The organism is Acaryochloris thomasi RCC1774 (assembly GCF_003231495.1).
In the GTDB taxonomy this organism is placed as follows: Bacteria; Cyanobacteriota; Cyanobacteriia; order Thermosynechococcales; family Thermosynechococcaceae; genus RCC1774.
Map to the genome: position 1 here is coordinate 1 of NZ_PQWO01000008.1, position 57,671 is coordinate 57,671.

The following is a 57,671-nucleotide window of genomic DNA, read 5'->3' on the forward strand; positions in this document are numbered from 1 at the left end:
GCCCTGGAAGCAGGTCTTCTATCTGCTCCCATTGATCATCGCGCAGAGCATATCGTCGGGGCATCTCAAAGCTCCTCACAGTAGAAGAGTCTTTAAGATGAAAGATTAATGTAGATACGTCAAGTTAATTGATGACACGCCCTAGTAACAGGCTGGCAAATTGATCATTCCCAAGTCATTCCACGCTTAATCACAAACTGGTTAGAGGTACATAGATGACTAGCAGCAAATTGATTCAAACTTGTATTCATTCTGAAGTTCGACTGCTGGGCGATATCAAAGCTGACTTCTCTGATCGTCATATCCCCAAAGGAACTCGTGGCACTATTGTAGAGCGCTACGATAAACCAGACGCCGTTGCCGTTGATTTGGCGATTCCAGATACAGGCTTAGTGGGTGGGTATCGTTACGAGAATGTTATTTTGACTCCACCACAGTTTGAGATCATAAAACGCTGACGGCGTGTTTAGCAGAACATTACAGGTGGGATTTCACACAATGGGATCATGTTCTTCTAAATACCTAAGTCAGCGAGAGCAAGACGAATTTGCTCAAGACGCCTGCGGTTAACGCCCAGATCAGACTCTCCCAGACGGGCGGCAGAGCGGACCTGAATCAGGTTCTCTTCAGCAGGTAGATAGAATTCAGCATCATCGACAAAACCCATCAGCTTGCTAGCAGATTCAGTCCGAATATAGTCATCCCGTTGCTCAACGACTGTAGTGTTGGGAACAACGCTTAAAACCTTCAGCAAGGCTTCGCGGGCAGTCTCCCGATCTCCGGCATAGGCAATCGGAGCAATTTCATGATCGAGATCAGCACCCTGACTCACCACGCAATTGGGAGAGTCAGGACAGGGTGCCAATTGTCCATCTTGCAAACCAATAACCTCGGGAGGGCTACCGGCAAACAGCCCCTGAAGTCCAGGCAAGGCTGCGGGCGATGTAGAAACGGCCCAGGCTGGTGATGTGAATAGACCCGAGAAAGCTAGAAGTCCAGCTAAAACGAAAGAGAGAAAATATTGCGTCATGAGATTCTGCTTTACTACCTATGATGCAGTTTACAAGCATATCGAGTGGCATGGTGAGGTCTACGGTATGCTGATGCAGATGTTTGCAAACCGACTATGACGAGCTATTCCACTCTGGTTGAACTGCTGTGCGATCGCGCCCAGAAAACCCCTGACAAACGCGCCTATACGTTCCTCGCAGATGGCGAAACGGAGTCGGGAACGCTGACCTATGGTGAGCTGGACCGGCAGGCACGTGCGATCGCAACTCACCTAAGCTCTCGTCTATCACCCGGAGACCGGGCGCTGCTCATTTATCCCTACACGGCAGGCTTAGAGTTTATTGCGGCTTTCATGGGGTGCCTCTATGCCGGGGTCATCGCCGTCACAGACAACCCACCGCGTAATCTAGACGCCCTCCGCAAGCTCCAGGAGCGGATGACGCTATCAGGCTCCACCGCCTTTCTGACCACAGAGACGCTTGCAACTCAACTCCAAAGTCAGCTCCCGAAAAGCCCCGAGACTGCCGCCCAGCTCTCTCAACTCTTTGTTGTCACGACAGACACCATCTCGGCCAGCCCAGATGATTGGCATCAGCCCGAACTCGCCGCAGAAACACTAGCCTTTTTGCAATATACCTCTGGCTCCACGGGCACGCCCAAAGGAGTGATGGTGACCCACGGCAATATTCTCTATAACGAGCGGGTCATTCAGCAGGCTTTTCAGCACAGCACAGAGACTCTCTTTGTCGGCTGGCTCCCTTTATTTCACGATATGGGACTGATTGGAAATGTACTGCAGCCTTTGTATATAGGGATTCACAGCGTTTTGATGTCTCCAATCTCTCTGATTCAGAAACCAGTGCTATGGCTAGAGGCCATTTCTCGATACCGAGCGACCACCAGCGGTGGCCCCAACTTTGCCTACGAATTGCTTTGCCAAAAAACAACGCCGGAGCAGAGAGCTAGCCTAGATCTCAAGTCTTGGGACGTTGCCTTTTGTGGCGCAGAACCCATTCGGGTAGAGACGCTGGAGCAATTTACGCATCTCTTTGAACCACAGGGTTTTCGCCGAGAAGCCTTTTACCCTTGCTATGGCATGGCGGAAGCCAGCCTATTTATCTCTGGAGGGGATAAAAGCGACCCGCCCGTCATTGTGTCGATTGACAGAGCAGCGCTAGAGAGAAATCAAGTTGAGCATGCAGAGCAACCTGAGGCAAAAGCACTTATGGGTTGCGGTCATGCTTGGCTAGAGGATCAAATCTTGATTGTGGATCCCGACACTCGGCAGCGCTGTGCCACAAACCAGGTAGGTGAAGTCTGGGTCTCAGGTCCGGGTATTGGCCAAGGCTATTGGCAGCAAGCCGAGGCCACGGAACAGACCTTCAGAGGCACCCTCGCAGACACTGGAGAAGGCCCCTTTCTACGCACCGGCGACTTTGGATTTCTCCAGGGCCAGGAGCTTTTTATTACCGGACGCCTCAAGGACATGATGATTTTGTGGGGGCGCAACCACTACCCCCAACACATTGAGCAAACAGTTGAACAATGCCACCCAGCTCTACGCAGCAACTGCGGTGCAGCCATTGCCGTTGACGTTGAAGATCAAGAACAGCTTGTGATTGTGCAAGAGGTAGAGCGCACGGCACTCCGCCAATTTGATGCCCAGGAGGTGATCGAGGCGATTTGCCGAGCCGTAGCGGAGAACCATATGTCAGAGGTTTATGGGGTCGCGCTGTTGAAGACAGGCAGCATTCCCAAAACCACCAGTGGCAAAGTCCAGCGACGCATGTGTCGAGCAAAGTTCTTAGACAATAGCCTCAATACAGTGGCCCAGTGGCAAATGACTCCTGAGCAGCGGGGAACGATCGTCGATTTGATGGCTCGGTCAGGAGCTACAGGCTAATGTATCAGGGGCCATGTTAGGGTAGCTGGGGTCTGCAACAATTCCGCATCATGACGACGTCCTTTAGCCAAATCTACGAGACGCTGAAAGCCAAAAACCGGGCGTTGGTTCTGGGGGTCGGCGAAGGCTTAATCCGTAAGGTTGAACAGCAATTTGTCCGGCATTCGCTGATTGGCGATCGCAAGTTTTTTGAGCCAGAACAGTTCGACTGGATTCCGGAGCTAGAGGCCAATTGGCACAAGATTCGCCAAGAGCTAGACCATATTCTGCAGCACCGGGATGAGCTGCCCAACTTTCAAGATATTGCCAAAGACGAATACCGCATTACCAAGGACGACCGCTGGAAAACCTATTTTTTCTACGCCTTCGGTATCGAGATGGAGCAGAACTGCAGCCGCTGCCCCGAAACAACGCGCCTTCTAAAAAACATCCCCAACATGACCACGGCATTCTTCTCAATTCTGCTGCCCCACAAACAGATTCCAGAACATAAGGGGGTTTACAAAGGCATCATTCGCTATCACCTAGGTCTAAAAGTTCCTGAGCCTAAGACAAGCTGCGGCATTTGCGTGGGCGGCGAAACACGCAACTGGGCAGAGGGCAAAAGCCTAATCTTTGATGATCTCTATCGCCACTCGGCCTGGAACAATAGCGACGATGTGCGCGTGGTTTTGTTTGTAGACTTTCTCCGGCCTGTTGCGCGGCCCTACAACCTTTTCAACCAAATGATCATGCGCTTAATCTCATGGTCTCCCTACGTCCAAGATGGCAAGGCCAGACAAGACCAATGGGATGAGCGGCTAGAGGCGCTGTTAGGTAAGGGCAAACCAAGACTCGACTGACGACTGCCCCTGCGCGACAGCTCAACAATCGGCTTCACCCTGCATCCTAGACGGAGCAGGACAAGTCTCCTACCCTAGGACCAGTCAGCGACAAAGCCTCAGTCTAAATTCCGAGACGTTGATAAATCTGATCTAGATGCTCAAGGTGACGCTGAGGATTAAAGCAGTCTTCGATTTCGTCTGCCGACAGATATTCTTTCACCTGGCTATCTTCAACAATGGCTGCTCGGAAATTGCCACTCTCCTGGTTCCAGGCCGCGTGAGCATTGCCCTGCACAATGGCATATGCATCCTCGCGGCTCATGCCCTTTTCCACTAGCGCCAGCAGCACCCGCTGGGAGAAAATAACACCGCCGTAACGGTTCATATTCCGCTTCATATTATCGGGGTAAACCTGAAGCTTCTGTACCAGCCCCGTGGTCTCCACCAGCATAAAATGCATCAAGATTGCGGCATCAGGCAGAATCACTCGCTCGGCAGAACTATGGGAAATATCCCGCTCGTGCCACAGAGCGACATTCTCTAAGCCCGTCATGGCATAGCCTCGGATGACGCGAGCAATACCTGTAAGTCGCTCTGATTTAATGGGATTGCGCTTATGTGGCATGGCCGATGATCCCTTCTGGCCCTTGGAGAAGAATTCCTCTACTTCCAAAACATCGGTTCGCTGTAGGTTACGAATTTCCACCGCGAAGCGTTCAATGGAGGCCGCCAGCAGGGCCAAGACCTGCAGATAATTGGCGTGGCGATCTCGTGACACCACTTGAGTGGAGGCGCAGTCAGGCTGAAGGCCCAGATTTTGACATGCGATCGCTTCTACCTGTGGGTCAATATTGGCGTAGGTACCGACTGCCCCAGAGATTTTGCCCACAGCAATATCGTGCTGAAGCTGGTTAAGGCGATCTCGGTGTCGCAATACTTCCGCTAGCCACCCGGCCAGCTTGAATCCTAGAGTAATAGGTTCAGCGTGGATGCCGTGACTGCGGCCCACCATCACCGTATTGCGGTGCTGTTGTGCTTGGTAGCGAATCGCCTGAATCAAAGCCTCATGCTGACGCAGGAGCACTTTCACGCTGGCAACCAACTGCAGTGCCAGAGCGGTATCCAAAACGTCGGAACTGGTCATCCCAACATGGATATAGCGACCCGCATCCCCGACATACTCATTCACGTTTGTCAGGAAGGCAATCACATCATGCTTGACTTCGGCCTCGATTTCTAAAATCCGGGCAGGGTCAAAGTTTGCCTTCGCCTTGATTGTCTCCACCGCCTCTGCGGGAATCTTCCCTAGCTCGGCCTGGGCTTCGCAGGCTGCGATCTCAACCTGGAGCCAGGTCTGGAATTTATAGTGGTCCGTCCACAGATCGCCCATTTCGGACAGGGTATACCGCTCGATCAAGTTCTTACGCAGAGTACGACTGAATCATTGTACGGCCTCAGCGATCTTCTCTGCACTTCATGGGATAAGCCGATCAGTATGTGCCCCCCTAAGAAGCTGCTGTGCCTGATTTCCAAGCGTTTGCTTTTTCTGATTCAAGCTGTTGGACGGTACGCTGCAGGGCTTCAATAATGCTGTACATTTCCATCGGATCAAAGACCTTCAGCAGACTGGTTTGCGTCACAATTCCTAAGCCTTGTCCCCAGTTCCAGGAAACGACAAAGCGACGGACTCGCCGCTGCTGCATCTCTTGCTGAACCATTGATAGCGAATCTTCAGGGGAAAGCAGAAAGAGAGGCGTACTCATCACCGCTTGGGCCTGCTGCTTGACGAGGTTGAGCTGCAGCGACTGAAATTGCACAATATCGCGTTCAGTGACGATCCCTACTGGCTGAGGATTCTCTCCCGTGAGATCGACTATCACGACACAGCTGACGCGGTGTTCAGCCATCTGCTGCGCGAGGCATAACACAGATGTTTCTGGCTCGGCTTGAACGACATCGACCGTCATAACCTCGGCCACGCGCCTCAGCTTTAGGAGATTAGCGGGCTTCAGCACCTTACGTAGAGTTTCAGAGGAGATGACGCCCAATAGATGGTCAAATTCATCCACAATGGGCAAATGGCGAATCCGGTAGCGACGAAACAGAAACAGAACCGCAAAAACATCCTGAAGACTCCCCCGGGAAAGGGTCTTGACGGGGTGGATCATCACCTCAGCAATGGTGCATTTTTCCAGAGACCGATTCTCTGCCGCCAGACGAACAATATCGCGTTCGGTAAAAATTCCCTGAAGCTCCTGATCCTGCATAACCAGAACACAGCTTGACCGCACAGAGGAGTCAGCAACAGATCCACCCAGCTCGCAGCGGCTAAAGGGGCTCTGACTCATCAGACCGATAACCTCCACCAGTGACGCGTCGGGAGCCACGATTAAGGGGTTGGGGTCAATGGCATCGAGGGGCGTATGGAGCTGGGGGCCATCCAGAGGCATTGGAGACTCTACTGTTTTTTAGATGTGCCTGATATGCGCTTGGCCTTCCCGTAAAGGCGATCTAATACTCGTTTGACTGAAATCCGCTGCCACTGCTGGCCGCGCTTGGTTTGATAGCCGCTCTGATTCAGCCAATCGGCAATTTGCTGCAGAGATTTGCCCGACTTGTGGTGCCGACGAATCAGATCAACGATTTCTTGCTCTTTAGGGTTCTCGACGAGTTCGCCATTTTGCGATCGCAACCCAAACGGAGGCGAACCAAACCCAGCATATCCCCCTTGGGCTGCCTTGGCCTGCCGCCCCTGATCGAGACGCTGCCAAGCCAACAAATCATCTGAACGCTCCGCTGTCATTGGTGTTTCCCTAAACCCTTCAGACAAATGTTACAGAAAATCTCCTGAATTTCATACAGAATAAGCTACATAGCTCAAACAGGTGTATGATAGACAAATGTTACAAGCAATTAGATTGTAGTCCTTTAACCGCAAGGCTTCAAATCTTTTTTGGTCAGGAGAGAGCCATTCATCATGTAGCGGCTGCTCATTCGTTGTAGGAAGACCGATGCGACTGATTATTTTGGGCCCTCCGGGTTCAGGTAAAGGGACCCAAGCAGAAAAGCTAGCCTCACAAGCCAACATTCCACATATTTCAACGGGAGAGCTTTTACGCATTGCCATCTCACAGGGAACCTCCCTAGGCAAGCAAGCACGAACCTTTGTTGAGTCTGGCGATCTAGTGCCCGACTCGCTGGTGATTGCTCTGATGCGGGAGCGTCTAGGGCAGCAAGATGCTCAACAGGGCTGGATTCTAGATGGTTTTCCCTGTAATCTCACGCAGGCACACGCACTCGACTCATTGCTGCAGATTATGGGGCAGCCCTACGGTACCGTCATCCACTTAGACGTTGAGGCTGACAAATTAACGCAACGAATGCTGCAGCGGGGGCGTCAGGATGACCAAGCCAATATCATTCAACAGCGATTGGCTGTGTATCAGCAGCAAACGGCTCCCCTAATTGATTTTTATCAGCGTCGCCGTTGCTTAACGCATATCGACGGCAGCCCAACGGCTGAGATTGTGAACAGCGCAATACAAAAAGCGTTAAAAGTTCCAGTCGCTGCGTAGCGCACCCTATCAAACGTTTTTCGAGTCTGAGTATCCAAGGGGGATCAACCATGACTCTTCATCTTTTTCGCCCACTTTTAGTTTTCGTCACTTAAGGATTCATTACATGGCAACGTACAAAGTCACACTCGTAAACGCCGCCGAAGGAATTGACGCCACTCTAGATGTTGCAGACGACCAGTACATCTTTGATGCTGCGGAAGAGAACGGTATCGAGCTGCCCATCTCCTGCAGGGCCGGGTCTTGTTCCACCTGTGGCGGCAAAGTTTTATCGGGAACGGTCGATCAATCCGATCAGTGCTTTCTCGATGACGAACAAATTGAAAAAGGTTTCGTACTCACCTGCGTGGCCTACCCCACCTCTGACTGCAAGATTGAAACCCACCAAGAAGATGCTTTGCTATAGGAGACAACCATGAGTGAAAACATAATGACTACCGTTGCCTACGTGCAAGAAAATGACTTTGATGCCCTAATCGCCAACGAAACCCTTACCGTTGTTGACTTTACGGCCTCCTGGTGTGGTCCCTGCCGCAAAATTAGTCCCCTTATGGACCAGTTGGCAGAGGAATTTCCCGATAAAGCCACTGTTGTGAAGCTTGATATTGATCAGGCGAAAGCGATCGCAAAAAAATATGCCGTTCGCAGCATTCCAGCCGTGCTGATGTTTAAAGCAGGCGAGACGGTTGAGAATATCGTTGGCGTCAAACCTTACGAGACCTTTTCTGAAGCGGTCAGTAAACACAGTTAGAGCCGCCCCTCCACTCGATCCATCCCAAGACATAATCATGAAAAATACTCACAACGTTTGCTGCCCTAACTGCGGCGACCGCAGTGCTTCTCGGCGCTACTTTACCAGTGCCGATGCCAGAAAATGTAAAGGGGGACTGGTCAGCCAAATTGAATGTCCTGCCTGTGATTATTTGATGGTGACCTGTACAGAGGATGGTCGAGTGCTGGAAGCTTATTCTTCAGGTTTACCGGCTCCCAGTTTCATCCATCAGCCTGAATCTCGCAGCCCGATACTTCAGTCCTAAGCTGCTTCTGCTCTTGCTGCGGTATTGCCGTGTTCAAGAGCAGCTTTTTCTTAGCTTTTAGTCCGACTCATAGTCCAATGCAATACGGAGGAACGTACAGATCATGATGAGAGCTGAAGAAATCATGACGAAAACGGTGGTGACCATTCAAGGGTCGGCCACTGTAGCAGATGCCGTAAAAATGATGAAAGACAAGAGCCTCAGGGCGTTGATCGTAGAGCCTCGCTATGAAGGCGATCCCTACGGTATGGTCTCGGAGACCGATATTGTCTATAAGGTAGCTGCATTTGGCCACGACCCCAAAGAAATGCGGGTCTATGAAATCATGACCAAGCCCTGCGTGGTGGTCAATCCAGGATTGGGTGTGGAGTACGTCGCTCGGCTGTTTGCCAATACCAAAATTCGCCGTGCTCCTGTGGTGGAGGGCAAGCTACTGGGAATTATTTCCACCAGCGATATTCTCCGCAAGAGCGACTTTGTTGAAAAGCCAAAGAGTAATTTCGAGCTTTATTGTGAAGACAACCCTAATGCCCGTGAAGCGCGGATGTATGACGACTAAGTCTTCACCCTTCCTCTGTTGTTGCGTTTCAAATCAGGATTTTGTATGCAAGTCGGCGATAGCATCCGAGTCAAAGAATCTGTGACGGTTTATCACTACCCCGATCATCGCAACCAACCCTTCGATCTCAGGGGGCAGACGGGAGAGATTATGGCTATTTTAGAATCTTGGCGGGGTCGAGCAATTAGCCCTAACCTCCCGGTGCATGTCAAGTTTGACAATAAGTTTACAGCTCACTTTTTAGATAACGAACTCGAACCGATCTCTCAAGGTGTAGTGCGTCCATAACTTCAAACGTATGGGTCTGCAAGTCGTTTGAAGTGAAGAATGAAGTCCTATCTGAGTCGTAGGCGCAGTTTGTATTTAAGGTATCTCAAGCATGATCAAAGCTAGCGAAATTATGACGCGCGAGGTGGTGTCGATCCAAGGCTCGGCCACAGTTGCAGATGCCGTCAAGATGATGAAAGAGAAGAGCCTCCGGGCGCTAATCGTAGAACCTCGCTACGAAGGCGATCCCTACGGGATTGTGTCTGAGACCGATATTGTCTCCAAGGTAGCGGCCTTTGGACATGCCCCCAAGCAGATGTGGGTCTACGAAGTGATGACCAAGCCCTGTATCGTGGTGCCCCCTGATTTGGGGTTGGAGTATGTGGCTCGTCTTTTTGCCAACACCCGTATTCGCCGTGCGCCAGTCGTTGAGGGTAAACTGCTAGGCGTTATCTCAGTTAGCGATATCCTGCGTAAGGGTGATTTTGTCGAAAAGCCAAAGGAGCTTTTCATTGAGGATAAACTTGAGGTCGCCCGAGAGGAAGCCCGCACCATTTGTGCGGAGAAAGGCCCCACAGCCCGTGAATGTGCCGCGGCATGGGATGTAGTGGAAGAGATGCAAGCTGCCGCTGCTGATCAGCGGACGAAGCAGAAAGTCGCAGAGACTGCATCATCATCATTTGAGCAATACTGTGCAGACAATCCTAACGCGAAGGAATGCCGTATCTATGATGATTGAGTCGTGCAGGCTTGCTGTCCCTGGCCTTGTGCCAATAAACCATCGGGGACCAACAGCTCTGCTTTAGCAATGGCTCGATCGAGCGGCTATGCCTTCGTATCGTCAATAATGATGACCTGCTCGATTAAAGGCATTTTGAGGAGTCGCTTCGCCACTCCACCTGGGGCAACGGTGTATATAGCACTTCCGTTTGTATACACCAATGACTTATCAGCTCCAACATCGTAAGAAAGCACGCCTTTACCGATCACCTGTGGATCTTCACCGGGAAGCTGCCGCATAAGCTGCCAGCTCCGAGGCACAAGGGCCGGGGAGTCTTTGTCTCCGAATCTTTCGTTTTCCTTCGCCATTTCGGCAGGGTCAATGCGCTTGCCCCAGAGAACAAGCTGATTGTTGGCCTGTATTTGGGGCTTACCTGATTTCAGGAGGGGCTTGCCTGCGTAGAATTTTGTGAACATGTTGAGCCATTCATAAATCGCTCGGATGAATCGAAAGGGCATCAAAACAATATCTCGCAGGGTATCGAGCGGGCTGATGCGCCGACGGCGGGGCTGATAGGGACGGCGAATGTAATACATCGTGCCGTCTGCGACCACCTGAGGAAGCAGGAAGTCATATTTGGGATCTGCAACCAGCGTAGAAATATCGCCTTGCGCGAAGTCTAGTTTTTCGATGGTGTAAGGACTTTGATCGACGAGATAGCCGTTGCGATCGCGTGCAATCCCAGCCGACTGATAAACCAGCGCCTTCCCCGTCCCCGGAATCCATCGGGGCGCTAAATCAATCGAATCACCCTCCGTAGTTTGTTTCGGTCGGATCCCCTCAATGGACATCGTCGCAATGTGGGCTGAACTGTCTTGCTGCAGCAAAGCACAGGCCACTTCTTGGTGCTCTGGATGAAAGCTTAGATCTTGAACCGCAAAATCAGCGCTATGAAATAAACGCGATTCTCGATCGCTCACCGGATCAAAACTAAAGATACCGGCCATTTCCTCCGTTGCCAGCGTGTAGAGAACTTTACCTGCATCGCAAGGACTCACGGCCTTGAAGGTGACAGGGGGTTTCGCCTCTCCAGCTTGATCCTGCGGAAAAAGATGAGCCGGTAGAATATCCGCCATTGGGTTCTGGGTTTGCTGGGTCTTCCAAGCATTGCGGCGCTGGGTACTTGATATCCGGTCCTGTACGGTCTTGGCGAAGGCACTATCAACGGTGCGAGCTGGATTTTGTCCCTGCTTTAGATGGAGCTTTCCTCCAGCCAGATATGCGATCGTCAGACTCATCGGTCTCGTCCTGAGAATGTAGAGGTTTATAAAACTGCTTCTATCGTGCCTATCCTAGTTCTGAAGGGATACGGATGTGAATCTTCCGTGACTTTTGATTAAGTACGAGCTTGATTTTCAGGACAAAACTGGGCAAGCATTGACCTCTTTCTATAGGCGCTTCTTGGAAAGGTATACTAAGCGTCAATCGCCTTTAAGAATAGTCACTATGGGCTTTAGTCTGTTGACGCATGAAAATCTTTCAAGATGATAATTTCCTGGCACTGATTCATCGCATTGAAAATCTAGTCGCCAAAGTATTGTCTGCGGCTTTGGTGATTGTGATCTTAGTGGCGCTCTTTGAGTTAATCCTTGTGCTCTCGCAAGAACTCCTGACCACTGAACCCATTGGATTCTTTAGTAAAACCCTTATTCAGCTCTTTGGATTGTTTCTCAATATCTTGATTGCACTAGAGCTACTTGAGAATGTAACAGCCTACTTCAGGAAGCACGTCATTCACGTTGAGCTGGTGGTCATGACCGCGTTGATCGCAGTATCTCGAAAAATCATTATTTTTGATACAGAGAAATTTGAGAAGGTTGATTTGATAGCTTTGGCTCTCGCCTGTCTAGCACTTTCGGTGAGCTATTGGCTGCTGCGCCGAACCTCTGCGAAGAACCAGTCCTAACCCCTGGAATACAATGCAACGTGCAGAGAAGACTGTGGAGACAGGCTAGACTAGCAGTAGTTCAATTTGGCCCTATCTATGAGTCTCAAAACGCAGATTGGTGACGACATCAAAGCCGCAATGAAGGCGAAGGACAAAGTCCGTTTAGTTGCGGTCCGCAGCATTAAGAAAGTCATCCTTGAGAAAGAAGTCGAAGCGAGGGTGGAAGGGCGCGACGAGCTAACTGAAGCAGAAGAAACCGAACTGCTAGTCCAACAGGCTAAGCAGCGCCGGGACTCGATCGAACAATATGGCAAAGCAGGCCGAGACGACCTAGTAGAGCAAGAGGCTCAAGAACTGGCCATTATTGAGGAATATCTGCCTAAGCAGCTGACCGATGCTGAGGTGACGGCTGTGATTACAGAAATTGTTGCTCAGGTAGGGGCCACCTCTCCGAAGGATATGGGGAAGGTCATGGGACCGGCGATGCAGCGTCTCAAGGGTCAGGCCGATGGCAAAAAGGTTCAGAGCTTGGTGAAAGCAGCGCTAGGGGGGTAAGTCAGGGGCAAAATAGAAATCTTTGCCTTTATCCCCCAAAAAGATCGTGGGTGTGATCCAGATCGCAGGCAGTCCCAAAATCCTGATTTAGTATAGGCTCATATACGGAACTTTTATATCGAAACCAACCCCGGTGGCTTTGCTGCCGGGGCTATATGTTAGGGTCGTCAACCAAGAACAAACAATACAGGGCGACGCTATCCAAACCGAAGATTTTTTCTATCACAGCTTTCTGCTCTGTAGCAGTACTCGACTGAGCTAGGACAGCCTTTCTTTGACAGATATAGCAACCGTTTCAACATCTTAATCAATACGCATACTGCTATGTGGCTGGGTTCAGGGGCGCTATGATCTTGGAGATCTCAGCTGCGTCAATCAACTTACCACTCTAAAATGGCCCCAGCGCTTCATGTATTAGGAATTAGGCACCACGGTCCTGGTTCTGCCCGCAGCCTCCGAAAAACCCTCAAGGAACTGCAGCCGGATATCTTGCTCGTAGAAGGGCCACCCGATGCCGAGGATGTCCTCAAGGCGCTGGGGCATCCTGACCTGAAACCTCCCGTAGCGCTGCTGATTTACGCCCCTGAGCAACCCCAGTCTGCTGTTTACTATCCGTTCTCAGTCTTTTCGCCAGAGCTGCAGGCGATTCAGTATGGTCTAAAGCAGCAAATCCCAGTGCGGATGATGGACCTGCCCCAAACGCATCAGCTGGGTCTACAGCAGCTAGAGAAAGAAAAGGCGGAGCGCCTCGCCCAGGAATCCCCCGAAGCGACAGAGACTCTGATGCCAGAAGAGACACCTATTGCGATCGCAAGTCCCACGGATCCATCTACTTCTGAGCCAAAAGATCTGAATGCGGCAGGTGTTGAACCTCAAAGTTTTGACCTCGAAAATCTTGAGTCTGAGCGTTCAGATCCCGAACCTCATGAAGCGGATCATCCTGTCGAACAAATAGCACTGGAAGTCCTGAGAATTCGTCGAGATCCGCTGACTTGGTTAGCGCAGGCAGCGGGCTATAGCGATAGTGAACGCTGGTGGGAGCAACTGGTGGAGCAGCGACAGTCGCACGGTGACATTTTTGCGGCCATTTTAGAAGCAATGCAGGCGCTGCGCGAGGAATATGAGCAGGTCTTTCCCCTTAAGCCAGAGCATCCCCACGACCATCGGGAAGCGCTGCGGGAAGCATTTATGCGGCGGACGATCCGGAAAGCGAAAAAAGAAGGTTTTCAAAAGATTGCGGTGGTTTGTGGGGCTTGGCACGGTCCTGCGTTGGTCGACGCCAAGCACTCTGTAAAAGATGACAATGCACTGCTAAAAGGATTGCCTAAATGCAAGGTCAAGTCCACCTGGATTCCCTGGACCTATGAGCGTTTAACCTGGCGCAGCGGCTACGGGGCAGGGATTGAATCTCCGGGCTGGTACCACCACCTCTGGTCTCACCCTACAAATCCGGCGGTTCACTGGCTAACCCGGGTGGCCCGTCTGCTGCGTCAACAGGATATTGATGCTTCTTCTGCAAGCGTAATTGAGGCAGTAAGGCTTTCTGAGACACTAGCTGCGATGCGTGATCGCCCCACTCCCGATCTGGATGATCTAAACGAAGCAACCCAAACGGTGCTTTGCTTTGGCGATGATTTGCCGATGAAGCTAATTCACGAGCGGCTGATTGTTAGCGATCGCATCGGTCAAGTCCCGGAAGATACCCCCCTTGTTCCGCTCCAGCTTGATTTACAGCGCCTGAGAAAGACCCTGCGTTTGAAACTGGATGTGGTGGCGAAGGAGCTGGAATTAGATCTGAGGAAGGAGAATGATTTGTTGCGATCGCAACTCTTCCATCGCCTCAACCTCTTGGGCATCCACTGGGGCAAAACCACCTACAGCCGCAGCAAAGGCACCTTCAAAGAAGCTTGGTCAATCTGCTGGGAGCCTGAGTATGAGCTATCTCTGATTGAAGCAGGGCAATGGGGAAACACCATCGAGGCCGCTGCGATCGCCTACGCCTGTCACCAGTCAGAAACTGCCCCGAATCTACCTGCATTAACAGCGCTATTAGATCAGGTCTTACTTGCAGATCTGCCCGCTGCCATTGCCTCTCTAATGACGCGACTCCAGGCGGAGGCTGCGGTGGCTAGCGATATCGCTCACCTGATGTCGGCTCTACCGCCCCTCGCAAATATTTTGCGCTACCGTGATGTGCGTCAAACCGATACCGAAGGCGTCGCTCAGGTAGTCGAAGGTCTAATCGTTCGCATCTGCATTGGCCTACCAGGAGCCTGCGCTTCTCTAGACGACGATGCTGCCACCGCAATGGAGGAGCAGATCAACAAAACTCACAGCGCTGTAAAGTTGCTGCAAAATGAAGACTATCTCAAAGATTGGCAAGGAGCGCTGCTTCAGCTTGCTGATCAGCAACAGCTTCACGGTTTACTATCTGGACGCTGCTGTCGCCTGTTACTCGACGATGGTTGTCTCGACTCAGAAGAAGCGGCACGGCGGTTACACCTGGCTCTATCCACCGCCAACGAACCTGCCCAAGCCGCCAATTGGATCGCCGGATTTTTGCAGGGCAGCGGCCTCCTACTGATCCATGACGAAACGATTTTGCCCGTCCTCGATCAGTGGGTAACAGACCTCTCCAAAGACGCCTATACCGGTCTTCTGCCACTCCTGCGACGGACATTTTCAGAATTCTCGCCAGCAGAACGACGTCAGATGGGGGAGCGCGTGAAGCGGGGCAAGTCTCAGACAGCGATGACGAACGCCAGCCAGAATTTAGACTTAGATCGCGCTCAGGGCGCTCTACCTTTGATTGCCCAAATACTAGGACTGCAGCCATGAGTGACGAACGCTTGCGACGATGGCGACTGATTCTCGGGGGCGGATCTGCTGACGGAATTGCTAGTGAGGGCTTTAGTCTCGGACCTACAGATGCATCGATGGATCAGGCACTCTCTTCTCTCTACGACGCTCAGGGCGGAGGGCGGTCAGGGGGCTTAGGCAGTTCTTCTCCTAAAGTGGCACGCTGGCTCGGTGATATCCGCAGTTATTTCCCCAGCTCGGTGGTGCGAGTCATGCAAAAAGATGCCCTAGAGCGGCTTAATCTGCACCAGATGCTAATGGAGCCAGAAATGCTAGAGGCAGTGGAGCCAGACGTTCATATGGTGGCAAATCTGCTATCCCTAAGCGGTATTATGCCCAGCAAGACCAAAGAGACGGCTCGGATCGTGGTCAATCGAGTCGTCGAAGAACTGCTTAGGAAACTCTCTAACCCCCTGCAGCAGGCGGTGATGGGCAGTCTCAACCGCGCCGTGCGGAACTCCCGTCCTCGTCACAACGAGATTGACTGGAATCGTACAATTCGAGCCAATTTGAAACATTATCAGCCGGAGTATCAGACCATCATTCCTGAGCGGCGGATTGGCTTTGGCCGCAAGCGTTCGTCTCTCAAAGATATTGTGCTGTGCGTTGATCAGAGTGGATCGATGGCGACTTCTGTGGTCTATGCAAGCATCTTTGCGGCGGTCCTAGCCTCTCTACCAGCGGTCAAAACCCACATGGTGGTGTTCGATACGGCGATCGTTGATCTGACTGAGATGCTGCAAGATCCGGTGGACGTTCTGTTTGGAACACAGTTGGGGGGTGGAACCGATATCAATCGAGCTGTGAGCTATTGCCAAGGCCTAATCCGCAAGCCCGAAGACACTATTTTTGTGTTGATTAGCGATCTATACGAGGGCGGAGATAATCGCTCAATGCTGAAGCGCATGGGGAGTTTGGTGCAAAGCGGTGTGCAGTGCGTTACGCTGTTGGCCCTTAATGATGATGGTGCTCCTTGTTTTGATCATCAGAATGCAGCCAAGTTTGCGTCGTTGGGAATTCCTTCTTTTGCCTGCAGTCCTGACCAGTTTCCGGGGCTGATGGCAGTTGCGATCGCACGTCAAGATCTCAGCCAATGGGCTGCAAAAGAAGAAATTGTAACAGCGGCCATGATGAAATGAACCGTATCCTTTTCTAGGAAGCACTTGCTATGTCCTGTAGCAAAGACTGGAATCGCTCCTGCTCAACCAGGGCAAATCCAGGTTCTAGGCGATCACGCTGGGCTAGGGCAAGACCTTTTTGAGCTTTGCCCTCTGCGGCCTCAGTATTTCCCTCCGCCAGCAGTAGTGCGGCCTCCGCCCTAAGCAAGGTATGTTCCTCAATTAGAATGGTCTCTTGAATTTGATCAAACCATTGGCGAGCTAAATCTGATCGCTGACGGATACGAGCTTCAAAGAATGTGCCTTCCAGCAGCAGAGAAGCACGCATGAGTTCAGGAAAATAGATAGCCATGCTGAGGATCTGATCTAGATAGTCACCTGCCTGCTGAAGCTCTCCTTGATCCAAGGTCATATGATAGGCAATAAGTAGGCTCGATATGTGCGCCATTGAGGTTTCAGGAACGGCTAATAGCGGCTTGATAATGTTTGGATCTATGTCCCGGGGACGAATCCCCTGTTTCAGGTTGATATGAAATCGATGAAACGCCAAAGATCTTTGGCCTTGTAAATTATTTTGCAGCAGATCTAGTATTTTTCGACCATCTGTCGTTATATATCCCGATCTACGAGGGATAAGATTGAAGACAGCAATATAAAAATTAGACATAGAGATAAGTGTGAACCACCAAATAAGGTGATAACGATTCATTAACTCCGGCAGGAATAAGGGTATGACACCAATCAGGAAAAGTAAAAATGAGGCGATAGGACCACCTGCCATTAAAAACAGTAATTTTCGCCTTAAACAATGCATTGAACGAGGTGAAATCCCGACAAAACCTGCGACAAAACGACGACGCATTCGATGAAACTTCATTCCTTGAGAGGTGCGGACCCAAATAAATTTACCAACGGCAAAGCGATCTAGCTCAGCTCCGTTGAGCCACCCGAGGAAGAAATGGCCAAGCTCATGGATCAAGACTGAAACATAGCTATAGGTCACGTAAAAAACAAGCAGCAACAAAGGATCTACGGAAGTTCCTGATGAAGATAAGGGCGGAAGAATCGTGTACCACACTGCCATTAGTAAAAGGGAAAAGAAGCAGGGAAGCAGTCGCCAACGTCGAGAGTTAGATCCTGGAGGCGTATCGTATGCAGACTGCCTTTGTGATTGAGATGAAGATCCTAGAAATTTATCGCGTTTAGACTTTCTTTTTAGTTGAGGTGGTATATATTTTTGCTTAGAGATCTGGCGCAGCCCCAAGCTTGTAATCGCACCATAAATGAGACCTCCTGTTAAACTGCCCATCAATGCAGAGATGCTATGAGACTGCTCCATGTCTCTATAGATAGCCGCGCATATTAGTCCGCCAATAAGAAATCCTGCAGCAAAAGCAATAGGGCCTATGATATTCCAACACCATGCAGGCTTAAATCTCTGTCGTAGAATAAACCATTGAATAAGGCTAAAAAACGTTGCGTAAATGACCCCAATAATTACAAGTCCTGGAGATGGAATGCTCAGAGAGACAAGTCCCAAAAACAGGGGAAATAGGAGGGGAAATAAAGTACTGTTTATAATCCACAGTACTGAAGTCGAGAATTTTCGGCGGAGTATCACCCACTGTAGTAAACCAGCCCACAAATGCAAAGATAGTAGGGCCGCTATTCCATAACCTATATAGTGATCGGCTGACAGAAAGTCGCCAATAAAAAAGGGTACACTCCCACCCATCCCATATCCGATGGTGTTACAGATAATCCATCGGAAATAGAAATTACGAGTCAGAGGCAATGTTTTTTGAGCAGAAGTCTGAGTAATGGGACTACTCCGTTTGCCGTTATCAGCACGTCGTATTGATGCAAAGGAGCAATGCCTGCTGCTTGCTCAAGCTACCCCATCTCTTTTGGGCATAAAAGCTTGAGGAGAAACATTCAGAACCGTTTGATATCCAATACACTATCTTTAGAGTGCCCACTTTTACGACTGGTCTACTAGATAGAGCAAGTGGATTATTTGATATTAAATTGCTTAAGATTCCACGAGATAATACTGATGAAAACCATAGATTAATGGGTTTAGTTTAGTGATAATAATCAAGCAAGAACGTACTGATTCATGAAAACAGGTCTAGCAATTTCATAAAGCTATCCCGAGGAATCCTGATTTTTTGATCTGTTCGGCTCTATCGATTTCTAAAGCTAATGGGCTTTGCGATCTCACCTTTACTGGCTGAGCAATCTCCTGAGTGAATTCGCAGAACACCTTGCGACTATCTTTATCAGTGAGACTCATATGGGAACCTCAATCGTTGTTCCAGCCTGTCGTAATCGATCAGCCAGCACATCACCAAGGCCCGTCGCCGGGGTCAACACACCGCCTCGCTGAGGCCCACCCGGAAGGCGTTCAAAGTCTAGCGCCAAGGCCAAAGCTGATTCACAGAGAAACTTCACTGTCGAACGATTACCTGGATCGCCCGGATTATAAATCAGGCCCCGATGCTGTCCCCCCTCTTCGTCGATAGCTAGCAACTGACAGCGGAACCATCCCTCATCCATTACTTGCTCAGACGGCCCCTCTCCCGGCTGCGGGAAATTGGGCTGCAGTAGTGAGCGGCGTACCCAAGGTTGCTGCATCATCGCGACCAGTAGGCCAGTCCCTACGGTGGTGACAGTTGCTTTCAGGCCCGATAAAGGCCCCTGAAACACAAGAGATTCTTGGTATGTAAATTGAGAACCGTAGGGATCTTGCCATTGAGAGTAAAGAGCGCTGCTGCGACGGACAACTCGCGTGTTGACAGGCCCCATGAAAAAAGGCGCAACCCATGCTCCCAGGTCTTGATCATACTGAGACCACTGCAGGTCCTCCGCTGCTGTCTCAGGTCGCACTTCAGGTGGATTGAGCAGATAGGGATCACCCATCTGTGACCATTGACCTGCATCGATTAAGTTATAGGCAGAAGCTAAAGTACCGCCATTGAAGCCGCCTGCCGCTTCAAAATAGGCTTTGACAACTTTGCAACTTTTGCCCAGCTGCTGCAGATAGCGCACCATCAAGTAGGCTCCCAGATCTGAGGGGACAGAATCAAAGCCACAGAGGGGAATAATGCGGGTTCCTTGGGTTGCGGCCTGTTCGTGATAGGTTTCGATTAAGGAACGGACCCAGGCAGTTTCACCTGTAATATCGACGTAGTGAGTGTGTGAACGCACGCAGGCATCGACCATTGCCTGACCGTAAAGCGCGAAGGGGCCTGCGGTTGTTAAAACGATGCGGGTTTGGGTTGCGATCGCATCTGTCCCAACCTGATCTCGGCCATCCGCCACCAGAATATCGACCGTTTCACAGCCGACCTTCGTTCTGACAGCTTCTAGCTTTTGGCGATTACGCCCCGCGATCGCCCACTTGAGATGATCCGGCGCATGGTCTGCAAAATATTGAACCGTCTGCTGCCCTGTAAACCCACTGGCACCATAAAGCACAACATCATAGGTGCGTTCACTCATTCCTAAAGACTATCCTCTCCATTTTGTTTATGCTTCAACACTAGCGGATTCCTCAATTCGTCGTGCAGCTTTTAGTTCGAGAATTAGACCTTTAAATCATTGGGCGGCAGTCGAGAAACCAAGCGCAACTCTTGGCTGGGAATGAATCAAGTAGGATGAGAAAAAGACGCTGCGAAGGCATCTAGCCATGACAACCGCTTTACCCAAAACGAACGCTGCACTATCTACGGCGACATCAGCAGCTCCGCTGACAACAGAGATACGGGTTCTTTTAGAAGGGGTAAGTTGGGAAACCTTCGAGCAATTGCTAGAGGAAACCGGAGACCAACGGCACCAACGTTTTGCCTATCGAGATGGATTGTTGGAAATTATGGTTCCTTTGGCGGGACATGAAGAACCAATTAGGCTCTTCGATCAATTATTGGCAGCAATTATTGATGAGCTAGAACTTGAATTCCGAAGCCTTGGCTCGCTGACCATGAAAAATCCTAAGCAGAAAAAGGGACTAGAACCTGATTGCTGTTTCTATATTCAAAATGAAGCAGTGGTTCGTGGCGTTGATGCTTTAGATTTTGAGGTTCATCCACCTCCCGATTTAGTGATTGAGGTCGATAACAGCAATTCTTCATTGAACAAGTTCCCGATCTATACAGCTCTCAAGGTTCCAGAAATCTGGCGTTTACGGTATGGCTCAATGACGATCTACCATTTGAATGCCGAGCAATCAGAGTATAAAACCCAAGATAAAAGTTTGGCGTTTTCGCAGTTGCCGGTGCAGGAGTTACCGCAGTTTGTCGAGCAGGCCAAGAAAATCGGGCAGCGGGCAGCCGTCCGAGAACTGGCGAAACGGGTCCGGCAGGTGCTAGCAGATTTAGCGAAAGATTAGAGAAAAAGACCCTCATGCAATAGACCGCTGGCGTGAATTGCTATTCTGAGCAAGGTGTGTAGACTATTGTGAGGCTTGATGGGCAGACAGTACCGCGTTGCTGTACTTCCGGGTGAAGGCATCGGCCCTGAAGTTGTTGATGCAGCTTTAAAAATTTTGTATTTACTCGCAGATCTTGAAGGATTTGAGATCCAGGGAGACTATGGCCTGATCGGTCTACCTGCTCAAGAGAAGCTAGGCTCTTTTTTCCCTGAGACAACAGCTCAACTTTGCCAAGGCTCTGACGGCATCGTTTTTGGTGCGGTATCGCGGGGAGGGCTGCTAGAGCTGCGTCAGCATTTTGATTTTTTTATGAATCTGCGCCCGGTGCGATCGCATCCCCATCTTTTCCATAAATCCCCCCTCAAGCCAGAGCTATTGCAAGATGTCGATATTCTATTCGTCCGCGAACTCGCCAGCGGTCTCTACTTTGGTCCCGCAGGCAGAGCAACAGATGGATCCTATGGCTATCACACCATGCGCTATAACGATTCAGAAATTCGGCGGATTGCCAAGGTCGCGCTGCAAAAGGCCCAGGAACGTCGCGGCCATCTGACCGTTGCCCACAAAGAGAATGCCCTGCCCCAGATTCCCTGGTGCCGTCTAGTGCAGGAGATGGCTCAAGACTTTCCAGATATCACTGTAGAACCAGTCCTGGTGGATAATTTAGCGATGCAGCTTGTGATGCACCCTCAGGATTTTGATGTGATTCTGGCGGGGAATTTGTTTGGTGATATTTTGAGCGATTTGGGAGGTGCGATCGCAGGTTCCATCGGCTTACTCGGCTCGGCCAGCTTCAATGAACGAGGATTAGGGCTTTACGAACCTGTTCACGGAACGGCTCCAGACATTGCAGGCAAAGGAATTGGCAATCCATTAGGCATGATTAGTAGTCTCACAATGATGCTCCAGCACTGGGGAGAACACGCCGCAGCTTCAAGGCTTGCGCAAGTTCAGAACCAGATTTTAGAGCAGGGATACCGCACAGCAGATTTGTATACAAAGAACCCTCAAGAGAAAAAGGTCAGCACCCAGGACTTAACCTCACTGTTTTGCAAGCGACTTTGACACCGCTAAGATAGAAGTCACGAGAGCAGTATCGTTGTCTGCAGGCAAAGTTTATGATTGCCGTCCCAAACTACATCAGTCCTGAAGAATATCTCGCTATCGAACGGCAAAGTGACATTCGCCATGAGTATCGCCGTGGTTTGGTGTATGCGATGGCCGGTGGCACAGATAATCACGATCGCATTGCTCTAAATCTTCTGACTCTGATTAATATTCAACTTGGTGACTCAGACTGTCGATTTCACTCCGGCAATGTCAAGGTCAATTACCAAGATGAGTTTTATTACTATCCCGATGCATTTGTAACCTGCAATCCAAAAGACCGCGATGATCGCTATGTTAAGCGCCATCCAAAGCTGATCGTTGAAGTCCTTTCATCCAGCACAAAAATTTTTGATATTGGGAAAAAGTTTGAAGATTATCGACGGATTCCAGCCTTAGAGGAGTATGTCTTGATTTCTCAAGAGACTCAGCGGGTGGAATGTCGCCGTCGTATATCTACAGAAGTTTGGGAAACCACTATCTATGCAGCAGGGGAACAGGTAGTCCTCAAAAGTATTGGGTTGGAACTTGCGATTTCTGATCTGTATCGCGGTCTTGACGACTAAGAAGTGTTCTGTTGTATTTATTTCTTCTGAGCCGATGCATCCCAATGGCAGCCTCTGCTGCATGGCTTACTATTGAGGACATGCCCCAAACGAGAAGTGAGGTATGACAAAGGAAAAAGTCCTGCAGCTTGGTAATGATATCAATACCGATGACATTATCCCAGCAAAACGCGGCACCAATGGCGATCCAGGCCATTTAAAGCGCTATGTACTGGAGCATTTGATTGGTGTTGATCAACTTCTGCAGTATGACGTGATTGAAGCTGGTGAGAATTTTGGTTGCGGTTCCAGTCGAGAGTATGCACCTCTGGCGATTCAGGCAGCAGGCATCAAAGAAGTCCGGGCGCGATCCTTTGCGGAGATTTTCTATCGCAACAGTATCAATATTGGTTTGCCGCTAGAAACCTTTGCTGAACAGAGCCAAGATCCAGTCGTAACTGCTATTACCGAGGCAGGGGGATTATTCCCGTTCAACAAACAGCGACAACGAGGGGAGGTCCAACTTCCGAAAGGGAAAACGCTGCCGCGACCGATGACGATGGCAGAGAAGATGCTGGCGCAGGCTTCAGGCAATGCCTACGTGAAGCCTGGAGAACTTGTGTTTGCTCAGGTGGATTTGGCGATGTCCCATGATGCGATCGCAGGTCCAGTGGCAGCCCTCTTCCATCAACATTTTGGTGCAGACGTAAAGGTTTGGGATCCGCAAAAGCTAGTGCTGGTGGCCGATCACTTCATTCAGATCAACGACATTAGGCCGGATACGGGTGCGCCAACGATGTATAAAAACATGGTTGCCTTTGCCCAAGAACAGAACTGTCACCTCCTTGACATGGTGTCCCCCGGTGAAGCCGCAGGCATCTGTCATGTTCTACTGCCAGAACAGGGGTTTATTCGCCCCGGCATGATTGTGGCAGGGACAGATTCCCATAGTTGCACCTACGGGGCCTTTGGAGCGTTTTCAACCGGCGTTGGCTCCACCGATATGGCCAACCTGTTTGCAATGGGCGATCTGTGGATCCGGGTGCCCGCAACGATCTTGATTGAGCTATCGGGAACGCTGCCCACCGGGGTCAGCGCTAAGGACATTATGCTTTTCATCTTGGGGCAGATCGGCTGTAGCGGCGCAACCAGTAAAGTGCTGGAGTTCCGTGGCTCAATCATTACTCAGTTGCCGATGGATGAGCGCATGACCCTCGCCAATATGGCGATTGAGTGCGGTGCCATGTGTGGACTCATTGCCCCCGACCAAGTGACAGAGCAATACGTCAAACAGCAGACGTCAGAGCCATTTGAGACAGTATTAAGTGATTTTGAGGCCGAATTTGAGCAGGTCTATCGCTTTGATCTGTCGGCGCTAGAACCACAGGTGGCGCGTCCGCCAAAGCCCGATCAGGTGGTGGACATCGGTGCGCTCGGAGATGTGCCGATCACGCGAGCCTTTATCGGTTCCTGCACAGGGGGCAAGCTGCATGATTTAGAGCAGGCGGCGGCAGTATACAGCGCTCCAAGATCAGATGGGAAACAGCGCAGGATTAGCCCCGATGTACAGCTCTTTGTCGTGCCAGCATCTCAGGCAGTCCGGCATAAAGCAGAAGCTTTAGGCTATTTACAAACCCTGGAGCAGGCGGGTGCGCAGATTCTTAAATCAGGTTGCGGAGCCTGTATAAATGCGGGTGCAGGAACATTGGGCCGTAAAGAAACGGGAATTTATGCGACAAATCGCAATTTTAAGGGGCGCAGTGGTGATCCCAGTGCCTATAATTATCTTGCATCTCCAAGGGTTGTGGCGATTTCAGCCCTGCGAGGCAAAATTACGGACCAGCTCGATTGAGGTGTAAGGTTCATGATTCGAAGCGACGCGATCGCAAACCCAGCCAATGATCGGCAAATACATCAACAGTATGATGTCGTCGTAATCGGTGGCGGTCCTGCTGGATCGACACTGGCAATGCTGCTGGTACGGCAAGGGTATCAGGTCTTACTGCTGGAGCGAGCACAGTTCCCACGATTTCACGTAGGGGAGTCACTGCTGCCCGCCAGCCAACTGATCTGGGAAAAGTTAGGGATTACGGACCAGCTCCAGGATCTGAATTTTACCTACAAAGATTCAGCAGAGTTCCGCTTGGGCCTAGACCCGCGCAGTTCTGATTATGAATCAGCCTATGTCGACTTTACGGCTCCACAAAACTGGCCGCAGAAAGATTTCCCTGAGCATCCCGATGCCTATCAGGTAAAGCGCAGTGAGTTTGATTGGTTTTTACTGCAACAGGCGCGTTCCCAGGGAGTGACGGTGTGTGAGCAAGCCACCGTGAAAGAGGTTCTTTGGGAAGGTGACCGAGCAACGGGGATTTGTTGGCGATCAAAAACCGGCCAAAACTATACAACGATGGCCAACTGCGTCGCGGATTGTTCGGGGCGGCAGGCGCTGATTGGCCGCAGCCGCAAGCTAATCAAGACCGATCCGTTCCTGCAAACCTCAGCGGTCTTTGGTCACTTCCGCAACGTGACTCCGAATCCAGGGCGAGAGGGGGGTGCGATCGCAATGTACTTCATTGAAAGGGGCTGGCTGTGGTTTATCCCTGTTGGCCCAAACGAAATGAGCGTGGGCGTTGTCGTCAATCGGCCTGACGATTGGCAAGGCCGATCACCCGAAGAAATTTTAATGACGTATATAAATCGCCATCAGTATTTGCGCGATCGCTTCATCAACGCTGAACAAATCTCTAAGGTTCGTATCCTGCAAAAGCTAGCCTACAGTGCCAAACGCAAAGCCGGGGACGGCTGGATATTAGTGGGAGACGCCAGTTTCTTTGTTGACCCATTTCTCTCTTCTGGCGTCCAAGTTGCCTTCAAAACAGCAGACAAAGCCGCAGACGCCATTCACACATTCCTGCAGAGTCAAAGGAATCAACGGTCCTTTCACCAGTATCAGCACTGGTGCCGACAGTATGAATTCCATGTTTTTGTTACCATGCGTCTTCTCTACTGGATCATGGAGAGCCAGTCCGCCATGCAGACCTTCATACAGGCGATAGGCTATAGACTGCAAAACAGACCCGACCCGATTGTTCGTCGGTTTGTAGCTTGGTCCCTCGGCTACTTTGATCGCTTTCACGGGGCGCTTTACTGTCTATGGCTTGGCTTTAGCCTGATGGCAGGAGTGGGCTGGCTAAGGCGGCATTTATTTCGCCGACCAGACTGGAGCCACCCCTCCGAGTTTTGCGACCAACCCAGCATCGATATTCCTAAATCAATCGCGCCTCAGAATCAAGCACAAAATTCCTTTGCCAAGCCTTTGGGTTGAATCCTAACTGGAGGCGCTTTTATTGAGCCTTCGGTCTGGGAGGGTCAGCCCTAGCTCGTCGCAAAACTAACCGGAGAAACAATGCATCGCTTAATTTCTATTGCCTTAGGTTCTACCTTGCTGCTGATCTCACCCTCAATAGCAAAAGCACAGACGCCTCCGAACCGTCCATCAATCTCGGATCTCGAGGCAACAGGTCTAGTGATCAAACCCAGCCCCTATAGCGTTCAAGAAACAGCAGAGCGCCTGACGAAAGTTCTGGAAGCCAAAGGTCTAAGAATCTTTACGACCATCGACCACAGCGAGAATGCAGCTCAGGCGGGACTAACACTTGCGGCAACCCAGGTCATCTTGTTTGGAAACCCCAAACTCGGCACACCCTTGATGCAGTGCAGCCCCAGCGTTGCCATTGATTTACCCCAGAAAGTACTGATCTGGGAAACGGCAGAGGGCGTACAGCTCGCCTACAACAATCCCGCTTATCTGTCTGGACGCCACCGACTGCGGGGGTGTGGTCAAGAAGTAGTCGCTCAAATCTCTAAAGCCCTCAATGGACTAACCGATGCCGCCCTCAAAGCTGATTAACGGGATTGAGCCTCCCTCGTCGTCCGCAGCAGCACAATCGTTCTCGGGCCTAGCTTAGACTGTCGCTAGTCAATATTCGTTCTCTTACCGCTCATGCTTTTATAGCCAGTGTTGTAGTAGAAAAAGCCAGATCTCTTCAGCGATCCATCGCGGGCGAACAGGCTGTAATTGACAACAGAACCGCCCGAGAAACTGATGCGTTTGCCCGAAAACATTGTGGTAAAGAGGGACTGCCGCGTTCGATGGCTACCCCCTGCAACGTCAATATCTAAGTGCAAAACATGCGCCCCTTGATCGTCAAGGATTTTTTCTAGCTTATTAGCCTGAATAATCGCCAGCAACGGTGGGTTCCCAAACGGATCTTCTTGACCAAGCGGCACAAGGAGAGCGTCTAGAAAAGCATCAACCTCATCATTGAGATCTAGCAGCGTGGAGTCCGCATATTCTGAAGCGGCTTTAGATCTCAAGCGCATCAGATCCGCAAGCTCAGATCCCACAAGGCCCTCTAAACTAGATTCGTCAAGGCTATCTAGGCTGGTCAAATAGAAGCTAGGGTTATAGACCTTGACGGGAATATCTTTTTTTTGAATATGCGACGCCACCGCAGAGATAAAGGCGTTCGGATTGAGTTCAAAGTCAGGCTCAAAGGTAATTTGATCTTTGCTGCGGAAGAGAGCCACAAACTCTAGGACAGAGCGGGTAAAGGTTGTCGGTAGCGCTAAAGACGATAGATCTGTAATCCCTCTCGAGCCCCTTGTTCCTGGACGAGAAGAACGGAAAATAATTCCAAGGTCAGCATACCTTTGCTTGAATTCTCTGAGTTTGACCTTCAAGAGACGGTAGGCGGTCAGATCGGAGAAGATTTCTTGATCGTAGATAATTAAAGAATTGATCCCTTCAATGTCGCTAATGTCTTTCGAGATTGATCCAGCTACCTTGTTCATCGCCTCATAGGCCAGAATTCTAGACTCTACCGTCTGAAAGCTACCCTGCTGAACACTGGTATCGCTGGAGTCGAGTGGCTCAGTGGCACTCGTTGTCGGTGCAATAACGGTTCCCTTAAGCCTTGTAAGCTCAATCTGTTGCTGAAGCAAATTATATTCAGCCTCAAGCTGTCGCTGCTTTTCGAGGATCTTATTTAAGCGCTGTTCTGCAGGTGACTCAACCTCTTCTTCCTGTGGTGGGAAATCAAAAAAGTCCTGGGATACAGCTGTCTTAGTAGTGCACAAACCATCAAATAAGCCCAGTAGAATCAGACTTGTTGCGAAGAAAAAAGAGGCTTTATATTTGTACATTTGTAAGTTTTTCAATTATTCATCACTATTTCTAGATCCTGATTCGAGTCAGACATCCTGTCGCTAACGTCTATATTGAGGATGCCCCTGCTGCTAGCTTGCTTTTACCTCTACCACAGCTTTTTCTGCTGACTAGACACAGATTTTGACAGGCTGGATTCTTGAATCCCGTTGAGGAGAAAATTATCCTTTGCATCCTACAGCAGCGTTTGTCTACAGATAAAACGGTTAGCTGCAGCCAGCAAGTTAAAGGAGCATCACCATCGGTTTTACTCGCTCTATTTACCAGTCTTCGGATAGAGCGAACGATTTGCCGTTTCAGAGAGAAAATATGGTCTCTTGTAGGTGACAATTAGATTTCTTGCTAGGTAAGATGCTTATGACTCAAAGCCCCCTATCGCTGTTCTCCACTGGACGCCGCACTCATGCAGATGACCCAACCGTCGAACTTTGTTGAGCTACTGCGTGATCAAGCACAGCGACAACCGGCTCAGGTTGCCTATATTGCCCTCAAGAACGGAGAGAAAGAAGATCGTCGCATTACCTACGGCGAGCTTGACCAGCAGGCACGTGCGATCGCAACTCATCTAACCACCCAGATTTCCCTTGGTGAGCGGGCGCTATTAGTCTATCCCTACGAATCGGGCATCGAATTTATCACCGCTTTTCTCGGGTGCCTCTATGCAGGCATCGTAGCTGTCCCCAGTCATCCCCCACGCAGCCGCTATACCCTCAACGACCTCAGTGCGCGTCTAGAGACAGCAAAGGCAAAAGCAGTTCTCAGCACCCAGTCTCTAGGCAATAAGCTCAAGCGTCAGCTCTCAGACCCTGAGATACCCGCCTCTCAGATGCAGCTTCAGTGGATCACCCCCAGCGCCCTACCGATCGCAGAGGCTACAGACTGGAAAACCCCAGATATTAACGGTGACACCCTGGCGTTCTTGCAGTACACCTCCGGCTCCACCGGCACACCTAAAGGGGTGATGATTGACCATCGCTGCCTGCTCTACAATCAGCAGGTTTTACAGCAGGCATTCGGCCATTCAGACCAGTCCATCGGCGTCGGTTGGCTGCCGCTGTTTCACGACATGGGGCTGATCGGTAACGCGCTGCAGGCGCTGTACCTGGGCACCTCCTGCATTCTGATGTCGCCCATTGATTTCATTCAAAAGCCAATTCGCTGGCTGCGGGCCATTTCTCACTACGGAGCCACCACCAGCGGTGGACCTAATTTTGCCTACGATCTGCTGTGCAAGCAGGTCAAGGATGAGCAGCTTGATGATTTAGACCTCAGCCGTTGGCAAGTCGCATTCTCTGGCGCTGAAGCAGTCAAGGTGGAGACGATGGATCGCTTTGCCGCTAAGTTTGAGCGCTGCGGCTTTCAGCGACGGGCATTCTACTCCTGTTACGGAATGGCGGAGGCGACGCTGTTCATTACCGGAGGCGAAAAGGCGGAACTGCCTCAGGTGCAATATGTTCAGGCAGAGGCGTTAGAAAAGAATCAGGTAGCGGTGGCGAGTCCGCAGCAGAAGCGGGCGCGGGCACTCGTGAGCTGTGGGCGACCTTGGTTAGACGGAAAGGTTGCGATCGCAAATCCCAACACACTTACCCGCTGTCCCCCCGATCAGGTTGGCGAAATCTGGTTCTCTAGCGCCGGTCTCGGTCAAGGCTACTGGCAACAGCCGGATCTAACCGAGCGGACCTTTCAGGCACGCCTAGAAACCGGCGAAGGCCCCTTCCTCAGGACCGGCGATTTAGGCTTTATGCTAGACGGTCATCTGTTCATCACCGGACGCCTACACGATGTTTTAGTCTTCTGGGGACTCAACCACTACCCACACCACATCGAACACACCGTCAGCACTTGTCATCCCGGCTTTAGCCCCGACTGCGCCGCCTTTTCCATTCCCGTAGAAGGCCAAGAGCGCCTAGTGATTGCCCAAGAAGTCCAGCGGTCCCAGCGTCGATCTCTCAAAGCCAAAGACATCGCCCATAAGATTCACTGGGTCGCCTTTGAAGAGCACTTCGTAGATGTTCACGCCCTCGCCCTGATCAACCCCGGTGGCCTGCCTAAAACCCCCAGCGGCAAAATTCAGCGAAGCGCATGCCGTCAGCAGTTTCTCGACGGCACTCTCAAAGTCATCGACGAATGGCGCTCGCCGCCCCAAATGCCCACAGATATTCCAGGTCTGATGCGCTACTATTTCAATCCCCTCAACCACCTCAAACGCTACATCGCTCAGGCGCAGTGGCCGTAGCTTGAGCTTATTCAAAGAGTTTTTCGCTAGCCTCAGCATCTAGAAAATGGAGCGAATAGGGCGCTTCGCTAATCGACTGCGCATAGGACGACTGCAAATAGGGCCGGAACGCCTCGTCTTCAGCAACGTGGGTTTTGAAAAACGCCACCGTCAGCGCCTTTTGATAGGTCATTGACAGCTCTTCTAAACGTTCCACCTCATCCTCTTTTACCAGTCCGCTGATCACTTCAAAGGTAATGTGGGCATGGGGCAATCCCTCAGACACGGCCAAGTAGCGATCCGGGGTCGTGAGGCCCTTAAACGTCGGCATCTGCTCCAGCAGCAGCGGGGCCGGTAGGTCAATATCCGTGGCCTCCCACAGAATCGGCAAATCGAGTTTGCTCATTTCCTCAGGACCAAACAAAGAGCTGCTGAAGGGGCCGAGCAGGAATAGCGCTTTGACCCTGCGATCGCGGAGCTGAGTCGATTGCGGTGGCAATTCAAGGGCATAGCACTGGTAGTAGAGCGAGATATTGAGCAAATCCATCTGCTCACAGGTCTGCTGAAGCTGCTCAAAATTGAGTTCCGCTCCCCCCAGCGAAAGTGCCGTCGGTCCACCAAAGGAGTGGCCAAATACGCCCACATCTTCAAGGTTGAGCTGATTTTGAAACTGCCCCGCGTTGCGCCGTTCTAGATCGTCTAGTACCGCCGTCACTTCTTGAGGGCGCTTAATATACTCCGTCACTGGGAACAGTTCCTGATGCTGACCGGCAAAGAAAGCCTGACGCCTTGGCTTGTTACTGCCCGCATGTACAGGCACCACCACAGCAAAGCCATAGGAAGCTAAATGGTGCGCCAGATCTTCAAAGAAATCTTGCTCAGCCCCAAACCCAGCCGTAATAACAACGACGGGCATTGATCTCGAGAGCTGCTGCGGATGGTACAGATCAAACTTAAGATCACTTCCCTGAACCTGCAGCGGTTGTAGAACCGTCTTCAAAGAACCCTTTTGGCGCAAATCAGGCTGCTGAGCAGATGCCGTCAAGGATTGGCCCGCCTGCAGTTGAGCCTTTTGCCCGTCTAGAGACTGCTCTTGGGCGGCGGCGGTGGCAACCTCAGCCAGTTTAGCCATGAACGCATCCGTTTCTGAAACTAAGCCTTTAGCGCGTTGAGCTAGACCTAGAATTTGGGCCACATCAATCTCGATATCTTCGGGATATTGCTGCAGCATGCTGATGAAAGAGATGCCCTCGTCCGCCTTTGACGCATTGACGAAGGCCGTCTGCAGCTCCTCGAACCCATTCCCTTTATCACGGGTCCGCACAAGCTGCCCCACATTCTTCAAGAAGCGCTCACCAATGGAGGTGTAAGCCATATAGGAAAGGTTGAAATAGTTTTCGTCGTAGCGGGTTTGCAGCAGTTCTCGTAGCTGCGCTCTCTGTTGAGAGGTGAGCAAACTAAGGTAGGTGTCCAGATCAGGCTCCGCTGCTCCCGTTTCGGCCCACATTGCCAATGCCGGAACCGATAGCGGCAGTTCCAGAGAGCCGAACTTAAAATAGACCTGTTCTGCAGACCAAGCGGGTAGGGCTGTCGCTAGGGCAGCCAGACTGCCAAACAAAAGACTGAATAACCAGCTTTTTCGATGACTCATAGATCGGAATCGAGCAAATGCAGCAGAGATCGGTTTAGAAGAAAGGCTAGGACAACCAGAGTTGAGGCTTTTGATCCCAAACCATGACGGGTCTATCTTAATAAATGTGCCCTGAAGAAGAAAGATATTTCAAGAGACAGGCACCCCAGTAATACAGAGACGAAATTGCATAAGATAGAGCGAGCGCATCCAGTATCAGGAAGGGGCCGTTTGAGTTCTTCTACTTCTCGCAGTACGCAGCATGGCCTCTAACTTAAGCGGCGATCGCAACCATTCCACCGAAGACGATCGCAACTTTTATACATCGATGAGCCGTGCTTGGCGATTCGCCGTGATTGCCTTATTAGCAATCGGTATCTGCTTTCGGTTCGCCAACCTTGATCACAAAGTGTACTGGTTTGATGAGGTCTCTACTTCAATTCGGGTAGCAGGACACACGAAAAGCGAAGTTGAGCAGCAGTTTGTGAGCCGGGGCGCGGTCACGGCCCAGAGCCTCTTAGAGTATCAAACGCTGCAGGCTGATACTCCCTGGCAAGAGACCTTCGCAGCCCTTAAAAAAAGCCCAGAGCAGGCTCCTCTTTATTACCTACTAGCCCGACTTTGGACCCAGATGTTTGGTAGTTCGGTCCTCGCCGTTCGCAGCCTTTCCGCTTTTATTAGCCTCTTAGCGCTGCCCTGCGTTTATTGGCTAGGTCTAGAGCTGTTTAGAGATCCAAGGCCGGGCTGGATTTTGGTGATGCTGCTCAGCGTTTCTCCTTTTTACGTTGCCTATGCCCAGGAGGCCCGTCCCTATAGCTTATGGACCGCCACGATTTTGCTCTCTAGCATTGCCTGCTTGCGAGCTAGGCGACTGAATACGATGCGGAGTTGGGTTTGGGTTGCGATCGCAACCACCTTCAGCTTTTACACCTCCCTTCTTTCACTGTTCATCACGATTGGGCAAAGCCTCTATCTGCTTGCTCTAGAAAAATCCCGGTCTATACAGACCAAATACCTAGCGGCAGTTGGCATAGCGAGCCTTTTCTTTACACCCTGGCTGATCATTATCATCACCAGCGTCAAGACCATTGAAGACAACACCGGCTGGATGCGCATGCCGATGGAGCTATCTTCAATGGTCGCTATTTGGATAGCCCCAATCTTGCTAACCTTTGGCGATCTACCCTTTCCCACCACCATTGACCCAGTTAAAACATTGGGCATTGTTTTGCTCTTACTGGTGCTGACGTGGGTACTGTTCTTAATCATCAAGCCCCAAATCAAAACAACACAGCAGATAGGGCTGTTGATAATAGGTTTGCCGGTCGTCTCCGGCCTCTTGTACATCGGTCTCAGAGTCATCTCTAGCCGCTCACAGGTTGCAGCCCTCGATCCTGTTGCGACAGGGGGCTTAGTTGTGGCCCTCTTTATTTTTGCCTTAGTGATTTATGCCATCCGATTTATCCAGTCTTCTGCAAACTCTAAGCTTTGGCTATTCCCATTAACGCTGGGCCTGACAACACCGCTGTCGCTCATGCTGATTGACCTAGTGCAAAGCGGACAGTCTTCGGCCAATCCCCGCTACATGGTTCCGTTGATGATGGCCATTCAGCTAGCGGTGGCCTATTTGTTCGCCTGCAAGATTTTCGAGAAGTCACCTCAGTTGATCAGTCGATCACAGCGATGGACAGGAGTGATGGCTTTTGTGATCGGGGTGGGTCTTTTTTCCTGCACGCTGAACTTAGAAAAATCTCCTATCTATCAAAAGAGTCGTAACCGGCACAACATTCCCATCGCCAAAATTTTGCGCGGGGTTGAGTCGCCCCTATTAGCAGAGCCACAGGCAACCCTGGACCTTATTTCTCTAAGCCATTCTCTCGAATCCAATACTCAAGTCCAGCCACTGACGGAGAATCTATCTCTATTGTCCAACGCCTGCAAAGCTAAAGCTCAATCGCTCTACATCTTTAATCCATCTCCAGCACTGCAGGTACAGCTCCAAGAAAGCAACAGTCTTGAAGCAGCACCGATCTACAAACCGAAGCTGCTCATTCCCAGCGAAATCGCTTTGTCACTATGGTCAGTGAAGCCGGCCGAGCGGTGTATTCCTGGAAAGGATTCCTGAGAGGTCCGCTTTGATCATTTAGCGCGGTAGATCAAGCCCCACCCAACCAAAGACGGCATCTTGGCCATCGTTGGGTTCAAACAAATTGGCATTAGAAATATGGTGCCAACGGATCCCCATCAACAGTCTCGTTTTCTCGGCAATGCGAAGCGAAGCGCCACCCCCGACCTGAGGCGTGAAATTAAAGCGGCTTCCGCCAATCAAAGGCACGCGGCTAGTCGTATTCAAGATACCCACTCCACCATCGACGAAGAGAGACCAGGTCTTTTTACGGAGAAAGTGCCATCGGGCAATCACATCAAGATTGATGCCGATAGAGTCACTCCCCTCTTGACTAAAGGCGAGCGTGTTTAAAGAGACATTGATACTGTGACCACTGGCAAAAAAGTGAGTAATGCCAGCTCCGGCCAGTCCATAAAAATTTGACTCATCTGGGTTGTAGGGAATCCCAATCCCGGCTTGAATAAACCAGCGTCCTTGCCCGTTTCTGCCGAAAACGTACTCTCGTTCTTCAGAACTTTCCTCAGCTTCTGGAGCCTCTTCAACCTCTAAAGCTTCCTCTACATCTGGAGCCTCCTCGACCTCTGGAGACGCTTCAAGAGTGAGATCACTTGGCTCAACAGTTTCCCCTTCCAGCGCTGGGGCCGCTTGAGAAAAGAGTCCAAAGGAATTACCCAGATGAGTCTGCTGCGTCTTCAGATCTTCTGCTGTTGATTGTTCAGTCGTAGAGACGACGGGATCAGGACCAGTTGTTTCAGACGCAGAAGAAGTCTGTGGTGTTTCTACGGCACTTTGACGGGACGCATCCAACAGAGTAACGCTAGATGTCGCGGCAGAGCCGTGATCAGGCCCCTGGGGATCAATAGTTATCAGCGATTGCTCTAGCGGGGGCAGATTTAATTCTGGCGCTAAGGGTGCATCAGCAGAAACCTGTTCCTCACCTTCTATTTCTGAAACATCTATCCCTAGCGCTGCATCCAGATCATTCGCAAGAGCCTGTATCTGCAGCAATGGGGAGAGAACAGCACCTAGGCTAAGGACAACAATCCACAGCAAAGAGCTTGGAACGACAGCCCATCGTTGCCAAAGGAGCTGATTTTGATCCAGATTTTGCATAGGACATCGGTTAGAGACGATGGATAAGACAGTAAGTGTGCGTTTTAGATTGGGTCAGTGAGAAATTGTGGTCAAATTTAGCATGAAACGGGGTTCATGCGTCTTGAAGGGAAACCAAGTCCAAAACATTTGAGCATTTTTAGCTAAGGGAAACCCGTGCTGCTCCGCTTACATTCAATGGGAACGTATACTCTTGAGAGAGGGCCGTGGCCTTCTTCAATTGATTTGAGATGCGATCGCAACATGGGACAACTCGAACGTCTCGTCCTCATCGCCGAGGATGAGCTAACTCAATACAGCACCGACGCCCGCAAGCGGCAAAAGCTGCGGCAAAAAATTGGTATCTCTGTCCAAACCGCCGAGCGCACGAAAGTCAAAGAAGACCTGATCGCCGAGATGCCCAATAACTTCTTCGGTAAACTGATCGAAGAGCAGCGTCAGGCCGTCGCCCTACCCTTTTGGGGCATTGCCGGCTTAGGCCTTTTGTTTGGAATCTCCTTCCGTCAGCCCCTCGACTTCATGGGACCTGCAATCTGCGTTCCCATCGCCTTCAATCTGCAGAAATGGGGCTGGCGACTCCAGGCAAAGCGACTCGTCATCCAGGCCATTGAAGAAATAGAAGCCGAAGCTGACAAACCAGCTCAAGATAAATCCTGATATGAGTCTGATCACCCTCCAGTCTATTGCCAAAGACTTTGGCATCAAAGAAATTCTTCGAGATGCCACCTTTAACATCGAAGCCCAAGACAAAGTGGGCCTAATCGGCGTCAACGGCTCCGGTAAATCTACGCTGCTAAAAATGATTGCGGGCCTTGAGTCCATTGATCGCGGGCAGCGATGGGTTAAACCAGGCTCTAAATTAGTCTATTTACCCCAACAGCCCAACGTTAACGAAGACAGCACCGTTCTCGATCAGGTCTTTGCCGACAGCAGTGACGCCATGCGGTTAGTGCGCACCTATGAAGACCTGTCTCACCGCATGGCTCTTACTGAGGGTCGAGAGCTAGAACACTTGATGGCCCGTCTGGCCACCGTCTCCGAGCAAATGGAAACGGCAGGAGCCTGGGACCTAGAGACAAAAGCCAAAATCATCCTCAGCAAGCTCGGTATCACAGACTTTGAGGCCCGCGTTGGCGACCTATCCGGCGGCTACCGCAAGCGCATTGCCCTTGCCACCGCCCTGATCTCAGACCCTGAACTTTTGTTGATGGATGAGCCCACCAACCATTTAGACGCAGAGTCCGTTGAATGGCTACAGAACTACCTCTCACAGTTCCGAGGGGCATTGCTGCTAATTACCCACGATCGCTACTTCCTCGATCAGGTCACCAATAAAATCTTTGAAATCGATCGCGGTGATCTCTATACCTATGCCGGGAACTACTCCTACTATCTAGAGAAAAAGGCGCTGGCCGAAGACGTAGCAGCCAAACAAGAGCGCAAGCACCAAGGCGTATTAAGACGAGAGCTGGAGTGGCTCAAGCGCGGTCCCAAAGCTCGCAGCACCAAACAGCAAGCCCGCATTGATCGGATCCAGGGCATGCAAGAAAAAACCTTCAAGCAGACTCAAGGCAAAGTTGAAATTGACACCCCAGGGCGACGGATTGGTAAAAAAGTTGCAGAACTAACGGGGGTTTGCAAAGCCTACGACGGTCGAACTCTGATTCAAGACTTCACCTACGAATTTAGCCCCACAGATCGGATCGGCATCATCGGCGGCAACGGGGCCGGAAAGTCTACACTCATGAATTTAATCACCGGCAAAATTGAGCCTGATTCAGGCACTGTAGACCTGGGCAGCACAATCCACATTGGCTACTTCGACCAGCATTCTGATGATTTGCTCTCCGCTCTCAACCAAGATCAGCGTGTCATTGACTACATCAAAGAAGTCGGAGAGATTGTTAAGACGGCTGACGGCAGCCAAATCAGCGCCTCTCAAATGCTGGAAAGATTCCTCTTCCCCGGGAACCAGCAGTATGCCCCCATCAACAAGCTCTCTGGTGGCGAGAAGCGACGGTTATTTTTACTGCGAATATTAATGGGCGCTCCCAACATGTTGATTTTGGATGAACCCACTAACGATCTTGACGTGCAGACCCTCGCTATTTTGGAAGACTACTTAGAGAGCTTTAATGGCTGCGTCATTGCCGTCTCTCACGATCGCTACTTTTTAGACCGCACCGTTGACTTCATTTTCGCCCTTGAACCCGGTGGAAAGCTTCGCCAGTATCCAGGCAACTACTCAGTTTATTTAGACTACCGAAAAGTAGAAAAAGCAAGAGATAAAGCTTCTGATAAAGAACAGGCCTCTAACAAAACCCAAAAAAATGCCGTTGAGACCAAGCCAAAATCCACCTCTAATCAGCGACGGCTCTCCAATTACGAGCGGCGCGAACTAGAAAAGTTAGAAGTCAGCATCCCTGAACTGGAAGCCGAGAAGGTCAAGTTAGAACAGACGCTATACCGTGAACCCCCTAGCGAATTTGATCAGGTACAGCAACTCTCAGAACAGTTAGCAAACCTATCTAAAAAGATTGAGAATCATACTCAAAGATGGATAGAGCTTGCAGAACTAGAAGAGGTTTAATCTAGTGATCTTCCCTTAGAGTTTGCAGTTTTTTAGGGAACGCATCACAATTTAGTTCATCACAACAGCAACATGACATATCTTTTCAGAAGCGCTGCCAGGTATATATTTCAGCATATTAATCCCTTTTTGTTTGATACGGTCGCTATTAATGAGTTTCCTAAGTCTGGAGGCACATGGACTGGTAAGGTTATCTCTAACTATCTAGGCTATAGATTTGATGACAACATCATTCCAAAATATGGTGCCGCGATAGTGAAGTATCACAAGCTCCAAATTCCTTCAGCGTTAAAGGAAGTCGTGATCATCCGAGATCCAAGAGACGTTATTATTTCTTTCTACTATCACTCATTTTTCATCTTTGCAGACAATCCATTTAATGCACGGATTGTTTCCTTATCTAAGAAACGATTCAACTTCGACGATTATTCAGATATAGCCGCAAACATACCTACTTTCATTGACTACATGCTAGATGGCCCCATCAAGCCTGGGTTTAGATGGGATCATTTCTATAACATAAAAATCAAGAGCGGCATTCCCATTTTCAAATACGAAGATCTGAGACATTCACCTCTAGAAACCTTCTCCCAAATCTTAGAGTCACTAGGCTTTCAAGATATAGACCAACAGAAGCTCTCGGGATCGATAGAGAAGTACAACATCAAAAAAATCAAGAAGAAGAACGACTCTTCTCAGGGAAAAGTTAACTTTGTTCGATCAGGAAAGGTCAATGGCTGGCAGGACATTCTTCTAAAACAAGACAACAATAAAATCAGAAAGAACTTTTCCTCCATAATGGAAATTTTTCAATATGATTAGGGAGATAGAATCCATATATATTTTGAGGAAAGCAGAGGACTTTCATCCACATCATCTTTCCATACTCATCTCCCCCATTGATATCTTCTTCAAAAAAACATTCGCATAAAGAACTTTCAGTCTACTCAGGTGACATGAGGCTTTTTTTCTTATTTATTAGCAGTATTGCAAGTTTCTTTTCTGCCTTCGGCATATCATTTATTACAGATATGCTGTGTACCAGTAGTGAAACAAGTAATTATTTTTTACTTCTGTCTTTTGCCTCCCCTCTTTCCAGCATTAAAACAAATACTCAATACATCTCTAAACTCAAATCATTTTCTGGCAGCTTTTCTTTCATTAGAAAGGTAGAATTTCTAATCGTTGTAGCTATCACAGCATACTTCTACATTCGTTCTAGCAATGTCATCTATGCATTGAGCATGGGAACTGCATGCTATCTTTTCTCATTAAGCCTGTCTGCCATTGCAACCAAGCTTTCCTTAATGTCATCGCTACGACGCGATTTACAAGGCCCCCTAAAAACAATCCACGTATATTTGTTGAGACTCGTCACCTTTGCAATAGCCATCACGGCTCTTACGTCGACCATGATGGGAGAAGCATTCAGTATCGGCCGCCCAGTCATCGCATTAACAGCAACGTCGATAACACTCTATGCCTACTATCATTTTTTTCTTAAACAGGAAAGCATCTATGAACGAGAGATAGGGGAATCCATCGATAAAGAGAACAAAAGCACTAAGATAGTCATGACTCAGCTCTTTATCTCAATCTGTATGGCGTCTTGGACATCTACAGATAGATGGATTTTAGGACTGGCAGATATTCCTGCCGAGACCTTAAATACTGCATCTTGGTCTCAGACCGTTTCCATTGCCTGTGCAAGCATTTGCTTCTCCAGTCTATATAAGTATGTCAAACCTAAAAAGCATGTAAGTTTAGGGAAGAAAATTTTCTCGAGCAGCCAGTTCTTTTTCGCTTCTTTATTTGGAATACTAGCGATTATGCTCTCTATTTCGCAGTTCACTCCGTCTTTCCCAGCTCTTGAAAGATATTTTGTAATTGACGGCCACAACATCTTAGGAATTACCCTTGTCTCAGTCTTTACACAACGTGCTGGAACTTTTCTTGTCTATCAAGAAGAAAACATTAAGATAAACCTACTTCAAGGGCTATTGATGCTAGTTTCTATCATCATTTCAGCAGCAACCTTTCAGCATTTTATCAAATCTAATATCTTGTGGTCAGAGGTCAGTATCATGCTGTGCTCCATAGCATGGTTTTTGTCCGTTTTCATCCTACAAAAGTGGTTGCAAAAGGGCGGAAAGAAAAACTCAATATTTTTATAAAGAAATGAATAAAATAGATCTATACCTCTGCGTTGCGATAAGTATATGTACAACTGGATTGTATTCGGCTTACCAACTCAAGCAATTCAAAAAAGATACTGACCTAAGAATCTTATACATTATTTTTTATGCATTCTTTGTTTTTGGAATAATTATTAAGTCTTTAGTTTTTCATGACTTAAGTCAAAACCTTGCCTCTCTTCTTTATGAATACAGCATCAGTGAATTTATTGCATCAGGTGAATATGTCATATTTTATGGATTAAGCGTCACAACACTGTACTTCCTAGTATTTAACTTTTTCTTCTGGAAATTTGCAGGAAAATTCAAGAGAATCGTAAAAAGAAGTTTTATAACAAGAGAGAAGAATCTAGAAACAGGCTCTAAGCTTCCCTTTATGGCTCTTACAAGCCTCCTCTCTCTTACCTCCTTATTTGGCCTACTATTCCTTATTGGCCCTAGTAATCTTGTTAGCGACTTCTCTGCAAAAAGATTTAATGACTCATTCTCAATATTAATTTATCTGCTTTTCAAGCTATCTATTTTTTCAAGAATTTTTTATCTATTCGGAAGAATAAATTATCCCAAACTCAGCTTCCTAGGGCTTCCATACCTAGCATTACAAGCTTCTACTTTGCTGATTTCTTCCTTGGTTATATCGAACAGGTCTTACTTGTTCATGTTTATTGTCGAAGTTATTTTAATTGAATATTTTAGCCCCAAAGAAGGATCAAAAAAACCTACTGAATACAAGAATAGATCTATAGGGTTCTTAAAAGACCAGAGCAACAAGAAGAAAAAATTTCTTTTGCTGCCGATCATTAGCATATTAGTTCTACTCTTACTTGCAATCACTGCTTTGAGAACGGCTATATCGCAGTCTTTACCACCATCGCAGTTAATGCATTTAGCATTATTGAAGATTTTATCAGGTCGCTATCTGTTTGATGTGATGAAATTAGGAGAAATCTACAATTTTATCATCAATTCCCCTAAGGATGTAACCTTTTACAGCTTCGGTTGGGTTGCCCCTTTACTGATCCCCAACCACAAAGATATAGGAGTCAGAATTGGGGCAGAAGTTTTTGGGCTCCAAAACCTTTCAACGGGAGTTACGCCAGGTATGTTTGGAGAACTCTCATATGATTTTGGTATATTTCTCGGTGCTTTAATTATTCCTGTCTTTTGTTTTGCTTACTGGCTCATTGCACAGAAGATGAAGCCTTTTATCCCTACGTCGTTTTTGCCTGTTTTCTGGGTAATTTTGCTATCTAAGTTTATACTCGCCCTTAATTCTTCTTTCGGAGCCTGCCTGTACTCTTTTGTCTTCGATATTGCTGCCATATATACCGCCTCTCTCTTTGACAGAGTAAGGCTCAGCCCTACGTCAAGGCTCAAAAAGAGTCTTTAAGGTTTCACTAAAGTTATTTGATAAAATATTGATTTTCCAAAGGATCTGAACTTATGTCTCTGAACTCTGTTGTTCTCATTTCTGGAGGTACAGGTTCTTTTGGTAAGACAATGGTCAACTCTCTATTACAGCAAGGCTACGAAGAGATCCGCATCTTGAGCCGTGATGAAGCGAAGCAAGAAGAAATGCGGATTGCCTACAGCCGACCTGAGCTGAAGTTCTTCATCGGTGATATTCGAGATCGCAACTCAGTCGACAAAGCCATGAAGGGGGTCGATCTTGTTTTTCATGCTGCAGCGTTGAAGCAAGTCCCTTCCTGTGAGTTCTTCCCCTTAGAGGCTGTAAAAACCAATATCTTGGGCAGTCAAAACGTGATTGACTCAGCCCTAGAAGCCGATGTCAAAAGCGTTGTTTGCCTAAGCACGGATAAGGCCGTCATGCCAATCAATGCGATGGGCCTCACCAAAGCAATGATGGAAAAGGTCGTGCAGGCTGCCAGTCGTCAGCTTAGTGAAGGAGACACAACGCTCTCCTGCGTACGATACGGGAACGTGATGTGCTCCAGAGGCTCTGTAATTCCTCTCTTCATTCGGCAAATCAAAGCAGGGCAGCCGATTACGATCACAGAAGCCTCCATGACCCGCTTCATGCTGTCGCTAGATGATGCAATTAATCTCGTTGATTTCGCCTTTGAACATGCCAGTCAGGGAGACATCTTCATTAAGAAAGCTCCGGCCTGTACGGTCCAACAACTCGTTGAGTGTCTCTTAGATTTGTTTGAAGCCAGTAATCCCATTAAAGTCATTGGTATCCGTCATGGGGAGAAGCTCTATGAGACGCTTGTGACGGCAGAAGAACTGCGGCGCTCTAAAGATATGGGAGATTATTACCGCGTCTCGATTGACGACCGAGATCTCAATTACAGCAAGTACTTTACCGAAGGCGCTGTTGAGGAAGCTGACATCGAAGATTACCATTCTCATAATACTCATCAGCTTTCTAAGGCCGAGTTGAAAGAGATTCTCCTCCGATTGCCTGAGATTAAGGACGCACTGCAGGGAGATCGGTCATGAAAATTGTCATCACAGGAGCCAATGGCCTACTAGGCTGGCACCTCCGGTGTCACTTGGGGGCGAATGAGACTTTCAAAGATCATCTAGTGCCCCTGGATCGTCCTGCCTTCAATGACGATCAGAAACTGGCCGCAGCGCTGACGGGGGCAACGGCAGTCGTTCATCTAGCAGGCGTCAATCGTGCCTCCGAGGCCGAAGTTGAGACGGGTAATATCATCATCGCCAAGCGCTTAGTTGAAGGCTTACAGGCTGCAAAGGCAACGCCCCACCTACTCTTTGCCAATAGCGTGCACAAAGACCAAGACAACGCCTATGGTCGGGGTAAGACAACAGCCCATCAGATTCTGGCGGATTGGGCGGAGGAACATGACGCTAAGTACACTGAGCTGGTTCTTCCCCATGTATTTGGCGAATGTGGACGCCCCTTCTACAACTCTGTTGTATTCACGTTTTGCCATCAGCTTGTTCAAGGTGAGCCGCTAACGGTGAACGCTGACGGTCGCTTAGAGCTGCTTCATGCACAAGATATCAGCGATCGCATTGCTAAAGTTTTGAAACAGGGGCAAACAGGTGAACTACGGCTACTGGGACACAAGATTTCGGTGAAGGCTGTCGCCGATCAGCTTTCAGCAATGCATGACAGCTACAGTCGCGACATCATTCCAGATTTACGCGATCGCTTTGAGCTACAGCTTTTTAACACTCTCCGCTCATTTATGTACCCAAGCTTTTACCCACGGGGGCTGAAGCTGAATACGGATAACAGAGGGTCTTTATTTGAAGCGGTGAAAAATGAGAATGGCGGACAGGCTTTCCTCTCCACGACCAAACCAGGCATTACTCGCGGCAATCATTATCACTTCAATAAGGTCGAGCGCTTTCTTGTGGTTCGGGGGCAAGCCGACATCTGTATTCGCCGCCTTTTAAATGATCAGGTTGAGACCTTTAAGGTTTCTGGCGAACAGCCGACATACATTGATATGCCGACGCTGCACACCCACAACATCACCAACACAGGTGACGATGAGCTAATAACGCTTTTTTGGAGTCATGAAATTTTCGATCCTGAAGCTCCTGATACCTACTACGAGCCTGTGCCTATGGAGCCCAGCCAGTCATGAAAGTAATGACCATTCTCGGCACCCGTCCCGAGATTATTCGGCTATCCCGCGTGATGGCAGCTTTGGATCAGACGGTAGATCACAAGCTGGTGCATACTGGCCAGAACTACGATTACGAACTCAACGACGTGTTCTTTGAAGAGTTGGGCGTTCGTCAACCCGATCATTTTCTTAAAGTTGATACTTCTTCACTGGGCCGGAGCCTGGGTGAGATCTTAATCAAGACAGAGGAAGTCTTGCTAGCCGAGCAGCCCGATGCAGTCTTGGTTTTAGGGGATACCAATAGTGCGATCGCAACTCTAATGGCGAAGCGGATGAAAATCCCCACGTACCACATGGAGGCAGGCAATCGCTGCTTTGACGCCAACGTCCCGGAAGAGATTAATCGCAAAATCGTCGATCACACCGCCGACTTCAACCTGGTATACACCGAACATGCCCGTCGGCACTTGCTGAGCGAGGGTTTACCCCATCGGTTTATTTATCTCACCGGCTCCCCCATGCGGGAAGTCCTAGAACATCATCTGACTCAAATCCAGGAGTCCTCAGTTCTAGACACCTTGGGTCTGAAAAAGGGCGAATACTTTATCGTCAGCGTTCACCGCGAAGAGAACGTCGATAGTCGAGAGAACTTGCAAAAGGTGGTGGAGGCTCTGCAGGCACTGAACTCAAATTTTGACCTCCCCGTGGTGGTCTCGACGCATCCTCGAACCCGAAATCGGCTCGACAAGCTGGGCCTGAAAATTGATGATCAGCAGATCCGATTTTTGAAGCCCTTTGGATTTTTTGACTATAATCATCTTCAACTCAACGCTAAATGTGCCATCTCAGATAGCGGCACCATTAGTGAAGAGGCCTCCATTCTGGAGTTCCCCGCCGTGACAATGCGCCGGTCGATTGAGCGGCCCGAGGCTTTAGATACAGGGGCGATTGCGCTCACAGGACTTGATGCGCAGACTTTGATTGATGGGGTTGGGGTTGCGATCGCAACTAGAACCACCTTTTCCGGCACCGCACGCGAAATTCCTGAAGCCTACAAAATCCGCAACACCTCTGAGCGTGTCGTCCGCCTGATCACAGGGACAGCCAAACTGACCCAACATTGGCGTAATATGGACGGGTTTAGCCGATACGACTGGCAAGAATCATAGCGAGCTTCATCCCTTGGATATGACCGATTCGCCGACCCCTCAACGCATCTTGGCGGTTCACCGCTACTACTGGCCAGATACAGCACCCTACGCTTCATTGTTAAGACGCATTGTTGCCCACTGGAGTCAGGAAGGACACCATGTAGAAGTCCTTTCATCTCAACCCTCTTACAAAAAAGACATCGCCCTAGAAAATCGACCGTTCCAAGAGCAAATTGATGGAGTTCACGTTAGGCGGCTGGCTCTCCCAAACGAGGCAGGTCGCCCATTCATACGACTTCTTAACGCTTTGCGCCTCTGCCTCTCTGTCTTTTTGCGCATTTTGATTGGGCGATACGACATTGTCATGATTTCCAGCATCCCTCCCGTTCTTGGCGGTGTTACAGTCGCCACTGCAGCTCGTCTGACGGGCACTCGATTTATTTATCACTGCATGGATATTCATCCTGAAGTTGGCCGCGTCTCAGGTGAATTTTCTAATCCCACCCTTTTCAGAATCCTGCAAACACTTGATACCTGGACCTGTAATCAAGCCAACCCTGCCATCGTTCTATCCTCGGATATGGAACAAGCACTCTACAACCGTCCCGGTGGAGAATCAATACAAGTCCAAGTGCTTAATAATTTCAGTCTCCCCAGTCCTACGACACTGCCAGATACACTGCCATTCCAACTCTCTAGCAAAGGATTTACTGTTTTATTTGCAGGTAACATTGGTCGCTTCCAAGGCTTAGACACCGCTGTCGCAGCGATGGGAGAGTTGCAACATCGCCCCGATATCGAGCTACTAATGATGGGGGATGGAGTCGCCAAAGCCAGGTTGATACAGCAAGCACAGACATTAAAAGCCAACGTCCGATTTGTAAAGCACTATCCTATAGAGGTAGCAAAAGCTACTATGCGCCTAGCAGGAGCAGGATTCGTGAGTCTTCGGCCTGGGTTATATCAATACGTTTACCCAAGCAAAACAATGACCTATTTAGAGCAGGGGTGCCCTTTACTCGTCGCCATTGAACCCGAAAGCAAGTTAGCCATAGCTGTTTGCAAGGAGAACCTAGGATTGAGCGTACCCAACGGAGATGTCCAAGCACTTGCCAAGGCCATCGTTCAACTTGCTGATACCGGTGACCAACGAGCAATAATGCGCTCATCAGCCTTGAAAAAAGCTCAAACAGAAGGTTCAGAGGCTATCATTTTGCAAAAATGGTCGCAACTACTCCTTCAGAATGAACGAAGGGATCATGTATAACACTGTCATAACAAGTACAACCTGGCCTCAAGGAAGAAAACCATTGCCAGAGGAAAAGCCTGCTTCAAAGCTTGAAACAGATATATCTCCAACAAAGAGCAAAACCAATTGCCTTAACGTTCCGTTTGTTGATACAGTTATGCCTGAATCACCTACCAACAAGGCGTTTGACAGCTATCTCCCAAGGAATCTAATACATTTTCACTCATGAGGCACAGCAAGGGGAAGAGTATTCAAGTAAAACAATGCCTAAACTCTTTAGAAATTCATAGGGTCTTACCGAGGAAAAGCAAAATCTACTTCCAAAAAGCTTTTCTCTGACGAAGTTATAATCGGAAAAGTTATAATCGGAAAAGCATTAGCCCTACAGAATTCAAGGAACACACTTTTACTGCTTAAAAATCCATAAAGACTAGTCTCTTTTTCTAAAAAAACTCTAAAAAGCGAGAAAAACCTTAAACATATATCGTCTCGTAGAGATGTCATATTTTGTGAGATAGGAGCAAAAGCATATGTCATTGAATATAGACAAACAAAGAGGTATTTATTTTGAATAAAAAGCCATTTTTGAGATTCCAGTGGAGCCATCGTGCGAAACTTCATCGGGAACTGGTCAAAACATACAACTCAATTTTGTACAATATTCCTTTCGATCTTAAATATAGCATCGGGAAAAACCTTCGTTCCAATCAGAAGCCTTATTCATTGGTGCCAAACTTAAAAACCATTGTTCAAGTAGGTTCACCTAAAGACACGCTCCATTCTGGCCGTTCTAGAGGCATGTACTTTTGTCTATTTGCTGAATCAGAATGCAACGTTGTTGTTGTCGAGCCTGACCCTAAAAATGTAGAGGAATTCAACTCAATCATTACGCAGAAAGGGCTTACAAATTCTGTAGTTGCTCCATACGCTGCATGGTCAGAAAACACCGACTTAAGTTTATATGTCGACCGCAATCATCCTGCGACCAACTTCACCGCTGGATGCACCGAATATGATGAGAAGCGGATGGGAGACTTCTGCGATATCAAAGTACCAGCCAAAACAATTGACACTGTCATTGCAGATCTCGGACTCAAAGACGTCGACCTAGTCAGTATTACAACCAACGGATCAGAGTGGGATATCATTGATGGAATGTCTCACATACTAGAGGCTGGACTAAAGTATCTATGTATTGCGAGTGGTTCTCCAGATGATGCATCGCTACACAAAAGAATGAAAGATCTTGGTTTTGAGTTCAACGCTTATGACGATCGCGGATGTACATTTTCACGAATAGAGTCAATATGATGACATCACTATCATGAACTCTAGCTATCAGCCTCTTATCTTAATTGGTGCAGCACGATCGGGCACAAAACTTTTGAGAGATAGCATTGCATGTCATCCTCATGTCGATAAAGTACCTTACGATATCAACTACGTTTGGAAGTTTGGAAATGAGGATATACCTCATGACGAATTGAAAATCGATGATTTAAACAATGCTATCAGGACAAAAATAGCTAGCGCGATTGATCGATTTAGTAGAGGCTCTCCATATATTATTGAAAAAACAGTAAGTAACTGTTTAAGAGTGCCCTATGTTGCTTCTGTTTTTCCTGATGCAAAATATCTGCATATTGTCCGCAACGGATTTGATGTCATTGAATCTGTTGCACGGCAATGGACAGCTCAACCTGACTGGCAATACATATTCCAGAAAGCACTTACATTTCCCATTCTAGATGCCTTCGGATATGGAATATCCTATACAAAAAAAACTATTCAAAGCCTATGGGTTAGCGACAGCAAGAACATAGCCACTTGGGGGGTCCGCTATGACGGAATCGATGAAGACATAAAAGTGAGAAACCTACTAGAAGTTTGCGCAATTCAGTGGTCCCAATCAGTTTCTAAGGCTTCTGCTGGCCTAAAAAATATAAATAGCGAAAATTTATTACTAGTCCGCTACGAAGATTTCGTAGAAAACCCTAATTTAGTACTTGAAAAGATTGCTGAATTTGCGAACATAGATCTAAGTCTATGCTTAAAAAGCACAGACTTAGGCGCAATTCGGAAGGATGAAGTGGGTAAGGGCATACGCACACTGACCCTAGAGCAGCGAAAATCAATTTCACCAATTATAGAAAAGGAGCTAGCTCTTTTTAGCTACTAATAATTTCGTCTTTACTCGCACATCGCATGGATAAATTTCTTCCCTTTGCTCAGCCAGATATTGATGAGCAAGAAATCAATCAGGTTGTCGATTCACTCCGGTCCGGCTGGTTGACAACAGGTCCCAAGACAAAACAGTTTGAGACACAGTTCAGAGAGTTCCTTGGTGCCAATGTTGAAGTCGTTGCTGTCAATTCTGCGACAGCAGGCCTACATCTGGCTCTTGAAGCAATTGGGATTCAGCCAGGGGACGAAGTGATCACCACCGTTCATACATTTACCGCAACGGCGGAGGTGATTCGCTACCTGGGAGCAGATCCTGTATTTGTTGATATTAACCCTACTACCCTCAACATAGATGTTGAACAGATAGAAGCGGCTATTTCCGAACGAACAAAGGCAATCATTCCCGTACATTTGGCAGGTTTGGCCTGTGAGATGGATGCAATTTTAGATATCGCTCAGCGGCATAATCTCAAGGTTGTTGAAGACGCGGCTCATGCCTTACCCACAAGTTATCGCCAGCAGCTGATTGGCACACTAGACAGCGAAGCTACGGTCTACAGCTTTTATGCGACGAAGACAATCACAACAGGTGAAGGTGGAATGCTGGTAACGCGCAATCGAGCCTTGGCCGATAGAGCACGTATCATGCGCTTACATGGCATAAACCGCGATGCTTTTGATCGATATACATCTACTAAGCCATCCTGGTATTACGAAATCGTGGCACCTGGATTTAAATACAACATGACCGATTTAGCTGCATCTCTGGGTATTCCCCAGCTTGGAAAAGCCTGGAAATTCCAAAAGCGGCGTGCTGAGATAGCAAATCATTACAATACAGAATTGTCTAACCTCCCTTTAAAGCTGCCCGCTCATCCAAACACCGGGGATATTCATTCTTGGCATCTCTACATCATCCGCCTACAGGAATCAAGCAATCTGACACGTGACGATTTTATCCAGAAGATGGTTGAGCGAGGCATCGGTTGTAGCATTCACTATATTCCGCTCCATCTACATCCCTATTGGCGAGAGACCTATAACCTCTCTCCTGCAGACTTCCCTATCTCTTTAGCTACCTATGAACGTGCTGTTAGCCTTCCTCTCTATACAAAAATGACAGATGATGATTCTACCCGGGTTATTGACGCTGTCAAGGAAATTCTCCTCTGATGAAAGCTAAGCGAGGGTTTGACTTTGTCTGTGCTTCGCTAGGCTTACTCATTCTTACGCCTCTATTTGTAGTCATCGCCATTGGGATTAAGCTCGATGATCGAGGATCTATTCTCTTTAGGCAGATACGTGTGGGGCAGCTTGGTCATGAGTTTGAGATCTATAAATTCAGAACGATGATCACGGATGCAGAAACATTAGGTCAGCAGATTACCGTCGGCAATGATTCACGGATTACGGGCATCGGTGCCTTATTAAGAAAGTACAAGCTAGATGAGTTACCGCAGCTCATTAATGTCTGGAAGGGTGAGATGAGTCTTGTCGGACCGCGTCCAGAGGTTCCCAAATATGTCAACCTTTACACCCCAGAGCAACGGAATGTTTTGAGCGTGCCGCCAGGCATTACCGATTTAGCATCAATCCAATTCAGGAATGAGAATGACCTTTTGGCCGGGGCATCCAACGCAGAAAAGACTTACGTTGAAGAAATCATGCCCAGGAAGCTGGAACTTAACCAAATTTATATTAGTCAAGCAAGCTTGCTCTTCGACTTACGTCTTATTCTAGAGACGCTGCGCCAAATTGTCTTGAACTAAGGTTTTACTGAATCTATTCACTAATGCTAGTGCGCATCGCTTCTATAATTTTTACAGATCAAATCAAGTGTTGAGTTCTCAAGCTAATATCTAGCATCAAGGTAGGATGATGTCATTTAGAATCTACGGTTTCCGAAAGTACAAGCGAAGAAACTGCATTGGCGATTAGGGATATACCCCCTCTCCAACACACAAATGAGCTAAAATTTCTGAACTAAGGGCCAGTCAGTTGTGAGCTTGGCAAACGATAAGGCATAAGAAATTAGGGAGCCTTACCAAGCAACGCTCCACTCACATTGGCTCATCACGTTACTCACTCAAGAGAGTGAGTTGAATTCTACATACCATAAGTCCTATGCCAGCAGAGTATCAGCTTGAAGAAGAAGTCATCGATCTAGGGAAATATTGGCTGATTCTCAAGAGGCGCTGGTTACCAGCTACGATCATCTTCCTGTTGATGTTTTCAACCGCAACTCTTGCTGCATTTCTGAAGGCTCCGATATATCAATCACAAGGCACGCTTCGGATTAAAGAATCGCAGTCTGGCTTAACAGAACTTGACCTAGGAGGAATTAGTCCCTTATCCGGTGACAGCAGTCCTTTAGACACCGAGATTGAAACCATTTTATCCGTCCCTGTACTGCAAGAAGCCCTGAAGCAGCTAAAGCTAACAGATGACGAAGGGGAACCGCTCAAGATTTTTGACTTCGAAGAACAACTCAGCATCAAAAAAGCTAGAGCTGGCGATGTTATTGAGCTTGCCTACGAATCAGAAGACCCTGAAGAAGCGGCGTTAGTCATCAACACCTTAATGAAGGTGTACTTAGCTGACAACCTGCGCATCAATCGTCTAGAGGCATCATCAGCTCGGCAATATATTGATCAAGAACTCCCAAAGACAAGGGAAAAGATAGAAAATCTCGAAGAACAACTCCGTCGCTTCAAAGAGACCAACAAAATTGTAGCCATTGATAAAGAGGCCGAAGTCGCGGTCGAAGCAGTCATCAGACTCGCCGAGAAAATTAATGAAGCACAGGGAAGAGCAATTAGTGCTCAGGCACAATCTGACTCTCTACGTAAACAGTTAGGCATAGACAAGCAAAAGTCCATCGCCAGTACCACCCTAAGTCAATCACCCGGTGTTCAAGTTGTTTTACAACAACTGCAAGAAGTGGAGGGTCAATTGGCCGTGGAAGGAACTCGCCTAACTCCAGAGAACCCGATACTTCAGGATCTACAAGAGCAAGCATCTACCTTACGAGCAACACTTCAAAATCGAGTAGGGGAAGCTTTAGGAGTTCCATCATCTCCGACTCAGGGGACTGGGCAACTCCAGGTCGGCGAACTGCAGCAAAGGGCAACCAGCGAATTGGTACGTTTCGAGACAGAACGCTTAGCAGCGGAACAAGTTGCGGCAGCTCTGGCTACATCTCAAACTGACTTTCAACAGCGAACAGAGGCAATCCCCGCCCTTGAGAAACAGCTTCGTCAACTCCTGAGAGATGTTGAAATATCGCAGGAAATTTATGCGAACCTCGTTAGAAAATTGCAAGAGATTCAAGTCCTAGAGCAACAAAATCTGGGCAATGCGAGAATTCTATCGCCCGCATTGATCCCTGAAGAACCGATCGCACCTCGAAAGCTGCTGTATATCTTTTCAGGATTCGTTTTAGGCAGCTTGCTAGCCTTTGGGGTCGCACTATTGCTAGATTCTCGAGATAAGTCCGTGAAAACGCTAGAAGATATCAAAGCACTGTTCTCTGACTACACGATGCTAGGCGTCATTCCTGCGATAGAAGGCGTCCAGACGAAAATCAAAGAGAAAGGGGCAAGCGTTGCAGCAGATGTAAAGCGCGATCTATACGTTCGCGATACCCCCAACTCCCCCCCCAGTGAAGCAGTCAGAATGGTGCAGTCGAATCTCAAGTACCTCAATTCTGACAAGCCCCTCAAAGTCATTGTCATGACCAGCGGCATCCCTTCTGAAGGGAAATCAACCGCATCAGCCAACTTAGCGATGGCGATGGCAGAATTGGGACAAAAAGTCTTACTGGTAGACGCTGATTTACGCCGTCCAGTCCAACATCGAACGTGGGAGCTCTTAAATCGCGTGGGCCTCAGTGATGTATTAGTCGGTGAAGCAACGCTAGAGGATGCCATTCAAGAAGGTGAGACGAACTTAGATGTATTGACGGCCGGCGTGTTGCCGCCGAATCCATCTGCGTTAATTGACTCTGACCATATGGTCAACTTACTGCAGGAGTTTGGCAGACGGTATCGCTACGTGATCATTGACTCACCGCCCTTGAGTGCAGCAGCTGACACGCTCACACTCAGCCGGATGGCTGATGGATTGCTACTCGTCGTACGTCCTGGCGTGGCTGAAACGGGAAGTGTTGCTTTGTCGAAAGAATTGCTCAAACAGCCAGGGCACAATTTATTGGGTGTAATCGCTAATGGTGTGACGCCAGATCAACAGCCCTCCTATAGTTCCTATTACTACTCATACAACCAAATAAACCACGAAGACTCCGAGCCCTCAGTTCCCATTGGTGATGTCCCCGTAAAAAGCAAAGATCGTCCTAGGGAGTAACTCAGAAACAGAGATGCAGCCTATTCTGATTGGCAAATCTGTAGTGCTTCCATCGACTCTGAAACAGTGCGATACCGAGCCTGAAGATCAGGGTGGGTCATTCGTTCAATCACTGAACGGAGTGAGAAAGGAACCTGTGGTAGAGCCGTCCATTCAATATGTTGATCTGTTCGCCTGACGTTGAAGTACTGCCCCTGTTCCTGGCCGGTTAGCAAAAAGAGCAGCGTAGATCCTAATCGATACACATCTGATTGCACGGTTGGTGGAACTGCGGGAAAAGTGCCAAAGCCGGCCGCCCTAAGACTACCAAAGTTAGTGAGGACCGTACCTTGTCCCTGAGGGCGAATAAGAACATTGCTCGGTGTAAGATTTTGATGAATTATGGTTGACTCGTGGGAGTGAAGAGCCTCAAGGCTATCACCCATAGATAAAAGGAATTTGATGGCTATTGGCACCGTCGGTCTTTCTTGCCGAACCCACTCTTTCAAACTCACACCAGAAAGATGCTCCATAACAACATATCGGTAGGGACCTTCATAGAGAAAATCCACAACCTTAACCACACCTGGATGGTTGAAAGCACGCAGCCGTAGCACTTCCTGCTCAAATCGAGCTTGAGCTTGCGAAAAAATCTCAGGCTTAAACCGCCTGAGAACATAGAAAGAAGCCTTCTCTGAAAGGTCCTGAACGAGAAAAGCAGCCTCTCGTTCTTGAAACTCTAAGATTTGGACCACTTGAAAGTGCCCAACCGTCTCTCGTGCTTGGAGTAGCTCGCCACAGTGAATACAGAATCGATTGCCTGGTTCATTATTTTCGTGGGCACAATAATTTACGGCCAATTGCTGTTCCTCATCCAAAGCTTGAGAGCAACAATCAGCAGCCTCCCTGGAAACAGAAGACAATTCCTGCATGCTTAGCTCAAACCTCAGCACAGGCCCCGAAAGCCCTAATTGGATGAGGTCTCCATCAACAATATCTGCCTGAGTCACAAACTTTCCGTTTACAAGCGTTCCATTGGTTCCAAGCCCCTGAAGTTGCCATCCCTTTTGAGCAGGGCTAGAATCAGCATCAGAGGAAGTAGGACTCAGTTCTAGATGATAGCGAGAGACCTGTTCGTCAGCCAAAACGACGTCATTATCAAGTGCACGCCCGACTTTAACCCTTGCATGTAATTCAAATTGCCATTGCTGATGCTCAGAGTCTAGAAGTATTAACGTAATCACAAAGACTGCAACCGTAGAGGGTTAGGAATCAATGCCCCGTTCGAATATTTTGCTGCTGAGGGTGTACTTTGATCCGGATGGCTAATACGGTCACATTATCGTGGCCATTATATTGATTGGCAAGATTAATGAGCTGATTCACACCTTGCTGCAGACCCGTCCGATGATCCAAGATTGGCATTAAATGAGTTGAGCAGTGCGTTTCTAAAAGATCATGGTCCGTCAACCCATCCGAACACAGGAGCAGCACTGTATCTTCAGCAATCGTAAGAGAGGCAATTTCTGGCATAATCTCTCCATTCTTACGAGGACCCAAGGCCTGGGTTAGCTGATAGGCATCCGACCGACCATAGGCAACCTTGGGGTCAATTCCCCGTTGAATCTCTTGCTGACCCACTTCGTGATCAACCGTCAACTGCTCCAACCCTTGGCTAGCAGTAAGGGCATAAATACGACTATCCCCGACGTGGGCCAAGAGAACTTCAGTATCTTGAAATAAAGCAAGAACCATGGTTGTCCCCATACGATCTTGGCTTGACCTCGCCCCCTTGCCCTCGTTGACTTTATAGATCGCTTGATTCGCAGCGAGAACCGACTCCATAAGGCTATCGTGACTCGGTAGCGCATCATCCTGCCACCGTTGGTTGATCTGTTGAACGATGGCTTCTGTAGCCAAAGCACTGGCCACTTCACCCTTAGCATGTCCTCCCATACCATCACAGAGAACGTATAACCCTCTTAAAGAAACCGCGTGACGCTTAGGATTGCTCTGCTGAGTAAATTGATGGCTGATGAAAAAGAAGTCTTCATTATGTTGGCGCTCTCGCCCAACATCTGTCTGACCAGCAGCCTCAGCTTCTAGCATCTGGCTAGGGAGAATGTCAGTCACATCATCTCCTTCAGCAGGCTCTAAGGCAGAGAATTCAGGCGAGGTACTGGAACCTATCATTTCAGGAGTCACCTCTAACGGGAGTTTATCGCTCATAGGTTCTCGTGCTTTTGGTCATCCGTAGAGTAACAGTTTTTACCTACACACAAAAGCACATGTAAAGAGGTCTCAGAATCAGCACTATCGATGAGGAGCAGATGGCTCAACCAGACAGCGGAGCTGCTCAATCTCTTCCACCGTGAGAGACCTCCATTGACCAGGAAGCAGCGCCTCTAGGCTAAGAGGGCCGATGGAAATCCGAATCAGCCGTAGGGTGGGGAAGCCAATGGCTGCCGTCATACGGCGCACCTGTCGATTCCGCCCCTCGGTCAGGGTCATCTCAAGCCAGGCGGTCGGCACAGTCTGCCGTACCCGAATCGGCGGGTCGCGCGGAGGCAGATCAGGTGCCCTCGGCAGAAGCTTAACTTGGGCTGGACGGGCCTGATATTTTTGAATTTTGATTCCCTGGCTCAACGGTTCTAAATCATGGGAAGCAGGAATCCGCTCAACTTGCACCCAATAGGTTCGAGGATGAGAAAATCGAGGGTCGCTGAGACGATGCTGCATCCAGCCATGATTGGTCAACAGCAGCAAGCCTTCACTATCCCGATCTAAACGCCCTACCGGATATACATCTGGAACCGGAATATAGTCTTTGAGAGTTATGCGCCCTTGTTGATCGCTAAACTGGCTCAGGACACCATAGGGCTTGTAAAACAGAATATATTTCTGCACGATCACGGTTCTACAGTTTCTATCTATCCTGGTGGCCAGTCATGAAGGGCGTCAATGAGGAGCACTAAATTGTTGCAAAGCTGGACCATTGATCACCAATTCTGGTTACGCTTAAACGAGATTACTTTTAACCGGATAAGCTGGGATGGATCTACTCCGATCTTTGCCGATAGGAACATATCTCGAAGAACCGACAACTTGGCTCCATCGCCTTGATCCCCGTGTGAAGCTGGTGTGGCTGATGACCTTTTTGTTGACGCCTTTACTGGCAAGCTTTACGTGGCGACTAGTACTGGTCATTATGCTTGTGTTGTTGACGAGTACGGCCATTCCACTAAGGGTGTGGCGTCAACAAATGGGCCTGCTCTCAGCCCTGTGCTTTGTCGTGTTTGCGGTAACAGCGGTGATGCCAGATGGCTTGGCCGCGCAGCATCAGCCTCGACTCCCCAACCAAGAACTATCGTTTGTAGCAGCAACAGAGACATCGTCTCAAGCTAAGCCACCATCAGTGGAAGTGGCTACTCGTCAACCTAACGACCCACCCTTCGATTCTTTTAGGTCCTATCGCTACATTCTCTTCCAGGCAGGTCCAATCAAAATTACGAGAAGATCTCTGGAGCTTGGATTTCGACTCGGCAGCTTACTGTTTACACTGATCTATGGAACAACTTTATACCTATTAACAACAGCTCCAGAAGAGATCACGACAACCTTAGATCTAATGCTGCAGCCGCTGCGGCGATGGCGCATACCGGTTACAGAGCTAACGCTGACATTAACTTTGGCCCTACGCTTTATTCCCCTCGTTCTGGAGGAGGTGCAGAATCTGGTTCGTTCCGTGCGAACGCGTGCCATCAACTGGAAAAAACTCGGCGTCAAAGGCGCCTCACAGATCTGGCTATTGCTGGCCGATCGCTTGCTCGAGAATTTATTTCTTCGGGCTGAGCAAATTGCCAGTGCAATGCAGGTCCGTGGTTTTACGGCTCCTAACCAGCATCACGTTCAGTGGAGCCAATTACAAATCCGCTTTCGAGACTGGATTGCATTGCTGCTGGTCCTCGGGGTTTGGGGCCTGCGGCTTTGGATGGGTATTGATACATAGTCCCTCTAAAACACGTTAGAAATGAGTCAACTTCTCCCCTGGTATTGGCGATCGCAACCCCTCGCCCACCGCACTGGCTCAATGATATTTGCGGCTTTGTTTCGCAGGTTTACCGTGGCAACGCTACTCGAAAGTCCACCCTCGTCTCTTAGTCGTTATTCTATCTGTGCTGGCCCCCCTCGAATCATCAACCATCAGCCTCAGCTTTGGACTCCTGCTGCGGATAACATCCTTGCTTGTCTTCGCAAGCGACTCCAGCAAGCTTCTGGCAATTTATCGTCAGCCCCCCCACCTTCTTTACCATTTACTGGAGGCTGGCTTGGCTGGCTTGGCTATGATTTCGCGTGGGAGATAGAAGATCTACCTCGAATCAACAGTGATCCCCTACCCTTTCCGGTTGCCTACTGGTATGAACCTGAAGCCTTCGCTGTTCTTGACCATCAGCAACAGGAGCTCTGGCTAGCCAGCAGTCACCCAGACCAGCTAGATGAACTCGAAGATCGCCTGCAGTATTCGGACTATGATGATTCTCCGGTGGGAGGAGACCTCTTAAAACCGAGTGTGTTGCTGACCAGTCACGCCGACTATAAGGAGATGGTGAGATCGGCTCAGGAACACATCCGAGCAGGTGACATTTTTCAGGCTAATCTTTCAACTCGCTTTGTTGCTCAAGCACGTCTTGATCCCTGGGACCTCTATTGTCGTTTATACAGTATCAATCCCTCTCCCTTCGCCAGTTATTGGCAAACCCCTTGGGGAAGCGTCGTCAGCTGCTCGCCCGAGAGGCTTGTGCAGCTCCGAGGAGAACAGGTTCAGGTTCGTCCGATTGCTGGGACGCGGGCACGAGGACAAACCTTGACTTTAGATCAGTGCCTTGCTCAAGAACTATCGACCAACGCCAAAGAACAGGCAGAGCACATCATGCTAGTTGATCTAGAGCGGAACGACCTTGGACGCGTGTGCCAATGGGGTTCAGTGGTCGTAGACGAGCTGCTTACGATCGAGACTTACAGCCACGTCATGCATCTCGTTAGCAATATCAAAGGACTGTTGACGCCCACACACGATGTACTTTCACTCATTCGAGCGGTCTTCCCTGGCGGCACGATTACGGGCTGTCCTAAGGTGCGCTGTATGGAGATCATTGAGCAGCTGGAGCCAGTGCGGCGCAGTCTGTTTTATGGCTCTTGTGGATACTTAGATTATCGAGGTCACCTGGATCTCAACATTTTGATTCGCACTCTCTTGGTTGTGCCGGAACATGAGTTTGCGCCCCTGCGGCAGCAACCGGTGAAGATCTGGGGACAGGTTGGCGCAGGAATCGTTGCAGATAGCGATCCTCAAAAAGAGTGGGAAGAATCGCTGCAGAAAGCCCAAGCTCAGCTCATAGCACTACGGCAAATGACAGGCCATATATAGATTTCCGAGTTTCCAGTATAATTAGCAAGTCCTATCGTTCGCTAAATGATCGTTCGGGCATCACGCTTTTTTCGCCGCTAATCGTTAATCGCAGTATTTCAAACTGATTTTTCTGAGTCTTTACAGTCCTGCTAGTACGATGTCCCACTGTTATTCAGGGTTCAGCATGCAAGTCCCAGATAGCAACACATGA

53 protein-coding genes (1 of these 53 running past the window's edge) are annotated in these 57,671 nt (G+C 49.0%); 39 read left to right on the forward strand and 14 right to left on the reverse strand.

What is annotated here, in order from left to right; genetic code table 11:
• Nucleotides 1-215: 215 nt before the first annotated feature.
• Nucleotides 216-458: a hypothetical protein gene (locus tag C1752_RS13580; protein ID WP_110986619.1), complete on the forward strand. Its 243-nt coding sequence runs from the start codon at nucleotides 216-218 to the stop codon at nucleotides 456-458.
• A gap of 56 nt (nucleotides 459-514) precedes the next feature.
• Here C1752_RS13580 and C1752_RS13585 read toward each other — a convergent pair whose 3' ends face one another.
• Complete coding sequence (locus C1752_RS13585; protein WP_110986620.1) at nucleotides 515-1,030, reverse strand: DUF1499 domain-containing protein; 516 nt, start codon at nucleotides 1,028-1,030, stop codon at nucleotides 515-517.
• Between the two features lie 96 nt (nucleotides 1,031-1,126).
• Between C1752_RS13585 and C1752_RS13590 the strand changes: the two genes are divergently transcribed.
• Both C1752_RS13590 and C1752_RS13595 read left to right on the forward strand, forming a co-directional pair.
• Nucleotides 1,127-2,914 (forward strand): fatty acyl-AMP ligase, encoded by a 1,788-nt coding sequence (locus C1752_RS13590; protein ID WP_110986621.1) that lies wholly within the window; start codon nucleotides 1,127-1,129, stop codon nucleotides 2,912-2,914.
• A 50-nt stretch (nucleotides 2,915-2,964) separates the two neighbouring features.
• A complete protein-coding gene (locus C1752_RS13595) occupies nucleotides 2,965-3,756 on the forward strand; it encodes an aspartyl/asparaginyl beta-hydroxylase domain-containing protein (protein ID WP_110986622.1) in 792 nt (263 codons plus the stop codon).
• Between the two features lie 103 nt (nucleotides 3,757-3,859).
• On the opposite strand, the gene purB is transcribed toward C1752_RS13595, so the two are convergent.
• The 3 genes from purB to C1752_RS13610 all read right to left on the reverse strand — a co-directional run bounded on the left by purB (nucleotide 3,860) and on the right by C1752_RS13610 (nucleotide 6,541).
• Nucleotides 3,860-5,155, reverse strand: coding sequence for an adenylosuccinate lyase (gene purB / locus C1752_RS13600; protein WP_110986623.1), 1,296 nt, complete (start codon nucleotides 5,153-5,155; stop codon nucleotides 3,860-3,862).
• A gap of 88 nt (nucleotides 5,156-5,243) precedes the next feature.
• The gene (locus C1752_RS13605) at nucleotides 5,244-6,188 is read right to left on the reverse strand and encodes a CBS domain-containing protein (protein ID WP_110986624.1); all 945 of its coding nucleotides are present in this window, start codon (nucleotides 6,186-6,188) and stop codon (nucleotides 5,244-5,246) included.
• A gap of 8 nt (nucleotides 6,189-6,196) precedes the next feature.
• Nucleotides 6,197-6,541 (reverse strand): recombinase family protein, encoded by a 345-nt coding sequence (locus C1752_RS13610; RefSeq protein ID WP_110986625.1) that lies wholly within the window; start codon nucleotides 6,539-6,541, stop codon nucleotides 6,197-6,199.
• A 208-nt stretch (nucleotides 6,542-6,749) separates the two neighbouring features.
• On the opposite strand from C1752_RS13610, the gene C1752_RS13615 reads away from it, so the two are divergent.
• The 7 genes from C1752_RS13615 (at nucleotide 6,750) to C1752_RS13645 (ending at nucleotide 9,915) form a co-directional block, all read left to right on the forward strand.
• On the forward strand, nucleotides 6,750-7,313 hold the full coding sequence (locus C1752_RS13615; protein ID WP_110986626.1) for an adenylate kinase: 564 nt from the start codon (nucleotides 6,750-6,752) through the stop codon (nucleotides 7,311-7,313).
• Nucleotides 7,314-7,419: 106 nt separating this feature from the next.
• Nucleotides 7,420-7,719, forward strand: coding sequence for a ferredoxin (locus C1752_RS13620; RefSeq protein ID WP_110986627.1), 300 nt, complete (start codon nucleotides 7,420-7,422; stop codon nucleotides 7,717-7,719).
• Nucleotides 7,720-7,728: 9 nt separating this feature from the next.
• The gene (trxA, locus tag C1752_RS13625) at nucleotides 7,729-8,064 is read left to right on the forward strand and encodes a thioredoxin (protein ID WP_110986628.1); all 336 of its coding nucleotides are present in this window, start codon (nucleotides 7,729-7,731) and stop codon (nucleotides 8,062-8,064) included.
• A 37-nt stretch (nucleotides 8,065-8,101) separates the two neighbouring features.
• Complete coding sequence (locus C1752_RS13630; protein ID WP_110986629.1) at nucleotides 8,102-8,350, forward strand: replication restart DNA helicase PriA; 249 nt, start codon at nucleotides 8,102-8,104, stop codon at nucleotides 8,348-8,350.
• A 103-nt stretch (nucleotides 8,351-8,453) separates the two neighbouring features.
• Complete coding sequence (locus C1752_RS13635; protein ID WP_110986630.1) at nucleotides 8,454-8,909, forward strand: CBS domain-containing protein; 456 nt, start codon at nucleotides 8,454-8,456, stop codon at nucleotides 8,907-8,909.
• 45 nt (nucleotides 8,910-8,954) lie between these two features.
• Nucleotides 8,955-9,197 (forward strand): ferredoxin-thioredoxin reductase variable chain, encoded by a 243-nt coding sequence (locus C1752_RS13640; protein ID WP_110986631.1) that lies wholly within the window; start codon nucleotides 8,955-8,957, stop codon nucleotides 9,195-9,197.
• 91 nt (nucleotides 9,198-9,288) lie between these two features.
• Nucleotides 9,289-9,915 (forward strand): CBS domain-containing protein, encoded by a 627-nt coding sequence (locus C1752_RS13645; RefSeq protein ID WP_110986632.1) that lies wholly within the window; start codon nucleotides 9,289-9,291, stop codon nucleotides 9,913-9,915.
• Between the two features lie 86 nt (nucleotides 9,916-10,001).
• On the opposite strand, the gene C1752_RS13650 is transcribed toward C1752_RS13645, so the two are convergent.
• Nucleotides 10,002-11,195 carry a TolB-like translocation protein gene (locus tag C1752_RS13650; protein ID WP_110986633.1) on the reverse strand — a complete coding sequence of 398 codons (1,194 nt, stop codon included), beginning with the start codon at nucleotides 11,193-11,195 and terminating at the stop codon, nucleotides 10,002-10,004.
• 230 nt (nucleotides 11,196-11,425) lie between these two features.
• On the opposite strand from C1752_RS13650, the gene C1752_RS13655 reads away from it, so the two are divergent.
• The 4 genes from C1752_RS13655 to C1752_RS13670 all read left to right on the forward strand — a co-directional run bounded on the left by C1752_RS13655 (nucleotide 11,426) and on the right by C1752_RS13670 (nucleotide 16,398).
• Nucleotides 11,426-11,863 (forward strand): phosphate-starvation-inducible PsiE family protein, encoded by a 438-nt coding sequence (locus C1752_RS13655; RefSeq protein ID WP_110986634.1) that lies wholly within the window; start codon nucleotides 11,426-11,428, stop codon nucleotides 11,861-11,863.
• 78 nt (nucleotides 11,864-11,941) lie between these two features.
• Entirely contained in the window at nucleotides 11,942-12,400 is a 459-nt protein-coding gene (locus C1752_RS13660) for a GatB/YqeY domain-containing protein (protein ID WP_110986635.1), read from the forward strand.
• A 393-nt stretch (nucleotides 12,401-12,793) separates the two neighbouring features.
• Nucleotides 12,794-15,238, forward strand: a complete 2,445-nt coding sequence (locus C1752_RS13665; protein ID WP_110986636.1) for a DUF5682 family protein — start codon at nucleotides 12,794-12,796, stop codon at nucleotides 15,236-15,238.
• Complete coding sequence (locus C1752_RS13670) at nucleotides 15,235-16,398, forward strand: VWA domain-containing protein (RefSeq protein WP_110986637.1); 1,164 nt, start codon at nucleotides 15,235-15,237, stop codon at nucleotides 16,396-16,398. The genes C1752_RS13665 and C1752_RS13670 overlap by 4 nt, the downstream gene beginning before the upstream one ends.
• A gap of 13 nt (nucleotides 16,399-16,411) precedes the next feature.
• Here C1752_RS13670 and C1752_RS28075 read toward each other — a convergent pair whose 3' ends face one another.
• The 3 genes from C1752_RS28075 to C1752_RS13680 form a co-directional block, all read right to left on the reverse strand.
• Entirely contained in the window at nucleotides 16,412-17,917 is a 1,506-nt protein-coding gene (locus C1752_RS28075; RefSeq protein WP_158535095.1) for a M50 family metallopeptidase, read from the reverse strand.
• A 600-nt stretch (nucleotides 17,918-18,517) separates the two neighbouring features.
• A complete protein-coding gene (locus tag C1752_RS28455) occupies nucleotides 18,518-18,673 on the reverse strand; it encodes a hypothetical protein (protein WP_158535096.1) in 156 nt (51 codons plus the stop codon).
• Entirely contained in the window at nucleotides 18,670-19,881 is a 1,212-nt protein-coding gene (locus C1752_RS13680) for a saccharopine dehydrogenase family protein (RefSeq protein ID WP_110986639.1), read from the reverse strand. Before C1752_RS13680 ends, C1752_RS28455 begins: the two co-directional genes overlap by 4 nt.
• Nucleotides 19,882-20,068: 187 nt before the next feature.
• Here C1752_RS13680 and C1752_RS13685 point away from each other — a divergent pair, with 187 nt between their 5' ends.
• From C1752_RS13685 to C1752_RS13710, 6 genes are all read left to right on the forward strand, one after another.
• Nucleotides 20,069-20,767, forward strand: coding sequence for a Uma2 family endonuclease (locus C1752_RS13685; protein WP_110986640.1), 699 nt, complete (start codon nucleotides 20,069-20,071; stop codon nucleotides 20,765-20,767).
• Nucleotides 20,768-20,845: 78 nt separating this feature from the next.
• A complete protein-coding gene (locus C1752_RS13690) occupies nucleotides 20,846-21,874 on the forward strand; it encodes an isocitrate/isopropylmalate dehydrogenase family protein (RefSeq protein WP_110986641.1) in 1,029 nt (342 codons plus the stop codon).
• Between the two features lie 53 nt (nucleotides 21,875-21,927).
• Entirely contained in the window at nucleotides 21,928-22,482 is a 555-nt protein-coding gene (locus C1752_RS13695) for a Uma2 family endonuclease (RefSeq protein WP_110986642.1), read from the forward strand.
• Nucleotides 22,483-22,585: 103 nt separating this feature from the next.
• On the forward strand, nucleotides 22,586-24,313 hold the full coding sequence (locus C1752_RS13700; RefSeq protein WP_110986643.1) for an aconitase/3-isopropylmalate dehydratase large subunit family protein: 1,728 nt from the start codon (nucleotides 22,586-22,588) through the stop codon (nucleotides 24,311-24,313).
• A gap of 12 nt (nucleotides 24,314-24,325) precedes the next feature.
• Nucleotides 24,326-25,786, forward strand: coding sequence for an NAD(P)/FAD-dependent oxidoreductase (locus C1752_RS13705; RefSeq protein ID WP_110986644.1), 1,461 nt, complete (start codon nucleotides 24,326-24,328; stop codon nucleotides 25,784-25,786).
• Between the two features lie 81 nt (nucleotides 25,787-25,867).
• Entirely contained in the window at nucleotides 25,868-26,371 is a 504-nt protein-coding gene (locus C1752_RS13710) for a DUF302 domain-containing protein (RefSeq protein ID WP_110986645.1), read from the forward strand.
• A gap of 65 nt (nucleotides 26,372-26,436) precedes the next feature.
• Here C1752_RS13710 and C1752_RS13715 read toward each other — a convergent pair whose 3' ends face one another.
• Nucleotides 26,437-27,666: a hypothetical protein gene (locus tag C1752_RS13715; RefSeq protein ID WP_110986646.1), complete on the reverse strand. Its 1,230-nt coding sequence runs from the start codon at nucleotides 27,664-27,666 to the stop codon at nucleotides 26,437-26,439.
• A 425-nt stretch (nucleotides 27,667-28,091) separates the two neighbouring features.
• Between C1752_RS13715 and C1752_RS13720 the strand changes: the two genes are divergently transcribed.
• Nucleotides 28,092-29,924 (forward strand): fatty acyl-AMP ligase, encoded by a 1,833-nt coding sequence (locus C1752_RS13720; RefSeq protein ID WP_233501596.1) that lies wholly within the window; start codon nucleotides 28,092-28,094, stop codon nucleotides 29,922-29,924.
• Between the two features lie 7 nt (nucleotides 29,925-29,931).
• On the opposite strand, the gene C1752_RS13725 is transcribed toward C1752_RS13720, so the two are convergent.
• On the reverse strand, nucleotides 29,932-31,554 hold the full coding sequence (locus C1752_RS13725) for an alpha/beta hydrolase (RefSeq protein ID WP_110986647.1): 1,623 nt from the start codon (nucleotides 31,552-31,554) through the stop codon (nucleotides 29,932-29,934).
• Nucleotides 31,555-31,795: 241 nt separating this feature from the next.
• Between C1752_RS13725 and C1752_RS13730 the strand changes: the two genes are divergently transcribed.
• On the forward strand, nucleotides 31,796-33,658 hold the full coding sequence (locus tag C1752_RS13730; protein ID WP_110986648.1) for a glycosyltransferase family 39 protein: 1,863 nt from the start codon (nucleotides 31,796-31,798) through the stop codon (nucleotides 33,656-33,658).
• Between the two features lie 18 nt (nucleotides 33,659-33,676).
• Here C1752_RS13730 and C1752_RS13735 read toward each other — a convergent pair whose 3' ends face one another.
• Nucleotides 33,677-34,774, reverse strand: coding sequence for an acyloxyacyl hydrolase (locus C1752_RS13735; protein WP_110986649.1), 1,098 nt, complete (start codon nucleotides 34,772-34,774; stop codon nucleotides 33,677-33,679).
• 243 nt (nucleotides 34,775-35,017) lie between these two features.
• On the opposite strand from C1752_RS13735, the gene C1752_RS13740 reads away from it, so the two are divergent.
• From C1752_RS13740 to C1752_RS13805, 14 genes are all read left to right on the forward strand, one after another.
• Complete coding sequence (locus C1752_RS13740; RefSeq protein WP_110986650.1) at nucleotides 35,018-35,431, forward strand: hypothetical protein; 414 nt, start codon at nucleotides 35,018-35,020, stop codon at nucleotides 35,429-35,431.
• A gap of 1 nt (nucleotide 35,432) precedes the next feature.
• The gene (locus tag C1752_RS13745) at nucleotides 35,433-37,364 is read left to right on the forward strand and encodes an ABC-F family ATP-binding cassette domain-containing protein (RefSeq protein WP_110986651.1); all 1,932 of its coding nucleotides are present in this window, start codon (nucleotides 35,433-35,435) and stop codon (nucleotides 37,362-37,364) included.
• A gap of 72 nt (nucleotides 37,365-37,436) precedes the next feature.
• Nucleotides 37,437-38,186, forward strand: coding sequence for a sulfotransferase domain-containing protein (locus C1752_RS13750; RefSeq protein ID WP_110986652.1), 750 nt, complete (start codon nucleotides 37,437-37,439; stop codon nucleotides 38,184-38,186).
• Between the two features lie 134 nt (nucleotides 38,187-38,320).
• Entirely contained in the window at nucleotides 38,321-39,538 is a 1,218-nt protein-coding gene (locus tag C1752_RS13755; RefSeq protein WP_110986653.1) for a hypothetical protein, read from the forward strand.
• A gap of 4 nt (nucleotides 39,539-39,542) precedes the next feature.
• Nucleotides 39,543-40,949: a hypothetical protein gene (locus tag C1752_RS13760; protein ID WP_110986654.1), complete on the forward strand. Its 1,407-nt coding sequence runs from the start codon at nucleotides 39,543-39,545 to the stop codon at nucleotides 40,947-40,949.
• A gap of 53 nt (nucleotides 40,950-41,002) precedes the next feature.
• Nucleotides 41,003-42,022 carry a polysaccharide biosynthesis protein gene (locus C1752_RS13765; RefSeq protein ID WP_110986655.1) on the forward strand — a complete coding sequence of 340 codons (1,020 nt, stop codon included), beginning with the start codon at nucleotides 41,003-41,005 and terminating at the stop codon, nucleotides 42,020-42,022.
• The gene (locus C1752_RS13770) at nucleotides 42,019-43,143 is read left to right on the forward strand and encodes a polysaccharide biosynthesis C-terminal domain-containing protein (protein ID WP_110986656.1); all 1,125 of its coding nucleotides are present in this window, start codon (nucleotides 42,019-42,021) and stop codon (nucleotides 43,141-43,143) included. The genes C1752_RS13765 and C1752_RS13770 overlap by 4 nt, the downstream gene beginning before the upstream one ends.
• Nucleotides 43,140-44,294, forward strand: a complete 1,155-nt coding sequence (gene wecB / locus C1752_RS13775; protein ID WP_110986657.1) for a non-hydrolyzing UDP-N-acetylglucosamine 2-epimerase — start codon at nucleotides 43,140-43,142, stop codon at nucleotides 44,292-44,294. The genes C1752_RS13770 and wecB overlap by 4 nt, the downstream gene beginning before the upstream one ends.
• A 19-nt stretch (nucleotides 44,295-44,313) precedes the next feature.
• Complete coding sequence (locus tag C1752_RS13780; protein ID WP_110986658.1) at nucleotides 44,314-45,543, forward strand: glycosyltransferase family 4 protein; 1,230 nt, start codon at nucleotides 44,314-44,316, stop codon at nucleotides 45,541-45,543.
• Between the two features lie 549 nt (nucleotides 45,544-46,092).
• On the forward strand, nucleotides 46,093-46,836 hold the full coding sequence (locus C1752_RS13785) for an FkbM family methyltransferase (RefSeq protein ID WP_110986659.1): 744 nt from the start codon (nucleotides 46,093-46,095) through the stop codon (nucleotides 46,834-46,836).
• Nucleotides 46,837-46,849: 13 nt separating this feature from the next.
• The gene (locus tag C1752_RS13790) at nucleotides 46,850-47,704 is read left to right on the forward strand and encodes a sulfotransferase (RefSeq protein WP_110986660.1); all 855 of its coding nucleotides are present in this window, start codon (nucleotides 46,850-46,852) and stop codon (nucleotides 47,702-47,704) included.
• A gap of 26 nt (nucleotides 47,705-47,730) precedes the next feature.
• Nucleotides 47,731-48,882, forward strand: a complete 1,152-nt coding sequence (locus C1752_RS13795) for a DegT/DnrJ/EryC1/StrS family aminotransferase (RefSeq protein ID WP_110986661.1) — start codon at nucleotides 47,731-47,733, stop codon at nucleotides 48,880-48,882.
• Complete coding sequence (locus tag C1752_RS13800) at nucleotides 48,882-49,478, forward strand: sugar transferase (protein WP_110986662.1); 597 nt, start codon at nucleotides 48,882-48,884, stop codon at nucleotides 49,476-49,478. Before C1752_RS13795 ends, C1752_RS13800 begins: the two co-directional genes overlap by 1 nt.
• A 355-nt stretch (nucleotides 49,479-49,833) precedes the next feature.
• Entirely contained in the window at nucleotides 49,834-52,071 is a 2,238-nt protein-coding gene (locus tag C1752_RS13805) for a GumC family protein (RefSeq protein WP_110986663.1), read from the forward strand.
• A 20-nt stretch (nucleotides 52,072-52,091) separates the two neighbouring features.
• Here C1752_RS13805 and C1752_RS13810 read toward each other — a convergent pair whose 3' ends face one another.
• From C1752_RS13810 to C1752_RS13820, 3 genes are all read right to left on the reverse strand, one after another.
• Nucleotides 52,092-53,294: a protein kinase domain-containing protein gene (locus C1752_RS13810; RefSeq protein ID WP_110986664.1), complete on the reverse strand. Its 1,203-nt coding sequence runs from the start codon at nucleotides 53,292-53,294 to the stop codon at nucleotides 52,092-52,094.
• Between the two features lie 28 nt (nucleotides 53,295-53,322).
• Nucleotides 53,323-54,279, reverse strand: coding sequence for a serine/threonine phosphatase (locus tag C1752_RS13815; RefSeq protein ID WP_110986665.1), 957 nt, complete (start codon nucleotides 54,277-54,279; stop codon nucleotides 53,323-53,325).
• 84 nt (nucleotides 54,280-54,363) lie between these two features.
• Nucleotides 54,364-54,960, reverse strand: coding sequence for a pseudouridine synthase (locus C1752_RS13820; protein WP_110986809.1), 597 nt, complete (start codon nucleotides 54,958-54,960; stop codon nucleotides 54,364-54,366).
• Nucleotides 54,961-55,102: 142 nt separating this feature from the next.
• Between C1752_RS13820 and C1752_RS13825 the strand changes: the two genes are divergently transcribed.
• The 3 genes from C1752_RS13825 to pipX form a co-directional block, all read left to right on the forward strand.
• On the forward strand, nucleotides 55,103-56,059 hold the full coding sequence (locus C1752_RS13825; protein WP_110986666.1) for an energy-coupling factor transporter transmembrane component T family protein: 957 nt from the start codon (nucleotides 55,103-55,105) through the stop codon (nucleotides 56,057-56,059).
• A gap of 21 nt (nucleotides 56,060-56,080) precedes the next feature.
• Nucleotides 56,081-57,478: an anthranilate synthase component I gene (locus tag C1752_RS13830; protein ID WP_110986667.1), complete on the forward strand. Its 1,398-nt coding sequence runs from the start codon at nucleotides 56,081-56,083 to the stop codon at nucleotides 57,476-57,478.
• A 189-nt stretch (nucleotides 57,479-57,667) separates the two neighbouring features.
• Nucleotides 57,668-57,671, forward strand: partial view of a transcriptional coactivator PipX gene (gene pipX / locus C1752_RS13835; protein WP_110986668.1) — the 5' end (the start) only. The gene runs 266 nt beyond the window's last position; 4 of the gene's 270 nt are visible here — the first part of the coding sequence; it begins with the start codon at nucleotides 57,668-57,670; its stop codon lies beyond the right edge, outside the window.

Bases quoted from the DNA above. Each gene is read 5' to 3' on its own strand.
- C1752_RS13580 (WP_110986619.1), top strand. From the start codon at position 216: ATGACTAGCAGCAAATTGATTCAAACTTGTATTCATTCTGAAGTTCGA.
- C1752_RS13585 (WP_110986620.1), bottom strand. From the start codon at position 1,030: ATGACGCAATATTTTCTCTCTTTCGTTTTAGCTGGACTTCTAGCTTTC.
- C1752_RS13590 (WP_110986621.1), top strand. From the start codon at position 1,127: ATGACGAGCTATTCCACTCTGGTTGAACTGCTGTGCGATCGCGCCCAG.
- C1752_RS13595 (WP_110986622.1), top strand. From the start codon at position 2,965: ATGACGACGTCCTTTAGCCAAATCTACGAGACGCTGAAAGCCAAAAAC.
- C1752_RS13605 (WP_110986624.1), bottom strand. From the start codon at position 6,188: ATGCCTCTGGATGGCCCCCAGCTCCATACGCCCCTCGATGCCATTGAC.
- C1752_RS13610 (WP_110986625.1), bottom strand. From the start codon at position 6,541: ATGACAGCGGAGCGTTCAGATGATTTGTTGGCTTGGCAGCGTCTCGAT.
- C1752_RS13615 (WP_110986626.1), top strand. From the start codon at position 6,750: ATGCGACTGATTATTTTGGGCCCTCCGGGTTCAGGTAAAGGGACCCAA.
- C1752_RS13620 (WP_110986627.1), top strand. From the start codon at position 7,420: ATGGCAACGTACAAAGTCACACTCGTAAACGCCGCCGAAGGAATTGAC.
- trxA (WP_110986628.1), top strand. From the start codon at position 7,729: ATGAGTGAAAACATAATGACTACCGTTGCCTACGTGCAAGAAAATGAC.
- C1752_RS13630 (WP_110986629.1), top strand. From the start codon at position 8,102: ATGAAAAATACTCACAACGTTTGCTGCCCTAACTGCGGCGACCGCAGT.
- C1752_RS13635 (WP_110986630.1), top strand. From the start codon at position 8,454: ATGATGAGAGCTGAAGAAATCATGACGAAAACGGTGGTGACCATTCAA.
- C1752_RS13640 (WP_110986631.1), top strand. From the start codon at position 8,955: ATGCAAGTCGGCGATAGCATCCGAGTCAAAGAATCTGTGACGGTTTAT.
- C1752_RS13645 (WP_110986632.1), top strand. From the start codon at position 9,289: ATGATCAAAGCTAGCGAAATTATGACGCGCGAGGTGGTGTCGATCCAA.
- C1752_RS13650 (WP_110986633.1), bottom strand. From the start codon at position 11,195: ATGAGTCTGACGATCGCATATCTGGCTGGAGGAAAGCTCCATCTAAAG.
- C1752_RS13655 (WP_110986634.1), top strand. From the start codon at position 11,426: ATGAAAATCTTTCAAGATGATAATTTCCTGGCACTGATTCATCGCATT.
- C1752_RS13660 (WP_110986635.1), top strand. From the start codon at position 11,942: ATGAGTCTCAAAACGCAGATTGGTGACGACATCAAAGCCGCAATGAAG.
- C1752_RS13665 (WP_110986636.1), top strand. From the start codon at position 12,794: ATGGCCCCAGCGCTTCATGTATTAGGAATTAGGCACCACGGTCCTGGT.
- C1752_RS13670 (WP_110986637.1), top strand. From the start codon at position 15,235: ATGAGTGACGAACGCTTGCGACGATGGCGACTGATTCTCGGGGGCGGA.
- C1752_RS28455 (WP_158535096.1), bottom strand. From the start codon at position 18,673: ATGAGTCTCACTGATAAAGATAGTCGCAAGGTGTTCTGCGAATTCACT.
- C1752_RS13680 (WP_110986639.1), bottom strand. From the start codon at position 19,881: ATGAGTGAACGCACCTATGATGTTGTGCTTTATGGTGCCAGTGGGTTT.
- C1752_RS13685 (WP_110986640.1), top strand. From the start codon at position 20,069: ATGACAACCGCTTTACCCAAAACGAACGCTGCACTATCTACGGCGACA.
- C1752_RS13690 (WP_110986641.1), top strand. From the start codon at position 20,846: ATGGGCAGACAGTACCGCGTTGCTGTACTTCCGGGTGAAGGCATCGGC.
- C1752_RS13695 (WP_110986642.1), top strand. From the start codon at position 21,928: ATGATTGCCGTCCCAAACTACATCAGTCCTGAAGAATATCTCGCTATC.
- C1752_RS13700 (WP_110986643.1), top strand. From the start codon at position 22,586: ATGACAAAGGAAAAAGTCCTGCAGCTTGGTAATGATATCAATACCGAT.
- C1752_RS13705 (WP_110986644.1), top strand. From the start codon at position 24,326: ATGATTCGAAGCGACGCGATCGCAAACCCAGCCAATGATCGGCAAATA.
- C1752_RS13710 (WP_110986645.1), top strand. From the start codon at position 25,868: ATGCATCGCTTAATTTCTATTGCCTTAGGTTCTACCTTGCTGCTGATC.
- C1752_RS13715 (WP_110986646.1), bottom strand. From the start codon at position 27,666: ATGTACAAATATAAAGCCTCTTTTTTCTTCGCAACAAGTCTGATTCTA.
- C1752_RS13720 (WP_233501596.1), top strand. From the start codon at position 28,092: ATGCAGATGACCCAACCGTCGAACTTTGTTGAGCTACTGCGTGATCAA.
- C1752_RS13725 (WP_110986647.1), bottom strand. From the start codon at position 31,554: ATGAGTCATCGAAAAAGCTGGTTATTCAGTCTTTTGTTTGGCAGTCTG.
- C1752_RS13730 (WP_110986648.1), top strand. From the start codon at position 31,796: ATGGCCTCTAACTTAAGCGGCGATCGCAACCATTCCACCGAAGACGAT.
- C1752_RS13735 (WP_110986649.1), bottom strand. From the start codon at position 34,774: ATGCAAAATCTGGATCAAAATCAGCTCCTTTGGCAACGATGGGCTGTC.
- C1752_RS13740 (WP_110986650.1), top strand. From the start codon at position 35,018: ATGGGACAACTCGAACGTCTCGTCCTCATCGCCGAGGATGAGCTAACT.
- C1752_RS13745 (WP_110986651.1), top strand. From the start codon at position 35,433: ATGAGTCTGATCACCCTCCAGTCTATTGCCAAAGACTTTGGCATCAAA.
- C1752_RS13750 (WP_110986652.1), top strand. From the start codon at position 37,437: ATGACATATCTTTTCAGAAGCGCTGCCAGGTATATATTTCAGCATATT.
- C1752_RS13755 (WP_110986653.1), top strand. From the start codon at position 38,321: ATGAGGCTTTTTTTCTTATTTATTAGCAGTATTGCAAGTTTCTTTTCT.
- C1752_RS13760 (WP_110986654.1), top strand. From the start codon at position 39,543: ATGAATAAAATAGATCTATACCTCTGCGTTGCGATAAGTATATGTACA.
- C1752_RS13765 (WP_110986655.1), top strand. From the start codon at position 41,003: ATGTCTCTGAACTCTGTTGTTCTCATTTCTGGAGGTACAGGTTCTTTT.
- C1752_RS13770 (WP_110986656.1), top strand. From the start codon at position 42,019: ATGAAAATTGTCATCACAGGAGCCAATGGCCTACTAGGCTGGCACCTC.
- wecB (WP_110986657.1), top strand. From the start codon at position 43,140: ATGAAAGTAATGACCATTCTCGGCACCCGTCCCGAGATTATTCGGCTA.
- C1752_RS13780 (WP_110986658.1), top strand. From the start codon at position 44,314: ATGACCGATTCGCCGACCCCTCAACGCATCTTGGCGGTTCACCGCTAC.
- C1752_RS13790 (WP_110986660.1), top strand. From the start codon at position 46,850: ATGAACTCTAGCTATCAGCCTCTTATCTTAATTGGTGCAGCACGATCG.
- C1752_RS13795 (WP_110986661.1), top strand. From the start codon at position 47,731: ATGGATAAATTTCTTCCCTTTGCTCAGCCAGATATTGATGAGCAAGAA.
- C1752_RS13800 (WP_110986662.1), top strand. From the start codon at position 48,882: ATGAAAGCTAAGCGAGGGTTTGACTTTGTCTGTGCTTCGCTAGGCTTA.
- C1752_RS13805 (WP_110986663.1), top strand. From the start codon at position 49,834: ATGCCAGCAGAGTATCAGCTTGAAGAAGAAGTCATCGATCTAGGGAAA.
- C1752_RS13815 (WP_110986665.1), bottom strand. From the start codon at position 54,279: ATGAGCGATAAACTCCCGTTAGAGGTGACTCCTGAAATGATAGGTTCC.
- C1752_RS13825 (WP_110986666.1), top strand. From the start codon at position 55,103: ATGGATCTACTCCGATCTTTGCCGATAGGAACATATCTCGAAGAACCG.
- C1752_RS13830 (WP_110986667.1), top strand. From the start codon at position 56,081: ATGAGTCAACTTCTCCCCTGGTATTGGCGATCGCAACCCCTCGCCCAC.